This is a genomic window from Microbacterium sufflavum (genome assembly GCF_023101165.1).
Classification (GTDB): Bacteria; Actinomycetota; Actinomycetes; order Actinomycetales; family Microbacteriaceae; genus Microbacterium; species Microbacterium sufflavum.
This window is the reverse complement of the sequence record NZ_CP078076.1, coordinates 1,521,518-1,579,188: the sequence shown is the minus strand read 5'-3', so window position 1 is coordinate 1,579,188 and position 57,671 is coordinate 1,521,518. Positions and strand designations below refer to the sequence as shown.

Here is a 57,671-nt window from a genome sequence, read left to right as displayed (position 1 = left end):
CGACCGCGGGGTTGCGGCCGAACACCGTGCGCCGCGAGACCGGGACGCGGGTGCCGTCGTCCCACGTGAAGACCAGCCGGTGCCCGGGGATGCTGATGCGCGTCTCCTCCAGGTCGTCGGTCGCGGGCGCGACGACGGCGGGGGCAGGCGCGGAGGCGGCGGGCGCGGATGCGGCGGGTGCGGATGCGGGGGCGGCGGGCGCGGATGCGGGGGCGGGTGGGGTCGGGGTGCCGGTTGCCGGCGTGACCGGAGCGGGTGGGGCAGCCGGGGCGGGAGCCGCCGCGGGAGCCGGAGTCGCCGCCGCGGGCGCAGCCGAGTCCGCGGGAGCCGGAGGCGCCACCGGAGCCGCAGCCGCAGCCGCAGGAGCCGCCGGAGCCGGAGCCGCAGGTGCCGCAGGCCGCGCGGGGCGGGAGTCCTGCGTGATGCCGGGGACGTACGCGATCATCCCGGAGTCCTGCGCGGGAAGAGCGGGCGCGGGTGCCGCGGGCGTCACCGGTTCCACGGCCGAAACGGCCGACACCGCGGGCTCGGGCGCTGCGGGCGCACCGGCGGGCGCGAACCCGGGCATGGGTGCCGGGGGCAGCCGCTCGAACGACGGGGCGGGCAGCAGCGGCGGGGCCTCGACCACGGGCTCCGGCTCCGGCTCCGGCTCGGGTGCCGCGACCCGCGCGTCGAGCATCAGCGACCCGACGGCCTTGTCATGCCAGCCCTGGAAGCGTCCGGAGCCGTCGAACAGCGGGCTGAAGTAGCCCACCACGATCGCACCGGCCAGACCGAAGACGATGTTGCGCAGCAGGGCACGCCCGAAGCCCAGCGGGGCACCGTCCGCCGCGGTGGCCAGGCGCAGACCCTGCGCGCGCATGCCGATCGAGCCCTTTCCGGCCTGCATCACGGTGTAGACGACGAACCACGCCAGCAGCACGAGGCTCACGATCGGCCCGCCGATCAGCAGCGTCAGGAGCGAGGCCTCCAGGCCGCCCGACAGCGAGGTGGCCACCAGCAGACCGCCGCCGAGCAGGATGCCGAGGCCCGCCGCGATCGCGGCGTCGATGACGTAGGCGATCACCCGGCGGGAGATCGGCGCGATCTGCGTGAGCGCGGGCGGCGTCATGGGGTCTCACTCTCGGTCGACGGCGGGGGCGTCTCGTCGTTGCTCTTGATGGTGCCAGGTTCGCGGCGCACGCGCGCGGCCGCCGCCTCCTTCAGGCTCTGGAAGCCCTGCGACACCGCGGTGCCGCCGAGCAGCGAGCGCAGGCTCAGCCGTGCCTTGACGCGCTTCCAGAACCCGGCCTGCTCGCCGAGGCCGCCGACGATCTCGTCGACCTCGCTCCAGAAGGCGTCCACGTCCTGCGCCGTCGGCTCCGTCGGCCCGAACACCTCGGCGTCGGCGCGCTCGGCGAGGGTCGTGACCTGCGGCACCGTCAGCGTCGACGCGACCACGGCCGCCTCCTCGCCGCGGGTGCCGCCCGGGGCGAGCCGCGCGCCGTAGTCGACCGCGCGGTCGGTGAGCTCATCCCACCCGCCGCTGATGCGGTCGGCGGTGCGCGCGGCCGATCGCCGCGCCCGCCGCCTCGCGGCCTTCCACGCCCCGATCACGATGAATGGCGACATGAGCAGCGCGATCACGGCCAGCGAGATCCCGCCGATCAGCAGGATCGCGCCGATGATGCCCGCGAGGTTGAGGCTCTCGTCCTCCGACTCGCGGTCGTCCGGCAGGGTCGGCGGCAGGTCGACCGGCTCCTGCGGCGGAGGCGGCGGCTGCAGCACCTGCGGCTTCGGGTCGACGCGCGGCTTGGTGTTCTGGTCGTTCGGCACCTGGTCCTCGGGCGGCGTGGGGTTGAACGTCACCCACCCGATCCCGTCGAAGTTCACCTCGACCCAGGCGTGCACGGTGTCGCCCGTCGCCTCGAACACGGCCTCGCCCGCCTGCTCCTCGTCGGGGTAGTACCCCATCACGACGCGCGCCGGGATGTCGAGCTGTCCGGCCAGCAGCGCCATCGCCACCGCGTACTGCTCGTCGTCGCCGATCATCTGCTCGCCGCCGATGAGCGTCGAGATGCGCTCGGCCGTGTGACCAGCGCGCGACAGCACCTCGCCCTCCAGGCCGTGGCTGAAGAACCCGCCCTCGGAGAGGAAGTTCTCCAGCGCCCGCACCTGCTCGATCGGGCTCTCCGCCCCCGACACGGTCTCGGCCGCGAGCGCGGTGAGCTCCTCGGGCACGTTGCTGGGCTTCGGCATGGTCACGCGACCGAACGGCACCTCGGCGAGCTGCTCGTCGTCGGGCTGCGTCGGGATCACGGCGTCGACGGCGTACTCGTCGCCCTTCTCCAGCGTCGGGGTGGCGACCGCGGTCCCGGTCGAGGTGTTGACGTAGGTGCCGCGGCGCAGGTCCTCCGCGCGGTCGCCGTCGAACCGGATCTCGTCGAGCTGCCCGGCCGTGGGCATCCACACCCCGCGGTAGCCGTCGATCGCGATCTTGAGCGTCACCGGGACGCCCTCCGCCTCGGGCGCCATGGCCGAGCGCAGCGGGGCGAAGGCGCTCGACGACGTGGGCCCGCCGTCGGTGACGTTGTAGACCATGCCGTCGAACTGGTCCATCACGGCCGTGCGGATGCGGGCGCCCTTGGGCAGCCCCTGCACCGTGAACAGCGTCTCGTCGGCCTCGTCGCGCACGTTCTTGCGGAACGCCTGCAGCGGGCTGGGGTAGTCGCGGATGTCGAACGGCGGGATGATCACGTCGCGGAACACGTGCCGCGGCTGCGCGGGCGCGGCGAGGGCGCTCGTGGCCACGCCCGCCCCGCCGGCCACCGCGAGCACGGCGACACCGGCCAGCAGCCGCCGCATCCGCATGTGCGCGGCACGGGCGGGGTCGACCTCGCTCACCGACACGGCCATGTTCTGCGGCGCCCACAGCTGCCGCAGCGCCAGCCAGGCCATGCTGACCAGCGCGAACACCAGGCCCTGCACGAGCGGGAACGCCGGTTCGGGCGTGCCGAGCGCGATCACCAGCATCAGCAGCACGCCGGCCGGGATCAGCGCCCACGCGACCGACCGCAGCCGCAGCGCGAGCGAGGCCGTGAGGGTCGTGGTCACCAGCGCCAGCAGGAACGGTGCCACGAGGTGGCCGTCGGCGGCCGCGACCGGGGCGACCGTCGTGAGCAGCTGCTTCCACGATGTGACGGTGCCGAGCGCGAGCTTCTGCAGCGTCTCCAGCGACGGCACCACCCCGAGCAGTGCCGTGTGCGGAAGCGCGAGGGCCCCGCCGAACACGAAGTACGCCGCGACCGTGAGGCCCGCGACGATCAGGATGCCCCAGCGGCGCCACGCCGACACGGCCGCGATCGCGAGGCCCAGCACGACCCCGCCGACCACGGCGGGCAGGAACGAGGGCCCGGCGAACGTGGGCCAGAAGCCGACGAGCGCCGTGAGCACCAGCAGCGCGGTCGCCCCGAGGTCGAGGATCCAGCGGCGCAGCGGGAGCGCGACGGGGGCGGGGGCGGCGGTGGCGGGCGCGGTCATGCGAGCACCTTCTGCAGGGCGAGGGGGATCTGTGCCAGCGCGCCGACCGTCACCACGTCGGCGTCGCCGATGCGGCGCAGCGCCGGGGTGTCCACCGAGGTGTCGGCGACGACGGCGAGCACGCGGGCGCCGAACGGCAGGCGCGAGCAGGCGAGCCGCAGGTCGTCCGCGCGCACGCGCGACCCGCACACGAGCACCACCACGCTCGCGAGCGGCATGGTCGCGGCGACCACCCCCGCGAGCTCGGCGATGCCGCCCTCCTTGGGCTTGCTGCCCTCGACGGCCGAGAGCGAGTCGAGCAGCTGCTTGCCGGTGCCGGAGGGGAGCTCGCGCCCCTGCACGCGCATGTCGACGCGCTGCGAGTCGCGCAGCGCCCGCAGGCCGATCGATCCCGCCGCCGAGATCGCCAGCTCGAAGTCGTCGTCGGTCGCGTACTCCGCCGTCGAGCGCGACAGCCCGATCACGAAGTGCGAGCGGCGCGTCTCCTCGTACTGGCGCACCATCATGGTGCCGGTGCGGGCCGTGGAGCGCCAGTGCACGTGGCGCAGGTCGTCGCCCGGCTGATACTCCAGCAGCGCGTGGAACGACACGTCGTCGCGCGACAGGTCGGCGGCGGGCAGGCCCTCCAGGTCGCGCAGGTAGCCGAGCGACTGCCCGTCGAACAGCACCGTGCGGGGGTGCACGAACAGGTCGACCGGCTCGTCGCGGCGGTGCGCACGCTCGAACAGGCCGAGCGGGTCGCCGCGCACCACGCTCACCGGGCCGACCTTGACCACGCCGCGCTTGTGCGTGGGGATCGCGAACAGCTCCTCCGCCTCCTCGCCCGGTGCGAGGCGCTGGATGCCGAACTCGCCGCGGCCGGAGCCGACGGGCAGCACCACGCGCGACGGGAGGATGGCGCGCGAGCCCCGGTTCGCGAGCGTGAGGGCGCCCACGGCCCGCTCCCCCACCACGACGCGGGTGCGGGCGAGGTCGAGCGAGACGTCGTAGGCCGTGCGACCGATCAGGAACAGCGCGCACACGGCGACGGCCATCGCGATCACGATCGCGGCGATCGTGAACTCCGCCCACCCGGCGACCTGCCCGAGGATCCAGAACCCGACGGCGAGGCCCATCAGCACCCACGCCAGAGGGCGCACGGCCGCGGCCATGAGGCGGAGGCGCGACAGGGCGCGCGCGCCGAGGACCGCCGCGATGTCCCGCCAGCCGGCGTCGCGGTCGGTCGGCGCGGGCGGCGCCTGCAGAGCCTCCGCCGTCATCAGGCCGCCGCTCGGGCCTGGGGGGCTGCGACGCCGTCGAGCACGCGGGCGATCACGGTGTCGCTGCTGGTGCCGGCGAACTCGGCCTCGGCGTCGAGCAGCAGACGGTGCTGCCACACGGGGCGGGCGAGCGCCTTGATGTCGTCGGGCAGCACGTAGTGGCGGCCCTGCGCCGCCGCCCACACCTTGGCGATGCGGACCATCGCGATCGCGCCGCGCACCGAGACGCCGAGCCGGATCGCGCCGTCGGCACGGGTGGCCTCGGCGAGCTCGGCCACGTAGCGCAGCACCGCAGGCTCGACGTGCACGGTCGCGGCCAGGTCGGCCATGTCGGCCACGGCGCTCGTGGTGATGATGGCCGACAGCCCGGCCGACGGGTTGCGGTCCGACGCCCCGGCGAGGATGCTCTCGGTCACCGCGAGGTCGGGGTAGCCGATCGAGGTCTTGATCAGGAAGCGGTCGAGCTGCGCCTCCGGCAGCTTGTACGTTCCCGCCTGCTCGACCGGGTTCTGCGTGGCGATCACGAGGAACGGGCGGCCCGTCTCGTGGGTCACGCCGTCGACCGTGACCCGCGACTCCTCCATGACCTCCAGCAGCGCGGACTGCGTCTTCGGCGAGGCGCGGTTGATCTCGTCGGCGAGCACGATCGACGCGAAGATCGGGCCCTTGTGGAACTCGAAGCGGTGCGACTGCTGGTCGTAGATCGTCACACCGGTCACGTCGGAGGGCAGCAGGTCGGGCGTGAACTGGATGCGCGCACTGGTGCCCTGCACGGTCGCGGCGAGCGCCTTCGCGAGGCTCGTCTTGCCGGTGCCGGGGGCATCCTCCAGCAGCACGTGGCCCTCGGCCAGCATCGAGGCGAGCACGAGCCCGACGATCTCGCGCTTGCCCTGCACCGCCTTGTCGACGTTCTCCACCAGGCGCGTGAAGGTGCCGTGGAACCAGGCGGCCTGCTCGGGGGTCATTGTCATGGGTTGTCCTGTGCTCTCTCGGGGGAAGGGGTGCCCGCTACCAGGGGCGTCGTTCGTAGTCGGTGCCGCCGATGGTCACCCAGACCTCGTAGCCGCGGCCGCCCATGCCGTGGAAGCAGCCGAGCTCGACCGCGCCGTTGGCGGGGATGTACCAGCTGCTGCCGCCCGCGAACCGGGGTCCCGCGGTCGGCGCGGTGCTGTTGCACCACACCTGGTACGTGCCGGCGGGGAAGTTCTGGGTGTTGACGACGAACTTGGCGCAGGTGCCGTCGGTGCACTGCCCCGGCCAGTTGCCCGCGGTGCCTCGGCTGACCCAGGCGCGCGGCGCGGGCGGCGGGCCGGAGCTCGCCGATGCCGAGTTCTCGGGCGTCCACTGCCCCGCGGCGTCCTGCGCGCGCACGCGGATGCTGTGGCCCTGGTTGTAGCCGTTGCCGACCGTGCGCGAACCGGAGATGCCGACGTTCTCCCAGCCGCCGCCGTCGATGCTGATCTGCACGACCTTGATGTCGCGGCCGTTCGGGGAGCCGCTGGCGTTCCACCGCAGCTCCACCTGGGTCGCGCCACCGATGGCGTCCACGGCGGGTTGGCGCGGTGCACCGTACGGGTTCCCTGTCGCGGAGTTCGACACGGCCCCGGCGTACGTGACGCCGTCGACGGTCGCGACCGCCCGCACCTCGATGCGGTAGTTCTGGCCGTTCGTGAGACCGCCGATGCGGGTGCCGGAGAGGGTGTTCCAGTTGCCGCCGTTGAGCCGGTACTGGTACGTGACCTCGCTCTCCTTGGCGCCGTTGCGCGAGCCCTGGCGGTAGGAGATGTCGAGCGCCCTGTCGAGCTCGGCCGTGACCGTCAGGCTGGTCGGCGCTCCGGGCGCGATCACACCGCGGCGCGGGGCCGACGGCGCACTCCACTCGCCCCAGCCGGCCTTGTTGTAGGCGCGGATGCGGTACGTGTACGCGGACTCCGACGTCGGCACGGTCACGGCCTGGCTGTTCGCCTGCGCGCCCGGCGTGAGGGTGCGGACCGTCTGGCCTCCGGAGATCACCTGGAGCTCGTACCCGCGGATCGCGTCGCCGTTCTTGTCCGGCGGGTTCCAGCTCACGAGCATCTGCGCCTGGCCCGACACCGGCTCGAGCTCCTTCGTGGAGGGAGCGCCGGCCGCGAGCGGGGGTCCCGCGGGGATCTCGGAGGCCGACCAGCCGCTCCAGCTCGACGGGTCGGGGGCGCGGTTGTGCGCCTGCACGCGCACCTGGTAGTTCGAGCCGTTCTCCAGCCCCTCCCACGTGAGCGAGTTGCCCGTGGCCTCCTTCTGCGTGATGCCGGAGGGCGGCGCGGGGGAGATCTCGAGCGTGTACCGCTCGACGGGAGAGCCGGGGGTCGTCGGCGTCGTCCACGCGACCTTGAGCGACTTGTCGCCGAAGTCGAGGGTCGGCGGGTTCGGGGTGTCCGGCCGGGCGTCGGGACGCGCGACCTCGGAGACGCCCGACGGCTCGGACTCGCCGACGCGGTTCGTCGCGGTCACCTGGAACGTGTACTCGACGTTGTTGGTCAGGCCGTCCAGCGTGCAGGTGGTGGAGGCGCACTCCTTCGAGTACGCGCCGCCGCCGACCGACTTCACGGTGTACTTCGTGATCTCGGCGCCGTTGTTCGACGGGGCCGAGTACGACACCACCACGGTGCGGTCCTGCACGCTCGTCACGACCGGGGTGCCCGGGGCCGCCGGCACGTCCTGCACCGTGACCACGATCTGTCCGTTCACCTCGCGGTCCACGTCTTCCGTCGCGTCCTGCACGCGGTAGCGCACCACCAGCGTGCCGACGAAGCCCTCGGCCGGGGTCACGCGCACCTCGTCCTCGGTGAACGAGGCCTCGCCGCGACCGGACTCGGTCACCGCGCCGACGATCTTCAGCGGGGTCTCCGGGAACGGGTTGAAGTCGTTCGCGAGCGCCGGCACCGTGATGGTCTTCCCGGCGTCGGCCTCGGAGATCGTGTCGGTGTTGGCGGCGGGCATCGCCCGTGTGGAGGCCGTGACGGTCGCGGTCACGGTGCCTTCGATCGGCTCGGTCTCGCCGTCGGACACGCGGATCGTGAGCGAGGCGCTGGTGCCCTTCTTGGCGTTCGACGACGCCTCGACCAGCAGCCGGTCGCCGTCGATGCGCGCCGAGATGCCCTTGCCGTCTCCGCCGACGAGGGAGTACTCGTGCTTGCCCTCGTCCTCCGGGTCGGGGTCGTCGGTGAGGGCGGCGAGGTCGAGCGGGGTCGCATCCTCACCCGGGGCGACGTTGACCTGACCGCCGATGAACGTGGGCTGCTGGTTCTCCGGCGGCAGCACGTTGATCGGGATGCTCAGCGTGGCCTTGCGCCCTTCGGGGTCGTCCGGTCCGTCGCCGTCGGTCACCTCGAACGTGAGCGCGTCGGGGCCGAAGTAGCCGGGCGCCGAGGTGTAGACCAGGGTGCTCGCGTCCTTGAGCAGGTCCGAGCCGTCCGCGTTGTTGGCGCTGATCTTCGCCTTCTCGGTGATGCGCACGTCGCCGCCGCCCGCGACCGTGACGTACTCCGACAGGGGCAGGTCCTTGGTCTCGCCGCTGACGACCTCGACCGGCTTGGTGGAGGTGAGAGTCGGGCGCAGGCCGTCGCGCGACGGCACGAAGATGAACGCGGACGCCTGGAGGCCGTCCGGGTCGGTGAGGGTGTAGCGGATCAGCTGCAGCTCGTCGGTGACGGTGACGCGCACCTTGCCGTTCTCCAGCAGCGTGCCGCCCGCGCCCACCTCCACGTCGAGCCGGTCCTTGGTGCCGTCCGGGTCTTCGTCGTTCTTGAGGATCTCGAGGTCGGCCGAGAGCCCGCCGTCCTTCAGGTCGGACGGCTGGAGCCGGTCGTCGCGGGCGACGGGCGCCTGCAGCGGCACGTCCTCGTCGACCGTGATCTGCAGGGTCGCGGTGGCCGTGGCACCCCGGGCGTCGCTCACCGTGTACTGCAGCGACGTCTCCATCTCGCGGTCGGGCACCTTCACGATCACGCGGTCGCCCGAGACGCGGCCCTCCAGGCCCTCCGGCACCTCGAGCCCGTCCTTCACGAGCGAGACCTTGTCGCCCTCGGGGTCGGAGTCGTTGGCGAGCACCGGGACGGCGATCTCGCGGCCGGGCCGCACGACCACGGCGTCCTTCACGGCGTACGGGGGCTGGTTGATCTGCTCGGCCGGAGCGACGCCCACGCGGATCGTCGCGACGCCCTCCTTGCCCAGGCGGTCGCGCACCCGGTAGGTGAACGTGTCCACCCCCGACGACTCGGAGCCGGCCTCGTAGGTGAAGTAGTTGGGTCCGACGGTCGTGATGCGGCCCTTGCGCGGGCTCGAATCGATGCCCAGCAGCTCGACCGAGTCGCCGTCGGCGTCGATGCCGTCGAGCGGCACCGCGATGTTCACCTCGCTGCCGGCGAGCGCACGGGCCGTGAGGTCCTGCGGACGCGGGGCGGCGTTCTTCTCCACGTCCACCGGGAGGATCTGGATCGTGACGTAGCCGGCGGCCTTCTGCTGACGCGAGTCGGCCACCTCGTACGTGAGGTAGACGGTCTTCGGCTCGGTGCCCGCCTTGAAGCGCACCTCGTCCTGCGACACGAAGGCCTCGCCGTCCTCCGGGTCGACCGTCTCGACCAGCTCCGGCTCGACGTGCATCACGTCGTCGCTCGGGTGGGAGTCGTTGTCGAGCACGGGGATCGTCACGACGTCGCCCGCGCGCACGGTCGCCGTGTCGGGGTTGGCGATCGGGGGCAGGATCTCGTCGGGTGCGGGGATCGGGATGACCACGACCTCGCCGTCGGCCGACTTCGAGCCGTTCGAGATGCGGTAGCCGATGCGCACCGGCTCGTCGAGCGCGCCCTGGTCGGTGATGCGCAGGGTCTCGTGGTTCAGCACCGACACCGAGATGCCCGTGCTGGGGTCCATCGACACGGACTGCACCACGAGGATGCCGCCGGCGGGGTCGGTGTCGTTGTTGAGCACGCCCAGCAGCACGTCGCCGCCGGTGGGCAGCAGTGCCACGTCGCGCACGGCGACCGGCGGCAGGTCGGTCTCGGACTCGGGCATCACGTCGACGCGCACGAGCCCCTCGCCGTTCTTCGGCCCCGTCGTCACCTGGTACTGCACGTAGTAAACGCCCGGGTTCTGGGCCAGGAACGTGAAGGTCTTGTTGGGGAAGTCGGGCTGGATCGTGGCGCCCGCGGTGTCGAGCACGCGGCTCAGGCGCAGCTGCTCCCGGCTCGTGCTGGTGTCGTTCGTGAGCGGGGCGACCGTGATCTGCTCCCCCGCGCGGGTCACCACGTGGTCGGCGTTGGTCTTCGGGTTGGTCGAGCCCTGCGGGCGCACGTCGAGCGCGATCGTGGCGGACGTGGACTCGCCGGTCGCATCGGCGACCGTCACCATCACGTCCTTGCGGCCCTGCAGGCTCGCGGTCGCCTTGTACGTCATCTGCCCGTCGCGGCTGAAGTCGACCTCGTCGCCCGGCGCGGGGATGACCTCCTTGAGGTAGATGTCGTCGCCGTCGGGGTCGATCCAGTCGGGGAGGATGTTGTACGAGATCGTGCCGCCGGTCTCCACCGCCAGCGAGGTCTTCCGCTTGGGCTCCGGCGCGGCGTTCTCGCTCCAGTCGCGCACGGTCAGGGTGACGACCGCGGTGTCCTTGCCCTTGCGGCCGTCGTCGACCTCGTACGTGAAGCTGGCCGTGCCCGACGCCTTCTCGTCGACCGCGATCTGCAGCGCCCCGCCGTTGTTGATGGGCTGCACCGTGCCGATGCCCGGCTGCGCCTCGGCCAGCGCGGCGACCAGCACGTCGCCGTCGGGGTCGTTGTCGTTGTCGAGCACCGGCAGCAGCGTGGTCGCGCCCGGTCGCACGCCGTAGGAGTCGTCCTCCGCGATGGGCGGGGTGTTCTCCTCGCTGCGCTCGGGCAGCGTGGTCTCGACCGTCTCCTCCGTGGAGTCGTCCTGGTTCTCGGTCTCGCCCTCGGGCGGGGTCAGGTCGTTCCAGTTGTCGACGCGCTGCAGGCTCTCGTTCGCGAGCCAGGCGGCGCCGCCGACCGCGTCGTTGAGGATGATCACGTCGCGGTTGACGCGGAACGTGAGGCTCGACGAGTCCTCCGCGCCGTCGATGGGGGCGTTGACGTCGTTGCCATCGCCCGGGCACTCGCGGATGAACGTGGCCGAGCCCGCCCACGCGCCATACGTGCAGCCGCGGAGCCACACGGGCGCCGCGGCCGTGCCGTCGGCTCCCGCCGAGGTCTCCTCGGGCTCTCCGCCGTCGAACGGCACGCGCACCAGCGCGGAGGGCGTGGCGAGGGCGACCGCGTCGGTCTCGGCGGAGGCGTGCTGCAGCACGGCGTCGGCCGCGCCCGGCACCTCGGTGCGGAAGCCGCCCGGGCTCGTCACGACGCCGGCGGCTGCATCGAGCACGACCGGGGTGCGGCCGACCGCGGTGATCGACGGACGCTCGGACAGGTCGAGCTCGCCCACCGACGCGGCGGACGGGTCGAGCGGCGCGCCCTCGGGGTCGACCGGGACCGTGACGACCTCGCCGCGCTCGCCCGACAGCCCGAACACGGTGCCGTCCTGGGCGACCGTCACGTCGGAGTCGTCGCCGAGCTCGACCACGGGCTCCGCGGCCTCGATCTCGAACGCGTTGATGCCCCGGACCGGCACGACCCACAGGTCGCCCGAGTCCTGGTCGAGGATCGCCGCGGTGTTCGCGCCGAGCGCGACCTTCGCGGTGGAGGGGATGAGGGCGGAGTCGCCGAGCGAGACGCGCGCCGGGTCGACCGCGGTCACGGTGGACGCGCTCTCGTCGACGACCAGCACGTTCGCCGCGTCCTGCAGGATGTCGTAGTCCTCGCTGGTGGTGCGCAGCCCGCCGTCGAGGATCGTCGACTCGTGGTTGAAGTGCCCGACGAGCAGGCTCGAGGTCTTGGTGATCCAGACGCCGCCGTCGTTCAGGTCGACCTTGGTGGTGGGGAAGCCCTCATACGTGAAGGCCATCGTGGTGAGGGCGATCACACCCACCGTGACCCCGGCGGCGGACGCCAGCGTCTTGGGTCGCGCGCGCATCCACGACAACGCCTTCATACCCGGTTCCCCCCCAGGGTCGTCTCACACTGACTCCACCGCGGCACGACGGCCCACGGAACACTGCTACATCCTAACCACGTCGCAGAATATCGCTCGATGGGGAGATCTCCCCACTCGGCCGGAGCTACGCCCGCCAGCACCCCGCGATGTGGTCGTCGACCATCCCGGCGGACTGCATCAGGGCGTACATCGTGGTCGGTCCGACGAACCGGAAGCCCCGGCGCCGCAGCTCCTTGCTCAGCGCGGTCGACTCCGGCGTCACCGCCGGGACCTCGGCGAACGAGCTCGGCCGGGCGCCGGTCGCCGGCGGGGCGAACGACCACATGAGCGCATCGAGCTCCCCCTCCGCCATCGCACGGACGAGGCGCGCATTGCCGATCGTGGCCTCGATCTTGGCGCGGTTGCGGATGATGCCGGCGTCGCCCATCAGCCGCTCGACATCGGACTCGTCGAACGCGGCGACCGCCTCCGGCTCGAACCCCGCGAACACCTCGCGGAACCGCGGACGCTTGCGCAGGATCGTGATCCAGGAGAGCCCGGCCTGGAACCCCTCCAGCGCCATCTTCTCGAACAGCGCCCGGTCGCCGTGCAGTGCGGTGCCCCACTCCTCGTCGTGATAGCGGCGGTACTCGGGGTCGTCGCCCACCCACGCGCAGCGCGCGCGGAGGTCGGGGCCGATCAGGAGGGAGGTCATGACTCGACGCTACCGGCGACCGCCGACACGCACCCGCGCCGGATGCGGGATCGGAAGGCGGGCCTCCCCGACCGCTCCGCGGCGCGGTTCCGATCCCGCACGCAGCTGTCGCGCGGGATCGGGAGGCGGTCAGGCGGCGAAGGTGGCGGCGTCGATCACGAAGCGGTAGCGGACGTCGGAGGCGAGCACGCGCTCGTACGCCTCGTTGATCGCCGACGCGGGGATGACCTCGATCTGCGCGGTGATGCCGTGCTCGGTGCAGAAGTCGAGCATCTCCTGCGTCTCCCTGATGCCGCCGATGTTCGACCCGGCGATCGAGCGACGCCCCGCGATGAGCGAGCCCGCGTTCACCGACAGGGCCTCCGGCGGCGCGCCCACGCACACCAGCGTGCCGTCCACGTCGAGCAGCCCCAGGTAGGAGCGCAGGTCGATCGCGGCGCTCACGGTGTTGAGGATCACGTCGAACGACCCGCGCAGCTCGCGGAACGTCTCGCGGTCGCTCGTGGCGAAGTAGCGGTCGGCGCCGAGCCGCAAGCCGTCGTCCTGCTTCGACAGGGTCTGCGACAGCACGGTCACCTCGGCACCCAGCGCGTGCGCGATCTGCACTCCCATGTGCCCGAGTCCGCCCATGCCCACCACTGCCACGCGCGTGCCGGGGCCGACCTTCCAGCGCCGCAGCGGCGAATACGTGGTGATGCCCGCGCACAGCAGCGGGGCCGCGGCGTCGAGCGGCAGCGCGTCGGGGATGCGCAGCACGAATCCCTCGGTCACCACGACCTGCTGCGCGTAGCCGCCCTGGGTGATCGTGCCGTCGCGGTCCACCGCGCCGTAGGTGCCGATGGCGCCGTTCTCGCAGTACTGCTCCTCGCCGCGGCGGCACTGCCGGCACTCGCCGCAGGAGTTCACCAGGCACCCCACGCCCACGCGGTCGCCCACGGCGTGACGCGTGACCTCGGAGCCCACCGCCGCGACCGTGCCGGTGATCTCGTGACCCGGTGCCAGCGGGTACTGCTGCGGGCCCCAGTCGCCGCGCACGGTGTGGATGTCGGAGTGGCAGATGCCCGCGAACGCGATGTCGATGAGGATGTCGTGCGGCCCCAGCTCCCGCCGCTCGATCACGGTCTTCTCGAGCGGGGCGGCCTCGGCGGGGGCGGCGTAGGCGATGACGGACGACATGGTGCTCCTCTGGTCGGTACCTGCCGAGACTACGCCCGTTCCCACCTCCTCAGAACACGGCGCCGGACGCGACGATCCCGCCCGGATCGCGGCGGATCCGGGCGGGATCGAGGGGTGGTGAACGGCGAACCGCGTCAGCGCTTCTGCTTCTTCAGCACCTTCTCCTGGATCGGCGCCCGACCAGACGCCGCGAGATCGGCGTAGTAGGCGCGGGCCTCGTCCTGACGCTGCTTCTCGGCCCCGCTCGCGATCGGCGCGCGCACGTGCTCGGGCTCGTACCCGAACGCGTCGACGAGGTCGAGCGCGTGCGGACGCAGCCGGGCGCACAGCCGGTCGATGTAGCTGGACACGGCGGCGGCGCGCTGCGTCGACAGGCGTCCGTGGATCAGGTGCCACGCCAGGTGCTTCTCGATCAGCTGCAGACCGAAGAGGTCGCGCAGCCACGTGAGCACCTTCCGCGTCTCCGGGTCGTCGATCGCGTGGACAGCGTCGGTGAACGCCTCCCACTGCAGCAGCTCGCCGTGCGCCCTGGCGGCCTCGATCAGCTCGGTCTGGTTCTGGTTGAACAGCTCGGCGCCGAGCGTCTTGTCCTTCCCGGCGGCGCGCAGCCGCCCGGCGATGTCCGCGACCATCTGCTGTACGCGGCCGGCGAGCAGGTCGTGCTGCTGCTCCTCGCGCAGCCCGCGCTCCACCGAACGGGCGACCTGGCCGAAGTCGCTGACGGCCTGGCCGAGCTGGCGCAGGCCCGCACCGTGGAACACCTTCCCCGCGGTCATGCCCACGGCGTACCGGGCGAGGTACGCCGCGTCCTTGCCCTGGAACTGCTTGGCGTAGTCGGTCAGCAGCCGCTTGCCGACGAGCTGCAGGAGCACGTTGTTGTCACCCTCGAAGGTGACGTAGATGTCGAGGTCCTGCCGCAGGCCGACGAGCCGGTTCTCGAACATGAAGCCCGCCCCGCCGCACGCCTCGCGCGCCTCCTGGAGCGTGTCGAGCGCGTGCCAGGTCGACAGCGGCTTGAGGGCCGCGGCGAGCGTCTCCAGGTCTTCCCGGTCGCTCGGGGTGTCGGTGCGTCCGGAGAACACACCGTCGAACTTCTGGAGGAACTCGTCGTGCGCGAAGATCTGCGCATACGTGGTCGCGAGCCGCGGGAGCAGGCGGCGCTGGTGCTTGCCGTAGTCGAGCAGCACGACCTCCTGGCCGTCCGCCCCGTCGAACTGGCGGCGCTGGGTGGCGTAGGTGACCGCGATGTACAGGCCGAGCGCCGACGCCCAGGACGCGGCGCCGTCGAGCGAGACACGCCCCTGCACCAGGGTGCCGAGCATCGTGAAGAAGCGGCGGCCGGGGCTGTCGATGGCGCTGGTGTAGGTGCCGTCCGCGGCCACGTCGCCGTACCGGTTCAGCAGGTTCGTGCGCGGGATGCGCACCCGGTCGAACGAGAGCCGTCCGTTGTCGATGCCGTTCAGCCCGCCCTTGAGACCGTCGTCCTCGCGGCCGATGCCCGGCAGGTCGTTTCCGTCGTCCCCGCGCAGCGGCACGTAGAAGCAGTGCACGCCGTGGTTGACGCCGTTCGTGATGAGCTGCGCGAACACGGTCGCCGCGATGCCGTGCAGGGCCGCGTTGCCGAGGTACTCCTTGGTCGCGCCGCGGAACGGCGTGTGGATGACGAACTCCTCCGTCTCCGGGTCGTAGGTCGCGGTGGTGCCGACCGCCGCGACGTCGGAGCCGTGGCCGATCTCGGTCATCGCGAACGCGCCGGGGATCGACAGGTCCATCACGCCGGGCAGCCACTTCTCGTGGTGCTCCGCCGTACCGAGCTGCAGGATCGCCGAGCCGAACAGACCCCACTGCACGCCCGACTTGATCTGCAGGCTGGGGTCGGCGGCCACGAGCTCCTCGAACCCGGCGATGTTGCCGCCGTTGTTCTCTTCGCCGCCGAAGCGCTTCGGGAACGCGCGGTGCACGGCCTTGTTCTCCACCAGCAGGTGCAGCTGGCTGAGCACGCGCTCGCGGTGCTCGTCCTTGCCCAGCTCGTCCTGACGCCAGAACGCCGGATCCTTGATCATCTCGCGGGCCTCACGGCGCACGTCGGCCCAGGTGCCCATCAGGGCGTCGGTGACGGCGGCGACATCGATGCGCGGAGCTTCCGTCTCGCGACGGGGCTCGTCGGGGGTGGTGGAAGGACGGACGGCAGCGTCGACCATGGGGGTTCCTCCTCGGAGAAGTGACGGTGCCTCCATGGTAGGTGTGCCACAAACCGGGGAGAACTCCGCTGTCCCCTTCCTCCAAGAGCCTCGGGGGTCGCGCCCCGTCCGGCTTGTCGGCTCGCGACAGCCGGGCCTCAATTCGCGGCGATGACCGCGAGCACCCCGTCGCCGTAGGCCTCGCGCTTCTTCGCGCCGATGCCGGTGATGCCCTCCAGGTCAGCGGCGGACGCCGGGCGGTGCTCGGCCAGGGCGCGCAGCGTGGCGTCGCCGAACACGATGTACGCCGGCACCCCCTGCTCGCGTGCGGTCTCGGCCCGCCACGCCCGCAGCGCCTCGAACAGCTCCCGGTCGCCCGCATCGAGGGCGTCCGCGGCGCTGGCCTTGCGGGCACGCGGGGTCGAGGTCGCGCGGCCGATCGTGTCCTTGCGCAGCGGCACCGGGGTCTCGCCGCGCAGCACCCCGGCCGCGGCCTCTCCCGGCGCGAGCGTGCCGTAGTCGCCCTGCGCCACGAGGATGCCGCGGGCGAGCAGCTGCCGCACGACGCTGCGCCAGTCCTGGTCGGACAGATCGCCGCCGATGCCGTACGTGGCGAGGCGGTCGTGCCCCTGCTGGCGGATGCGCTCGGTCGAGGCGCCGCGCAGGATGTCGATCAGGTGCCCGGCGCCGAAGGCCTGATTGCGCTCGCGCTGGAGGCGCACGATCGTCGACAGCAGCTTCTGCGCGGGGATCAGCCCGTCGAACGTCTCGGTGTCGTCGAGGCACGTGTCGCAGTTGCCGCACGGCTGCGACTCCTGGCCGAAGTACCCGAGCAGGTTCTGCCGTCGGCACTCGACCGTCTCGCACAGCGCGAGCATCGCGTCGAGGTGCTGCCCCATGCGCATCTTGAACGTGCGGTCGCCGGGGCTCTGGTCGATCAGCCGGCGCTGCTGCACGACGTCGCCGAGGCCGTACGCCATCCACGCCACCGACGGCTCGCCGTCGCGACCCGCGCGACCCGTCTCCTGGTAGTAGCCCTCCACCGACTTGGGCAGGTCGATGTGCGCCACGAAGCGCACGTCGGGCTTGTCGATGCCCATGCCGAACGCGATGGTCGCCACCATCACCACGCCGTCCTCCCGCAGGAAGCGCGACTGGTTCGCGGCCCGCACCTCGGCCGGCAGCCCCGCGTGGTACGGCAGCGCGTCGATGCCCTTCGCCGCCAGCGCGGTCGCGGTCTGCTCGACCGACTTGCGGCTCAGCGCGTACACGATGCCCGCCGCGCCCTCGGGCTGCGAGCGGATGAACTGCACGAGCTGCGTGCGGGAGTCGACCTTCGGGACGATGCGGTACTGGATGTTCGGGCGGTCGAAGCTCGCGACGAAGTGCTGCGCGCGGTCGAGGTGCAGCCGCTCGGTCAGCTCCTTGTGCGTGGCGCGGGTCGCGGTGGCCGTGAGCGCCATGCGCGGCACGCCGGGGAATCGGTCGCCCAGGTCGCCCAGCGCGAGGTAGTCGGGGCGGAAGTCGTGGCCCCACTGCGACACGCAGTGCGCCTCGTCGATCGCGATCACGCTGAGGGTGCCGCGCTGCAGCAGGGCCGTGGTGTTCGCGTTCGACAGCCGCTCGGGGGCGACGTAGATCAGGTCGAGCTCGCCCGCGACGTAGGCCCGCTCGACCTCGCGGCGCTCGTCGATCGACTGCGTGGAGTTGAGGTACGCGGCCTTGACGCCGTTGGCGCGCAGCGCGTCGACCTGGTCGTGCATGAGGGCGATGAGCGGGCTGATCACGAGGCCCGTGCCCTCGCGCACGAGCGCGGGAACCTGGTAGGTGATGCTCTTGCCGCCACCGGTGGGCATGAGCACGACCGCGTCGCCGCCGCCGATGACCTGCTCGACGATCGCGGCCTGATCGCCGCGGAAGTCGTCGTAGCCGAACACCGTGTGCAGTGCCTCGCGGGCGGTCGGGAAGCGGCTCGGCGTCGCGCGGCGCACGGCCGGCGCGGCCGGCGCACGGGACGCGGTCACCGGCGTGGTGGGACCGGGACCCCAGTCGAGCGGCGGCTCGAACCCCGCGCCCTGCGGCTCCCAGTCCATCGGCTCCGGCGGCGCGGACGGCTCCCACCCGTCGCCCCAGGGCTCGTCGGCGTAGGGCAGATCCTCGTACGGGTCACGGGGAGTCTGCGGCATGCCTCCAGCGTAACGACCCCGGCCGACACGGGCAGCGGCCGTCCCCACCACCGCGACCGGGGTTAGGTTGGACCCAGACCCCGAAGGAGCACCCGATGACCGACATCTCCGTGACCCGCAACGACGAGGCCTCCCGCTACGAGATCCGCTCCGACGACGTGCTCGCCGGGTTCGCCGAGTTCCAGCTGAGGCCGGGCGCCATCCGCTTCATCCACACCGAGATCGACCCGGCGTTCCAGGGCCAGGGGCTCGCCGGGAAGCTCGCCGCCGAGGCCCTGGCCGACGCGGCGGGGCGCGGCGACGCGATCGTGCCGCTGTGCCCCTACATCGCGAAGTACCTGCAGACGCACGAGGTGCCCGGCGCCGAGATCCGCTGGCCCCAGCGTCCCGCCGAGGTCCAGGGCGCGGCGGCACCGGACGCCGCAGTGCAGGACAAGTCGGCGCAGGAGAAGTCGGCGCAGCACGAGTCGGCTCCGCGGGAGTCCGCCGGCGGCTCCGACGACGATCCCACCGGACGGGCGGAATGATCGGGCAGCGCCGCCTCGTCCTCGAGCCCCGCGACGTGCCGCTCGGGGGTGTGCGCGGCATGACGGTGCTGCGCGTGCTCCCGCACCGCAACCTGCCGACCATCGGCGCCTGGTGCTTCCTCGACCGCTTCGGACCAGCCGACACCCGCATGCGCGTCGAACCCCATCCGCACATCGGACTGCAGACGGTGACCTGGCCCCTCGTCGGCGAGATCCGTCACCGCGACTCGCTCGGCAGCGACGCCGACCTGCGCCGCGGGCAGCTGAACCTGATGACGGCCGGCAACGGCATCTCCCACTCCGAGTACTCCGTCGGCGACGACCCGATCCCGCTCGACGCGCTGCAGTTCTGGGTCGTGCTGCCCGAGTCGGCGCGGCACGGCGACGGCGGCTTCGAACGCCACACCGACCTGCCGACCGTCGAGCTGCCCGCGACCGAGGGGCCCGACGCCACGGCGACCGTCGTGCTCGGCGAGTTCGCCGCGACGCGCTCCCCCGCGACCGTGCACACCCCGATCGTGGGCGCCGAGGTCGTCCTGCCCGCCGGGTCGACCGTGCGCCTGCCGCTGCGGTCCGAGTGGGAGCACGCGCTGCTGCTGGTCGAGGGCGAGGCCGCGCTGTCCGAGCACGCCATGCAGCGCAACGCCCTGGTGTACCTCGGCGATTCGCGCACGGACGTCGAGGTCACCAGCACCGAGGGCGCCCTGCTGTTCCTGCTCGGCGGCGAGCCGTTCGAGTCGGACATCGTGATGTGGTGGAACTTCGCCGGCCGCACGCACGACGAGATCGCGGCCGCCCGCGAGGACTGGGAGGCCGCGGCCCCGCGGTTCGGGACGGTCGAGGGGCACGACGTGCGCATCCCCGCGCCGCCGCTCCCGCCCGTCCGGCTCCTGCCGCGCACCCGCACCGTCTGACCCGCACCCTCTGACCCGCACGGACTGACCCGCACGGGCACGCTCGGATTCAGGCGCTCGCGCGGACCCCCGGCCACCACGGCGTGATCCCGCGCGTTCGCCCGGCCCTCCGGTCAGCCGCGTTCGGGGGTGTGCACACGGGCGAGGAAGCAGTCCGTACGCGGCGACGGGCCGCGCGGATCGAGCAGCGACACCGCGACCGTCACGGCCGTGGCCAGCGGGATCGTCCACGCCGCGGGCTGGGCGAGGTACGGCGCCGCGACCCCGACCCCGTCGATCACGGCGTGCACGAGCAGCGCGAGCCCGGTCGCGACGCCGCCGCACACCATCCCCGCCACCGCCCCGCGGGCCGTGAGCCCGCGCCACCACACGCCCAGCAGCACCACGGGCGACAGCGTCGACGCGGCCACCACGAACACCACGCCCACGCTCGACACGAGCCCCGCGGGCGCCGTGAGCAGCGCGACCCCGAGCGGCACGAGCGCGCACAGCACCGCGGAGAGACGGAACGAGCGGACGGACCCGGAGAACACGTCCTGGCTGATCACCCCCGCGAGCGACACCACGAGCCCGGCCGAGGTCGCCAGGAACGCCGCGAACGCGCCCGACACGATGAGCGCCGTGAGCAGCTCTCCGCCCGGCCCGGGGAACACGCGCGAGGGCAGTTGCAGCACCACCGTGTCGGCCACCCCCGGCACCGCGAGGTCGGGAGCGGCGATGCGGGCGAGCAGCCCCATCGCGCTCGACACGGCGTAGAAGGCGCTGACCATCGCGATCACGATCACGGTCGTCCGCCGCGCCGACGCCCCGGTCGGGCTCGTGTAGAAGCGGACCAGCACGTGCGGCAGTCCCATCGTGCCCAGCAGCAGCGCGAGCAGCAGCGACGCGGTCTCGTACGCGTCGAAGCCGGACGGTCCCGCCTCGCTGGGGAACACGAGCGCCGGGTCGAACGCGTGCGGTCCGCCGCCGAGCGCGAAGGCGATGCACACCACCGGCACCAGCAGCGCCGTGAGCTTGAGCCAGTACTGGAACGCCTGCACGAACGTGATCGCGCGCATCCCGCCCGCCGCGACCGACGCCGCCACGAGCACCGCGACCGTCACGGCGCCCACCCACTCCGGCAACCCCGCGACCACGACCAGCGTGATGCCGGCGCCGTGCAGCTGCGGCACGATGTACAGCCACCCGATCACCAGCACCGCGAGGCTCGTGACGCGTCGCGCCGAGGCCGACCCGAGCCGCGCCTCCACGAAGTCCGGGATCGTGTAGGCCCCGCTGCGCCGGAGCGGGGCCGCGACGAACACCAGCACCAGCAGGTACCCGGCCGCGTACCCGATCGGGAACCAGAAGCCGCGCGCGCCGTCGAGCAGCACGAGTCCGGAGAGCCCGAGGAAGGTGCCGGCCGACAGGTACTCGCCGCTGATCGCCGAGGCGTTCCACACCGGCCGCACGGTGCGCGACGCCACGAAGAAGTCGCTCGTCGTGCGCGACACCCGCAGGCCGTACACGCCGATCAGCAGCGTGGCGATCACCACCAGCGCGACCCCGAGCAGGTCGAGCAGCGCGTTCATTCGCGGTCCCGGAGGGCGCGGTAGCGGCGCTCGTTGCGGACGGCCGTGCGCAGATACAGCAGCGCGAACACCACGATGACCGGGTAGAACGCGAACGCCTGCAGCAGCCACGACAGCGGCAGGCCCCCCAGCACGACCCGGTCGATCTCGGGCACGAGCGCGATCGCCAGGGTCATCGCGACCACGACCACCACGAACCCGGCGACCGTGCCGAGCGCGAGCCGCAGCTGACTGCGCTGGAGCGCCCTGGCGTACACCGCATCGGCCTCGTCGACCGGCGCCCCGGGCAGCGCGATGCCGCGCGTGAGAGCCGCAGGGCCGCGAGGCGGGAGGTCGGCCGTGACCCGCACGCGCTTCGCGGGCTCTCCCGCACCGCGCGCCGCGGGCTCCGGAGCCGCACGCTCGGGAGACCCGGTCATGCCGGCGCCTCACCGCGCACGAGCGCCTCCCGCACCGCGGGCACGAGCCGTCTGCTCACCGGGAGGGCCGTGCGGCCGACCACCAGCGTCGACTCTCCCCCGGACAGCCGCGCCTCGGTCACGGCGGCCGTGCGCACGAGCGTCGAGCGGTGGATGCGCAGGAACCCCGCGTCGGCCCACCGCGCCTCGAGCTCCGCCATGGGGATGCGCACGAGCTGGCCGGGGTCGTCGTCGTCGGTGTGCAGTCGCGCGTAGTCGCCCTGCGCCCGCACCCACCGCACCTCGCTGCGCCGCACGAACCGCACGGTCGACCCGACCGTGACCGACAGCACCTCGTCGTCGCCGCGGGTCGGATCGGCGGCCTGATCCACGCGGTCGATCGCGCCGCGCAGCCGCTCCCGCCGCACCGGCTTGAGGAGGTAGTCGACCGCGCGCAGTTCGAACGCCTCCACCGCGCGGGCCTCGTCGGCCGTGACGAACACCACCGCCGGCGGCTCCGCGAGGCCAAGGAGGGCGCGGGCCAGGTCGGTGCCGAGCAGGCCGGGCATGTGGATGTCGAGGAACGCGAGACGCACGGCGCGCTGCGACAGCTGCCGCAGGGCGTCGGCTCCGCTCGTCGCGGTGAGGATCTCGCCGATGCGCGGGTCGGAGCGCAGCAGGTGCACCAGCTCGTCGAGGGCGGGCTGCTCGTCGTCGGCGACGAGGACGTCGATCATCCGGGCTCCTCAGTCGTCGTCCGGGTCGTGCAGGGGCTGCGATTTCGGGACTCGCATGCGCACCAGGGTACCCGCGCCCGTGTTGGTCTCCACGACCAGTCCGCCGCTGCTGCCGTACAGCTGTCGCAGACGCGTGTCGACGTTGCGCAGTCCCACGTGGGAGCCGTCCTCGCGCGCCGTGAGCAGCGACCGCAGCCCGTCGGGGTCCATGCCGACGCCGTCGTCCTCCACGAGGATCTCGGTGTGGGTGCCGTCGTCGCGCGAGGTGAGGCGGATCTCGCCGCCGCCCTCCCCCGGCTCGAGCCCGTGCCGCACCGCGTTCTCCACGAGGGGCTGCACCGACAGGAACGGGATGACCGTGGCGAGGGTCTCCGGCGCGATCTGCAGCGTGACCTGCAGCCGGTCGCCGAAGCGGGCCCGCTCGAGCTCCAGGTACGAGTGGATGCTGCCGAGCTCCTCCGCGAGGGTCGTGAACTCCCCCTGGCGGCGGAAGGAGTAGCGCGTGAAGTCGGCGAACTCCAGCACGAGGTCGCGCGCGCGGTCGGGGTCGGTCGTGATGAACGAGGCGATCGCGGTGAGGGCGTTGTAGATGAAGTGCGGAGAGATCTGCGCCCGCAGCGACCGCAGCTCCGCCTCAGCCAGCTGCGCGCGGGAGGCGTCGAGCCCGCCGAGCTCGACCTGTGCGGCGCACCAGTCGGCGACCTCCTCGGCGGCGCGCACGAGCGCCGCGCGCACGGGCGACGCGAAGGCCACGATCACGCCGATCGTTCGCCCGTCCACGACGATCGGGGCGCCCACCGCCTCCAGGTCGTCGGTCTTCGCCGGGGCGGGGAACACCTGCCGCCGGCCGCTCGCCCGCACCCGCTCGGCGATGCGGCGCGCGGCCGACTCCAAGCCGTCCGAGGCGCCGTCGAAGGACACGACGCCGGACTCCTCGCCGCCGTCGGTGCCCACGATCGCGACCGCGGCGCTGCCCAGCAGCACCCGCAGGTGCCGCGCCGCCTTCACCGCATCGGGTCCGGCGAGCCCGCCGCGCAGGTGCGGGGCGGCGAGGCTCGCCTGGTGCAGCGCCCGCAGGGCCCCCTGCTCCGCGTCACTGCCGAGGTCGGTGGCACCCCGCGCGAACCGGCGGGCGAGCAGCAGCAGCACCGTGAGCGCGATGCCGCCGAGCACCCCCAGCACCGCGGCGAGGACGACGTCGTTCATTCGTTCAGCCTAGGGACGCGGGACGAAGGGCGTCAGCAGCAGCGGGCACCGGGGTTGCGGTCCTGGTCGTCCATGCGCTGGCGCCAGAACTGCCTCTCGGTCAACGGTTCCTCGTCGGGGTGGTAACGGCGGTGATGGGCGACGTAGGTCGCGTACGCGGTGTCGCCCATCAGCGTCGTCATGTACCAGCGGATGCCGCGCCCGGCCCGGCCGAGGGCGCTCCACAGCGCCCGCAGCGGGGTGGTCGCGGCATCCGTCCGATGCACGGTGTCGGTCATCTCAGTGCCGCGCGGCCGCGCGCTCCTCGGCGAGGATCGGCTCCCACTGCTTCTCCAGCTCGCGCTCCTCCGCGTCGGGGAGGAAGCCCGCGGGGGCGAAGCGCCGGGAGGCCACGGGGGCGTCCTCGGTGTTCTCTCCGCCGCCGTGGCGGATGGCCTTCACGGTCGCGATCACGGCCATGACGATCACGACGATCGCGAGCACCACGAAGATGATCGACAGCGTGCCCTGCACCGCGGTGTTGCGGATCACGGCCTCCAGCACCTGCGGCTCTCCGAGCGCGGTGTCTCCCGAGCTCAGCGCCTCCCGGTAGCGGAAGTGGTTCGCCCAGTATCCGATCGCCGGGACCGGCGAGAAGATCTTGTAGAGCGAGGCCGTGATGGTGACGACCGCGGTGAACGCGAGCGGCAGCGCGATGATCCACAGCCACCGGAAGTAGCTGCGGCCGCGCTTGGCGACGATCGCGAGCACCACGGCGAGCGCGATCGCGGCGAGCAGCTGGTTGGCGATGCCGAACAGCGGGAAGAACGTGTTGATGCCGCCGAGCGGGTCGGTCACGCCGAGGATGAGGATCGCTCCCCAGCCGGCGACCATGATCGCGGTGCAGATCCACACCCCGGGGCGCCACGACACGTCACGGAACTTCGGGAACCAGGCGCCGATCGAGTCCTGCAGCATGAACCGGGCCACGCGGGTGCCGGCGTCGACCGCGGTGAGGATGAACAGCGCCTCGAACATGATCGCGAAGTGATACCAGAACGCCATGAGCGCCTGACCGCCGAGGGCCTGCTGCATGATGTGCGCGAGGCCCAGCGCGAGCGTCGGGGCGCCACCGGTGCGGGACACGATCGACTCCTCGCCGACCGCGGCGGCCGTGCCGGTGAGCATGTCGGGGGTGAGGTTCACGCCCGTCAGCCCGAGCGAGTTCACGAACGCGACAGCGCCCTCGACCGTGCCGCCGGTCGCCGCGGATGGCGCGTTCATGGCGAAGTAGATGCCCTGGTCGATGGAGATCGCGGCGACGAGGGCCATGATCGCGACGAACGACTCCATGAGCATGCCGCCGTAGCCGATGAAGCGCGTCTGCCGCTCCTTCTCCACGAGCTTGGGCGTGGTGCCGGAGGCGATCAGCGCATGGAAGCCGGACAGGGCTCCGCACGCGATCGTCACGAACAGGAACGGGAAGAGCGGACCTGCGAACACCGGGCCCATGCCGTTCTCACCGAACACGCTGATCGCGGGGACCGAGATCTCGGGGCGCACCAGCACGATGGCGCCGGCGAGCATCACGATCACGCCGATCTTCATGAACGTGGAGAGGTAGTCGCGCGGCGCGAGCAGCAGCCACACCGGCAGCACCGCGGCGATGAAGCCGTAGACGATGATGCCCCACGCGATCGTGGTGCGGTCGAGGTGGAAGATCGCCTGCCCCCACTCGGTGCCGGCGACCCAGCCGCCGCCGATGATCGCGAACATGAGCAGCACGAAGCCGATGATCGACACCTCGGTCACCTTGCCGGGGCGCAGGTAGCGCAGGTACACGCCCATGAACAGGGCGATCGGGATGGTCATCGCGACGGAGAAGACGCCCCACGGGCTCTCCCCGAGGGCGTTGACGACGACGAGCGCGAGGATCGCGACGATGATCAGCATGATGAGCAGCGACGCGACGATCGCCGCGGTGCCGCCGATCTTGCCGAGCTCCTGCCGCGCCATCTGGCCGATCGTGCGACCGCCACGGCGCATGGAGAAGAAGAGCACCGTGTAGTCCTGCACGGCGCCCGCGAGCACGACGCCCACGATGATCCAGATCGTGCCGGGGAGGTAGCCCATCTGCGCCGCGAGCACGGGGCCCACGAGCGGACCGGCGCCGGCGATCGCGGCGAAGTGGTGCCCGTACAGCACGCGGCGGTCGGTGGGGACGTAGTCCTTGCCGTCCTGCTTGACCTCGGCCGGGGTCGCACGGCGGTCGTCGGGGCGGGTGATGTACCGCTCGATGACCTTGGAGTAGAAGCGGTAGCCGATCAGGTGGGTGCAGACGGCGGCGAACACGAACCAGATCGCGTTCACGGTCTCGCCGCGGACGATGGCGAGCATCACCCAGGCGACGCCGCCGAGCAGGGCGATCGCCGTCCAGAGCAGGATCTTCGGCAGGGTCCAGCGGCGGCTCTTCGCCTCGTGCTCGGCGGAGAGGGCGACGGGTGGGAGGGTCGGGTCGGTCTCGATGACGGGTTCGTCGTCGACGAGCCCGGCGCCGTCGCGGCGGCGCGACGAAGGTGCGGTCATGGGGTTCTCCTCGGTGGACGCATCATTGCGTCTTCCCACGCTAGGAAGCCCGCCCCGCGGTCGCGCGCCGATCGGCGGACGGTGCGACGAGCGGTGTCGATCACGCGATGAACGGACGCCCGCGCTACCCCGGCGGGCGATGGGCCGCAACGACGGCACGGCCGCACGACGGGTGTCCGTCGTGCGGCCGTGTGTCACGCGTCCGTGTCCGGCGCTCCCCCGCTCACCCGGGAGCGTCGGTCGCCGGGGGCGGGGTCGGCGTCGGCTCCGGGTCCGGCGTCGGGGTGGGGTCCGGCGTCGGAGTGGGGTCCGGGGTCGGCTCCGGGGTCGGCGTCGGCTCCGGGGTCGGAGCCGGTGCCGGGGCGACGTCGGCCGGGGTGGTGACGGTCACCACCGTGCGCACGTCGGAGTCGCCGTACTGGACGAGACCGAGGTAGCGGGTGCCGGCGGTCAGGCCGGTCCAGCTCAGCTCATAGCTCGTCTTCTCCCCGCGCACGGCGGCGATGGGGTTCGGCGTCGCCGTGAACGCGCCCTGGTCACCGGGGAGCACGGTGGCGTAGGTCATGTCCCACGTCATCGGTCCGGTCGTCGCATACACGTTCGCCACCACGAGGTAGGTGCCGGCGGTCGGCGTGGGCACCGTGACCTGCTCGTCGGCCGAGCCCGTCGCCGACTGCCAGCGCTCGTAGTAGCGCAGGTCGTCCGGCGCGACCACCCGGTAGACGGTGAGGTCGAGATCACTGCCCTCGTCGTCGGAGGAGTCGAGGTCGAACCGCGAGAGCGTGCCGCCCTCCGGCACGTCGACGATCCACGCCACGTCCTTGTTCGCGTCGCCCGAGTTCTCGTTCCCGGAGTGCCCCTCGACCGGGTTGTCCGGATCGGTGAGGAGCTGGAACGGGGTGAGGCCCGAGAGGTTCAGTGCCAGATCGCCGTCGAGGCCGGGGATGATGTCGACCGTCGTGCTCCCGTCGACGCCACTGCCGGTGACCTCTCCCGGAGCATCCGCCGTGACCGGATACACCGCGATCGGCGAGCGCACCGTGTTCTTCGCGCTCGTCCAGGTGAGCGAACCGGTGGCCCACTGCTCGACCGGGGCGCTGGTGCTGTCGAACGTGACCGTGAAGGTCTTCGACTGCCCCGGCTTGTCGAACGTGAGCTGAGACGGCGTGACGGTGACGTTCACTCCCGGCACGGAGGCCTTCGCGGTGAACACGCCCTTCTCCGTCGAGGTGACCGTGCGGGTGACGGTCTGCGCGCTGGCCAGCGACCCGATCGAGATCGACGCCTGGTTCAGGTCGCTGCCGTCGATGGGCTCGATGCCGGGGAAGTCCGACAGCCCCTTCCCGTCGAGGAAGGCCGCCCAGTCCCGGAACCCGTTGAGGTACAGCAGACCCGGGTTCAGGTATCGCCGCGCGTCGACCTGCCCCGCGCCCTGCTCGAACGGGTCGGTGTTCTTCGAGCCGTCGGGGAGCACGGTGTCGGAGGCGGTGGTCATCATCGCCGAACGGATCTCCGCCGGCGTCGCCCGCGGATGCTCGCCCAGGTACAGCGCACCGAGGCCCGCGATGTGCGGGGAGGCCATCGAGGTGCCGGAGAGGATGCCGAACGTCGGCTGCTCGCCCGGCGCGTTGTGCGTGGCGGCGAGGATCGCGACGCCGGGAGCGGCGACGTCGGGCTTGAGCACGTCGTTGCCGTCGGCCAGGACCGGCCCGCGGCTGGAGAAGCCCGCGATCTGCGGGGTCGGCGTGGTCACGCCGGTGGTGTTCTCGCCGACGAGGGTGATCGGACGGTCGACTCCGCCCCGCACATACGCGAGGACCGCGTCGCGGTGCACGGCGTTCAGGTGCACGGTCGGCACGGCGTGGAAGTCGTTGTCGAGCGAGTCGGCACCGCCGGGCACGTTCACCAGGACCATGCCGATGCCACCCGCGTCCTTCACCACCTGCGACTTCTCGGCGCGCGCGTTGCCGCCGCGGTCGCAGACCACGATGTGTCCGGCGGCCTTCGCCGGGTCGAGGGTGCCGGGCAGGCACAGCGTCGCGTCCACCGCTCCGGGCGCCGCGGCATCCTGTGCCGCGATCGAGGGCCCGGAGACGCTCTCACCGAACGGCACGCTCACCGAGGCGCCGGCCTGCGCGAAGCCGTCGAACTGCACGGTGCCCTCCCACGTGGGGATGGTGGAGGCCGCGACCGTGGTGTACCACGGCGACGCGTGGTCGGCCGTGACCGGGTCGGGACCGTCGTTGCCGGCGCTGGTCGCGACGAACACACCGGCGGCCGCCGCGTTGAGGAACGCCAGGTCCTCTGGTGCCATCACGGTGCTCGCCGCACCGCCGCCGATCGAGTAGTTGATCACGTCGACGCCGTCGGCGACGGCCTGGTCGATCGCGGCGACGAGGTCGCTCAGCGCGCAGATGTCGTCCGTGGTCACGGTCGTGTCGGGCCCGACGTAGCAGGCCTTGTATGCGGCGACCTTCGCGCCGGGCGCGACGCCGGAGATCGTCCCGAAGTCGACGCCCTCGATCGCAGCCTCCACCCCGAACTCACCCGCCGCCGTGCTCGCCGTGTGCGAGCCGTGGCCGTCGCCGTCCCGCGGCGAGAGGTAGTCGTACTGGAAGTCGAAGCCGGCGGCCTGGGCTCCCGCGAAGAAGTACTGCCCGCCGATGAGCTTGGTCGAGTAGTCGCTCGTGTCCCAGTCCTGGCCCTCGACCATCGCGCCGCGGAACTGCCCGCCGTCGGACTTGTCGAAGTACACGTAGGTGCCGTCGGTGTAGGGCTGCTGGCCCTTGTGCCGGGCGTTCTGCTTCTTCTGCTGCTTGAGCTTCTTGCCCTCGAACGACGGGTGCTCCGGGGCGATGCCGGTGTCGATCACACCCACGACGACGCCCTCTCCGGCCTTCTTCACGCCGCCGGTCTGCTGCCACACCCCGCCGCGGCCCTTGCGGTCGTCGCCGAGGCCGAGGTAGTCGGTGGAGGTCAGCGCGTCGGGGTGACGGATCTCGTCGGGGAACACCCCGAGAACGTCCTTCGAGGCGCGGAGCTGATCCACCTGCTCGCCCGTGAGGTCGGCGCTGAACCCGTTGAGCACGACCTGGTACGTCGTGTCCGGCGTCACGCCGACGTCGTTGATGAGGGTGGACTGCTCGGACTCGAGGTGCTTCACATAGCGCTGCGCGTCCTGCGACTGCGTCTCGAGCTGTTCGCCCTCGGCCGGCTTCGTCGCTTTCAGCCCCTTGACGTCGCCCTCGTAGCTGGCGAGGGGATCGGCCTTCATGACCACGATGTAGTGCCCGGGGGTTCCCGCGACCGGAACCGGGTGTGTCACCTCCCCGGTCGCTGCGTGGCCGGCGGTTGCCGTCGATGCGATGAACAGCGTGGCCAGGGTGGCGGCCGCTGCCATCCGGAGGGGTGTTCGACCCATATCTCGCTCCCGATGATCACGGTGCGGCGTCGTTGCCGCACCGCGGATCACGATAACCCCGCTCCTCGGCGCCGGATCGAGAACTGAACGATGGTCCTCCCCGGTCGTGCCGATCGGCCAGGGTGCGCGACGGCCGGGTCGGGCGAAGGTCGCCGGTAGGCTGGAGGGGTGGCCCGAACCCCCGTCCTCACGACCCGCGTGCTGCTCGTCTGCGCCGCGATCGGTGTCGCGACGGGCCTCCTCGGCGGGATCGCCGGGTGGGTCACGCCGGTGCTGCTGGCGAGCCCGCTGCTGTTCCTCTACGGGCTCGTGCTCGGGTCGCACGTGCTGCCGGGCATCATCGCGCAGGAGGTGCTGCGGCTGCCGCTCGTCGCGCTCATCACGCACGTGTTCGCGGCGCTCATCGCGAGCGCGTTCAATCCGGCGTGGGCGCTGCGTTTCATCGGCACCGCGCTGCTGTTCGGGCTCATCCAGGAGGGGGTCGCCGCGCTCACGCGGTACCGCTCCTGGGGCGCCTGGCGCTTCTTCGTCTCGGCCGCGATCATCGGCGTGATCGTCGCGGTCGTGGTGTTCTTCGCCGCCCACCTGTCGGTGATGCCGGTGTGGGCGCAGATCCTCTACCTCGCGATCTCGGTGCTCGGCCCGATCGCCTGGACCGCTATCGGCCTCGCGGTCGGCACGTCGCTGCGCCGGGCCGGGGTCGCCCGCCGCTAGCCCCGGAGCCTCGCTGGATAACACAGGTAAGGCTCAGCTAAGTTAGAGGCACACCCTCCGTCGAGCCCGGGACCTGCCGTGCGCCCATCCGCGCCCCTCCTCCGCGTGCGCGAGCTCTCGCTCACCCACGCCGGTGCCGCGCACCCCTCGCCGCGCGATGTGTCGTTCGACATCCGGCCCGGCGAGGTCGTGCTGCTGCTCGGTCCGTCCGGCTCCGGGAAGTCCACGCTCACCCTGGCGCTCAACGGCCTCATCCCGCACGCCCTCCCGGCGACCATGACCGGCACGGTCGAGGCGGGCGGGCTCGACACCGCGGACACCGCGACCGCGACGCTCAGCACGCACGTGGCCATGGTGTTCCAGGACCCGGACGCGCAGATCGTCACGGGCACCGTGTACGACGAGGTGGCGTTCGGGCCCGAGAACCTGCTGCTCCCCGTCGAGGTGGTGCGGGAGCGCGTCGCGGAGTCGCTGCGGTGCGTGGGCCTGTGGGACCGCCGCGACGACAACCCCGACCACCTGTCCGGCGGCGGGCGGCAGCGGCTCGCGATCGCCTGCGCCCTCGCGATGGGGTCGCCGCTGATCGTGCTGGACGAGCCCACCGCGAACCTCGATCCGCAGGGCATCGACGACGTGTACGCCGCGCTCGCGGAGGTGGTGGCCGCTGGGGATCGCGCGATCCTGCTCGTGGAGCACAACCTCGACGCCGCGATGGCCTTCGTGACCCGAACGATCGTGCTCGACCGGGAGGGGCGGGTCGCGTTCGACGGACCGGCCGCGGAGACGATCAGGGCGCACGCGGACGAGCTGCTCGCGATGGGCGTGTGGCTGCCGGGGGCCACCCTCGCGGCGCTGCGCCTGCGGGAGCGGGAGCACCGGTTCGATCCGCTGCCGCTGACCCCGGACGAGCTCGCGACGGCGCTCGCTGTGCGCGACGCCGTGCCCGACGTTCAGGGATATCCCGGTGGTCCCGACGGTCCCGGCGCCGCCGCGAACCGGCCCGGCGAGTCGATCATCCGCACGCGAGGGCTCACGGTGAAGCGACGGCGCACCGAGATCCTGCACGGGGTGGACCTCGATCTGCCCGCGGGCAGCCTCACCGCGATCGTCGGGGCGAACGGGGCGGGCAAGACCACGCTCCTCCAGGCGCTCGCCGGTGTGGTGCCGCCGCCGAAGGGGCAGGTGTCGGTCGACGGCATCGATCCGGGCACCGCCTCCCCGCGGGATCTCGCCGCCCGCATCGGCTTCGTGTTCCAGAACCCGGAGCACCAGTTCATCGCGGCGACCGTGTTCGACGAGCTCGCCCACGGCCTGCGGCTGCGGCACGTGACGGACGACGAGATCGCGGCGCGGGTCGCCGAGATGCTCGACCGATTCGGGCTGACGCACAAGGCCGACGTGCACCCGTTCCTGCTGTCGGGCGGCGAGAAGCGGCGGCTGTCGGTCGGCACCGCCCTGATCACACGACCCCGGGTGCTCGCCCTCGACGAGCCCACGTTCGGCCAGGATCGCGCGCGCGCCACCGAACTGCTCGCCCTGCTGCGGACCCTGCGCGCGGAGGGCACCACGATCGTGCTGGTCACGCACGACCTCTCGCTGGTCGCCGAGCACACCACGCACACGGTCGTGCTCGCGGACGGCCGGGTGCACGCCGCCGGGCCGACCGCGGAGCTGTTCGCCGACCCCGCGGTGTTCACCGACGCGGGCCTGCGCCTCCCCGACGTGCAGCGCGTGCTCGCCGCCGCGGGTCTCACCGCGGAGTCCCCCGCACGCACCGCCGCACCCGCACCGATCGCATCCGCATCCGCACCCGCCGCCGCACCCCCGGCATCCGGATCCCCCGCACCCGCGACCCCGGCATCCGCATCCCCGGCATCCGCACCCGGATCCCCCGCACCGGCGCCCCCTGCACCCGCATCCGAACCCGCATCCGCACCCGCATCCGCACCCGCATCCGCACCCGCATCAGCGCCCGCCCCTGCACCCGCATCCGAACCTGCACCCGCACCCCCCGCGCCCACCCCCGCACCCGCCCCCGCTCCGGACCCGGAGGCGTCGTCGTGAGCGGCAGCACCGGCACCGCGTTCGACCCGTACGCGCGTCTCACCGCGACGGCGCCGCACCAGTTCCTGTATGCGCTCAACCCGCTCGCGAAGGTCGCGGGGTTCGCGCCCGGGATGGTGCTGCTCGTGTTCGTGCGCGATCTCGCGACGCCCGCCGCGTTCCTCGCGCTCGCGTACGTGCTGATCCTGTCCGGAGCCAGGGTCACCGGGCGGCTGCTCGCGCTGCTGCTGCTCGGCCTGCCGTTGGGGATGCTCGCGGTCACCGTCGGGTTCTCGCTGTGGGTCGATGTCGCACGGGTCGACGGCACCCCGGCGCTGCTCTCGGTGGGCGACTGGAGGCTGTACAGCGGCGCGCTCACGATCGGTGCGGCCACCGCGCTGCGGTTGGGGGCGATCGTCGCGCTGGCGCTGGTGGCCGGCCTCACGACCAGCGGCTCCGACCTGGTGCGGGCGAGCGTGCAGCAGCTGCGGGTGCCGTACCGCATCGGGTACACGGCTCTGGCGGCGTTCCGCTTCGTGCCGCGGTTCGGGCACGAGCTGGCGGTGATCCGCGCGGCGCACCGGGTGCGCGGCTATCACGGCGGGCGCGGTCCTCTCTCCCGCATCGCCCGGGGCTGGGGGTACATCGTGCCGCTGCTCGCCGGGGCCATCCGGCATGCCGAGCGCGTGGCCCTGGCGATGGATTCCCGGGCGTTCGGCGCGCATCCGACGCGGACCGAGCGGCACCTGGTGCCGTTCCGCGTGCGCGACACCGTGTTCACCGTGGCGATGCTCCTCACCTCGGCGGCGATCTTCCTCGTCTTCTTCCCCTGGCAGCTCCCCCTCTCCTGAAAGGCACTCCATGGCATTCAGCAAGATGGTCAAGCCCGAGACGACCGAACTCCTGCACCTCACCGTGCTGCGCTCTGAACGGCTCTCGTCGCACTGGATCCGTGTGACGCTCGGCGCCGGTGAGATCGACCGGTTCCGCCCGATGGGGTACGACCAGTGGTTCCGGCTGTTCCTGCCCATCGGCGGCGAGGCCGGTCTCGACCGGGTGCCGGCGAAGGCGAACAAGATGTTCGGCTACCTCAAGTTCCTGCGCATCCCCGACGGCGAGCGGCCCGTGATGCGCAACTACACGGTGCGCGCCTTCCGGACGGCGACCTCCGAGGCGGGGGCGGAGATCGACGTGGACTTCGTGTTGCACGGTTCTGCGGCCGACGGCACGGCGGGCCCGGCGTCGCGGTGGGCGGAGACCTGCGAGCCCGGCGAGCACGTGCTCATCATCGACGAGGGCCTCACGTTCAACCCGCAGCGGGGGACTGATCGCGTGGTGCTCGTCGGCGATGAGACCGCGCTGCCCGCAATCGCCGGGATCGCCGCCTCGCTGCCGGCGCACGCCACCGGTACCGCGATCGTCGAGGTGCCGGCCGAGGACGACGCCCTGGACTTCCCGTGCCCTCCGGGGCTCGACGTGGTCTGGATCGTGCGCCCCCACGACGCGGCGCCCGGTGCTCTCGCCCTGGAGGCGCTGGGCCGGAGCGAGCTTCCGAGCGCGCCCTTCCACGCCTATGCGGCCGGGGAGCAGTCGCTGGCCACCGGTGCCCGCAGGCTCCTCGTCGGCGAGCGCGGCGTGGACAAGAACGCCGTGAGCTTCTGCGGGTATTGGAAGGTCGGCGCGGCGTCGCCCGCGTCGAAGGCCGCCCGCGAGGCCGCGTCGGAACCCCTCGCATGAGCGCTCAGGATACGGCCGACGGCGCACCCGATCACGCGAAAGCGCCGGAAACTACGGACGGCGCACCCGATCACACGAGCGCGCCGGAAGCTACGGATGGCGGACCCGATCACACGAACGCGCCGGAACCCGCGGACCTCGGTACCCCTCGCATGAGCGCGCCGCACGGCGGTGTCTCCGGCAGACGACGGCGCTTCCGGTTCCCGACGGCGCTGCTGCTGACGTGCGCCGCGCTGGGCGTGGCCGGCGGGCTGCTGCTCGCTCCCGCGAACTGGGTGTCGACGATCCTGTTCCCGGGGCTGCCGTTCGTGAGCGTCGCTCTCGCCGGCCTGTGGCTGCTGCCGTCGGTGATCGCCTTGCGCCTGCTGCGCGCGCCGCTCGTGGGTCTGCTGGTCGGGTTGCTGGCCGGGCTCGTGATCGTGCCGTTCTCCGGGTACGGCTTCGGCAGCGTGGCGACGAACCTGTGGTGGGCGGCCTTCACCGAGCTGCCGTTCCTGTTCGTGATGTGGCGCTACTGGGGCACGTGGCTGCACTACGTCGGCGCCGTGGTGGTGGGGGTCGTGTATCCCCTGCTCGCGTGGGCGTCGTTCGACCTGGGCGGTTTCACCCTTCCGGTGCAGCTGCTCTTCTTCGCGATCACACTCGCGAGCTGTGTCGCCGCCACCGCCCTCGGCATCCTGATCGCTGATCGCCTGCGCGCCGCCGGAGTCGGCCGCAGCCGCTGACCGGCTCGCGTCGCGCATCCCACGGCGTCGAAGCGTCGAAGCGTCGTGCCCACGGAGCCCACCCCACCACCCGAACACCCGTCAGGCGGCGATGTCGAAGCGGGCCCGCCCACCGAGCCGAGGCGTGCGTGCGGGGTCGATGTACCGCGGAGGCACGAACCACACCCTCGCCATCCCGCCGCCGCTACCACCGCCACCACTGCCGCGTTCTCCGCTGTCGATGTGGATGTCCCACCCGTTGTCGTGGATGCGATGGTGACACGTCTCGCACAGCAGCACCCCGTTGGACAGATCCGTCGGCCCGCGGTCGCGCGACCACCACCGGATGTGATGCGCCTTCGTCATCTCCGGCGGCAACCCGCACATCGCACACCCCCCGTCCCGCTCCACCAACGCCAGCCGCTGCGCCCGGGTGAACAACCGCTTCTCCCGCCCCCAGTCCAACACCTCACTGCCCCCGCCGAGCACACACGGGATCACCCCGCCGCCCGCCGCCATCCGCCGCACCGCCCCGACGCTCACCGGCTGATCGATCCCGTCCACCTGCGCCGACCCCGACCCGGCCTCCAGATCCCCCAGACCCACCCGCACCACCACCGTCGCCCCGGCCAGCGGCAACCGCGCCGCACACCCGAGCACGTGCCCCGCGAACGCCGCCAACGCATCCGCCTGGATCATCGGCACCGTACGACGGTCCGCATCCGGCGCCCCCGCATCCGGCGCCTCCTGACGCGCCGCGAACGCTGCCGACACGAACCCCCGGATCGCCGCCACCACCGGCGCCGCCGTCTCCGCATCCAGCACCGCGTTCAGATGAACCATCCCGTCACGCTCGAACAGCGTCAACGACCGACGCGAGCGCTGCTCCTCCGCCCGCGGCTCCACCCCATCCGGATCGACCCACGCCTCCGCCCGCACCACCAACCGCCGCACCTCATCCACCGACAACCCCGCCGCCTGCTCCACCAGCACCCGCTCGGCCTCCGCCACCCGAGCAGCACCCACGGCCACGCGGCACCGGTCGAGCATCGCGACGATCAGCGCGGCCGCCGGCGCACCGAGCGCACCCGCAGCCAACGCCTCCCGCACGGACGGGTACTTCGCCGGCAGTCGCTGCCCCAGGAGGTCGGCGCGCGGGGCCGTGGCCTCGCCCACCGCCACCAGTCGCGCCGCCTCTCCCGTCGAGACTCCGGTCGTCGCGGCGATCAGCCTCGCCGGGTTCCGATAGCCCTGATGCTTCGCCAGGCTGCCGGCACCGAGCTCAGGCCGCGACTCCCGCGCGATGCCCGCTCCCACCGACACGTGCACCGCGTCGAGGCGTCTCCGCAGCACGCCGATCGCGTCGTTCACCGCGATCAACTGCTCGCGGTTCAGGTCCATCGGATCGCCCGCGCCACCCCACGCGGCGTCGAGGCGGGACATCGCCTCGTGCAAACCGGAGAGTGTGGACATGCCCCGATTCTACCGTCGACGGCGGCGAGTTTCGTATCTTTGTTCGAATCGAGAACCGGGATTTCGGACTGGCGAGAAGGCCACCGACGCCCTCCACGAACCGCACGGTGGCGCCCGACGGAACGAGCTCGCAGACCACGCCCTCGCGACCCGATCGTCCCCGCCGGAGCACCCGTCGATAGCATCGGCGGCATGGACTGGCGTGACGACCGCATCCGCTCCGCCGCGCGGGGAGAGAACCCGACGCTGCTCGCCGAACTGCCCGGCGGCTACGCGGTGATCGGCGATGTGCAGTTCCTCCCCGGCTACTGCGTGCTGCTCGGCACGGATCCGGAGGCCACCGCGCTGGCGGACCTGCCGCGGGAGGAACGGGTACGGTTCCTCGCCGCCGTCGACCTCCTCGCCACGGCCGTGGAACACGCCTGCCGAGAGGTCGATCCGGCGTTCCGTCGCATCAACATCGACATCCTCGGCAACACCGACGCCTTCGTCCACGCCCACATCTGGCCCCGCTACGAGTGGGAAGCGCCCGACCTGAGGTCCTGGCCCGTCTGGCGCTACGACCCCTCGAACTGGCACGACGCCGCCACCCGCCTCGGACCGCAGCACGACGATCTCCGGGCCCGCATCACGGCCCACCTCCGACGCCTCGCCGCCGCCGACTCGATCTCGATCGCGCGCCGCCCCGCCCCCTGACGCGATCCATCCCCCGCTCCGCCCCTGTCGCGGCCTCACAGACGAACCCCGGACCACCCCGCCCGGCACGTCTCCGACCCCGCACTCGACCCCGCACACGGGCCGCACCGAACCACTCGGGCTACTTCACACTCCCCTGGGTGAGCCCGCCGACGAGCCACTTCTGCAGGAACAGCGCGAGCAGGTAGATCGGGATGAGGCCGGCGAGGCTGGCGGCGGCCATCTGCCCGAACATCACCTCGCGGCCGCCCTGCATGAGCGCGATGCCGACCGGGAGGGTCTGCGAGTCGATGCTCTGCGTGAGCAGCAGCGGGATGAGGAAGTCGTTGTACGCGAGGATGAACACGATGATCGACACGGCGACGATGCCGGGCGCGGTGAGCGGGAGGATGACCGCCCACAGGGTGCGCAGCGGTCCGCAGCCGTCGATCTGCGCGGCCTCGTCGACCTCGAACGGGATCGCGCGGAAGAACCCGTCGAGCAGCCACACGGCGACCGGGGTGAGCAGCAGGCCCTCCACGATGCCGAGCCCGATCACGGAGTCCATCAGCCCGGCGGTGCGCACCAGCACGAACAGCGGGATGATCGCGACGATCGGCGGGGCGACGTAGGCGGAGACGATCAGCCCGAGGGTCTGCTTCCCGCCCGCGCGCAGCCGCGCCATGGCGTAGTTGGCGGGGATCGAGACGACGAGCGACACCAGCACCGCCACGAGCGCGGCACCGAGGGAGTTGCGCAGGTAGGTGAGGATGGGCCAGTTCTCGAACGCGCCGACCCAGTTCTCGAACGCGAGACGCGAGGGCAGGATGCGGGTGGACAGGATGTCGTCCGGGCTCTTGAACGACATGCCCACCATGTACAGCACGGGCAGCAGGGCGAGCACGATCGCGACGAGGATCACGACCCACTTCACGACGGTGACGAGCACGGACGGGCGACCGGGGCGCGAGATGCTCGAGGTGCGGCTGCGGCGACGACGGCGGCGCGCGTCCGGCACGACCAGCGTGACGGTCGCGCTGTCGGAGGCGTGGTCGGAGGTGCGGAGTGTGAGCGACATGTCAGCTCTCCCTGTGCAGGCGCTGCCGGACGGCGTTGAGCGGCAGGATGACGATGGTGACCAGCACCAGGAACGCGATGGTCTGCGCGGCGGCAGCCCCCACGTCGAAGGTCTGCAAACCGGTGCGGTAGATCTCGAAGCTGCTGACGGTGGTGTCGAAGCCGGGTCCGCCGCCGGTCATGATGAACACCAGGTCGAACACCTTGAACGACACCACGAGCTTGAGCAGCAGCACGGTGACCAGGCTCGGCAGCACGAGCGGGAACGTGATACGCCAGAACGTCTGCCACACCCCGGCGCCGTCGACCTGCGAGGCCTCGTACACCTCGGTCGGCAGGGTCTGCAGCGCGGCGAACACGAGCAGCACGCAGAAGGGCGTCCACTGCCACGCGTCGACCACGATCAGCGAGACCATCGCCGCCGGGCTCGAGCCGAGGAACAGGAACGGCTCGGCGCCCGGGCTGAACGACTGACCGATGTTGTTGAGCAGCCCGCCGGTGGGGGCGAGCATGAGCTTCCAGATCACGCCCGCCATCACGGGCGGCGTCATCAGCGGCAGCAGGAGCAGCACCCGGATGATCCGTCCGCCCTTGACGGCCGCGTCGAGTGACAGGGCCACCACGAGACCGGCGACGAGGGCGATCAGGGCGGACGGGATCGCGAAGAGCAGCGACCTGCCGAGGGACGGGAGGGTGACCCCGTCCCCCAGCAGTGCCGCGAAGTTGTCGAACCCGACCCAGTCCGCGAACGGACGCCCCAGCGACGAGTCGGAGAACGACGCGGCGACGATGTAGGCGAGCGGGTAGATCGCGATGATCACGATCGCGAGGATGGCGGGCGCCAGCAGGGCGCGGCCCGTCCACGACGCGCGTCGGGCGCGGCGCCGGGAGGTGACGGGTTGCGACATGAGCTGTCCTTTCGGGTTCGACGAGGCGATCAGTCGGCCAGGGACTGCCAGGTGTCCCAGGTCTGCTGCATCGCCTCTTCCGCGGTCAGGCTGCCCTGCAGCATGAGCGCGAGGTTGTCGCTGAGCGACTGGATCATCTCGGGGGCCTGCGGCGAGGTCGGCCAAGACTGCGCGTTGGGCAGCACCTGGGCGGCGACGGCCGACACCTCCGGCGCGAACTCGATGTACTCCGGGCTCTCCAGGGTGGAGGTGCGCGTGGGGTCGACACCGGAACCGGTCGTGGTGATCAGCTTCTCGTTCGTCTCCTTCGACGAGGCGAACGCGACGAACTGCTTCGCGAGGTCCTCGTCGCTGGCGTTCGGGCTGATGCCCATCGCCCAGCCGGCGTTCAGCGCTCCGGAGACCTTGCCCTCGGGTCCGACCGGCAGCGGCGCGACGCCCCAGCCGTCGACGATCTTCGACTGCTCCGGGTCCTGCGCGAACACGCCCAGGTCGGTCCAGAACTCGATCATGCCGACGGAGCCGGAGAGGAACTGCGGCAGCGCCTGCTCGAACCCGATCTCCAGCGGGCTGGGCAGCGCCGAACCGGAGGCATCGAGCATCGACTGTGCCGCGGCCACCGCGTACTCGGTGTCGAGCTGCGGCATCTGCGGGTCGATCGGGTCGGGCGACATGGTGGCGAGGCGGTTGAAGAAGGTCGAGCCGATGTTGAACGCGCTCTTCGAGCCGAGCAGCGCGTTGCCGTACACGCCGTTCGCCTTCTCGGCGTCGGTGATCTTCTGCGACACCTCGACGTACTCGTCCCACGTGGTCGGGACCTCGACGCCGTTCCGTTCGAAGATCGCCTTGTTGTAGAAGAGCACGTGCGTGTCGCCGTCGATCGGTAGCCCGTAGGTCGCGTCCTCGTACTGCGAGTAGGGGCCGAAGATCGCCTCGATGAAGTCGCCCGAGTCGATGTCCTCGTCGGACTCCACCCAGTCGGTGATGTCGGCGAGCGCCCCGGCGTCGGCGAGCGCGCCGACCGACGTGTACCAGTACTGGATGACGTCGTAGTTGTTGGTGCCGGACTGCGCGTCGAGGATCGCCTTGGTCTGGATCTGGTCGTAGGGCACGACCTCGACCTCGACCTCGACGCCGGTGGAGGCCTCGAAGTCCTCCTCGAGGATCTTGCCCGCGCCCTCCTGCGGGGCGGCGATGAGGACCTTGAGGGTCTTGTCGCCGCCGTCGCCGCCGGAGCCCCCCGCGTCGCCGGAGCAGCCGGCGAGCACGAGGCCCGCGGCGGACGCCAGGGCGATGACGGGCAGGGCACGGCGCGTCAGCCGCGCGGGGGATGAGGAGCGTCGTTGCACACTCATGGTGCTGTCCTTTCGATGTTCTTTCTCGGGTGAGGGGTTCGTGCTCGGGTGAGGGTGGTGCGGGTTCAGGGCGCTCAGGCGTCGGGCGTCCAGGGGCGGTCGACCTTGTCGCCGTCGACCCAGGGGGTCTTCACGAACACGGCGCGGAAGGTCTCGTCGAACGGGTTCCGCACGAAGTGCTCCTCGTGCGGTGCGGCGCGCAGCACGTCGCCGGTCTCGACGACGCGACGGGTGTCGCGGTCGAGCCAGATCTCGGCGCGCCCCTCGATCACCACGAACGACTCGGTGTGGTGCTCGTGGAGGTGGTTGGCGAACTCGTCGCCGGGCCGCAGCACGACCACGCCGAACGCCGCGTCGTCGCCCTGCGCGAGGTAGCCGGGGCCCCAGTCGCCGAACCGGAGGGCGGCCTCGGCGCTGCGCAGCACGTCGGCGCTCATGCGAGCACCCGCGTCTCGGTGGCCTCGCGGAACAGCTCGTAGGCGTCGGCGGGGTCGGTGTCGTCGTGCACCACGGCCCGCACGGCCTGCATCATGGCCGCGGGGTGGGCGCTCTGGAAGATGTTGCGGCCCATGTCCACTCCGGCGGCCCCCGCGCGCACGGCGTTCGAGGCCATCGTGAGGGCGTCCAGCTCGGGCAGCTTCTTGCCTCCGGCCATGATGACGGGCACCGGGCACCCCGCGACCACGTCCTCGAAGCCCTCCTCGCAGTAGTACGTCTTCACGAGCTGGGCGCCGAGCTCCGCGATGATGCGGGTCGCGAGACCGAGGTAGCGGGCATCGCGCACGAGCTCCTTGCCGACCGCGGTCACGCCGAGCACCGGGATGCCCGCGTCGTAGCCCTGGTCGACGAGCGTGGTGAGGTTGCGGATGCTGCGGCTCTCGTGCTCGCCGCCGACGAACACCTGCACGGCCACGGCGTCGGCGTGGAGGCGCACCGCATCCTGCATCGCCATCGCGGTGTACTCGTCGGAGAGGTCCTTGAGGATCGACGGGCCGCCCGAGGCGCGCAGCACGAGTCCGGCCCTGGTCGCCGGCGGGATGGAGGTGCGCAGGGCTCCGCGGGTGCCCATGAGGGCGTCGGCGTGCGCGGCCAGCGGCGCGATGTTCAGGTCGATGCGCTCCAGCCCCGAGGTGGGTCCCTGGAAGTAGCCGTGGTCGAACGCGAGCATCACGGTGCGCCCGGTCTGCGGGTCGAGGATGCGGGACAGGCGGTTCTGCATGCCCCAGTCGAGGTTCGCCGCTCCCCGGATGTTCTGCGTGAAGCGGACGGCGGGCTGGTCGGCGTGGAACTGCTTCGCGGAGGCGTTGCCTTCGAGGTCTGCCATGGGGTGTCTCCTTCGGTGTCGGGTGGTCGTCGTGGTCGTCAGCCGGCGTGACCGGCGGTCGAGAGTCGGGCGGGGGGCGGGTCGAGGGGGCCGCGGGCGGCGCCGGGCGGGGTGAACAGCGGGGGCAGGTCGGCGCCCGAGATCGACATCACGTCCCGGTAGACGCGGTGCCAGCGGGCGGTCACGGCGCGGTACCGCTCGTGCTCGGCGGGGTCGACGCGCTCGATGCGGTCGGGCTCGCCCATCGGCGGGAGTTCTGCGCCGACACCTCGGGCGGCCAGCCGGGCGGCACCGTACGAGGTGGCCTCGGGTGCGGGCGTGACGCGGGTGTCGAGCCCGGTGACGCCCGCGATGACCCGCGGCCACAGGGCGCCCGCGCTGGATCCCCCGGTGAACGTGACGGCGCCCTCGGCGACCGCACGCCCGGCGGTGAGCGACGACAGGATCTCGAGGTGCGCGCTGGCGACGATCGCCGCGGACTCCTCGATCGCCCGGATGAACGCGCCGCGCGAGGAGCGGGCCGCGTCGTTGATGTCTAAGCCGACGAACGCGGGGGCAGCGTGGTGCCAGGCGTCGGCCTGCATCACGTTCGCCATGGTCGCGACGACGCCGTTCGCCCCCGCGGGGACCTCGGCCGCCCACTGCTCCATCACGGCGAATGCGGAGGTGCCGGACGCGCGACCGAGCTCGGCGGCGTCGGGGCACATCGCGTCGCGGAACCACCGCATCGCGAGGCCGGAGAGGAAGCCGATGCCCTCGACCATCCAGGTGCCCGGATCGACGTGGCACAGGGTGCGCAGGCGCCGCTCCGGGTCGATCAGCGGCTCCGTGGTCACGGCCGTGGTCTGCCAGAAGGTGCCGGCGACGATCGTCGGCAGCCCCTCGCGCGCCGCGATGCCGTGCAGCGCGAGCTGCGTGTCGGCGCCGCCCGCGACCACCGGCGTCCCCGCGGGCAGCCCGGTCGCGGCCGAGGCCTCCGCGGTCACAGCACCGACGACCTGCCCGCACTCGACCACGGGCGGCAGGATGCGACGGTCGATGCCGACGAGTCCGGCGAGCTCGTCCGACCAGTCGCGCGCCCGCAGATCGAACAGGGCCGAGCTGGAGCCGCTGGTGGGCTCGGTCACGAACGCCCCGGTGAGCCGCGTGGTGACCCAGTCGCTGAGCATCCCGAAGTGGCGGGCGGCGGCGAGCACGTCGGGCTGGTGGCGGGCGATCCACCGCAGCCGGGCGGGGGCCGTGATCGACACCCAGTCGCCCGCGGTGCGGTACACCTCGTCGGCCACGCCCTCGGCCACCAGCTCCTCGGCCTCGGCGCGCGCCCGGCCGTCGGTGTTGGGGCACGCCCACAGCTCGCGCCCCTCGGCGTCGGACAGCACGAAGCCCTCGCGCATGCTCGACGCGGCGACCGCGGCCACGCGTCGCTCGCCCAGCCGCGCGACCACCTCGGACACGGCGCCCGCGATGGCCGCCCAACCGCCGTCCGTGTCGAACACGGTGCCGCCGGGGTGACCGGGCACGGCGACGTGGGTCCACTCGCGGGCGGCCTGAGTGACCAGGCGACCCTCGATGTCGAAGGCGAGGGCACGCGCGGAACCGGTGCCCGCGTCGATCGCGAGGAAGACGTCGCTCAGCGCTCCCATCGCAGCTCACCTCCCGCGAGGAACCGCTCGATCTCGGCGGCGAGCATGTCGGCGCCGCGGGCGAGGGTCTGGTGGGTGGCGCCGGCGAGGTGCGGGGTGAGGATGAGGTTCGGCTGGGCGACCAGGTCGCGCCACGGACCGTCGGGCTCGTTCACGTCGAGCGCGACCCCGGCGAGGTGTCCGCTGCGCAGCCCGTCGAGCAGCGCCTGTTCGTCGACGAGCGACTCCCGGGCCGTGTTGATCAGGAACGACCCCTGCGGCATGCGGGCGATCTGCTCGGCGCCGATCAGGTGGCGGTTGTCGGCGGTCGCCCTGGCGTGCACGCTCACGACGTCGCTGCCGGCGAGCAGCGCGTCCAGGTCGGACACGATGGTCGCATCGGTCACCGTCGCCGGATCGACGTAGGGGTCGTACGCCGCGATGGTGGCGCCGAGCGCCCTGGCCCGCGCGGCGACGAGCCGGGCGACGTTGCCGTAGCCGATCAGCCCGAGGCGCAGGCCCTTCACCTCGCGCCCGAACCACCTCGCACCCTCGAACGTCGACTCCGCGAGCGGACGCCCCTCGGCCACGCGCTCGTCGACGTCGCGCAGCGATGCGGGCACGTTCCGCACGATCGAGATGAGGAACCCGATCGTGAGGTCGGCTACGGCGTCGGCGTTCTTGCCCGGCGTGGTGGTCACGCGCACGCCCCACTCGCGGGCCGCGGCGAGGTCGACGTTGACGGGTCCGCCGCGCGCGCAGCCCAGCAGCCGCAGCCCGGGGAGCGCGGCGAGCACGTCGGCTGTGAACGGTGCGGCGTGGAAGGCGACCACGTCGTATCCCTGCGCGAGCCGCGCGACCTCGGCCGGGTCGCCCTCGAACTCGTGGATCGTCGACGCGTCCCACGTCGGCTCCGCGATCGTCATGGTGGCCGTGTCCACGGGGATCTCCCGCTGCGCGAACGCGCGGGTGAACACCTCGGCGGTCATGTAGCTGTCGCCGATGACGAGGATGCGGTGGTCGGTCATGTGCGGGTCTCCCGGTGGGGTCGGTGGGGCGGGTGCGGGTCAGCGGAGGGCGGCGGGGTAGCGGCCGGACGCGGTCTCGTTCGAGATGCCGGCGGCGTCGAACCCGGTGTCGACGCTCACGCGCAGACGGTCGGTGCGCACGGATGCGCGGGAGAAGTCGATGGGCTGTCCGCCCTGGTCGTACGCGACGGCCTCGACCACGACGATCGGGTGTCCCGGCTCCACTTCGAGCAGCCCGGCCAGCATGCGGTCGGCGGACACGGCCTCGATCGTGCGGTGCATGCGCGCGATGCGCACCCCGGTGACCCGGGTGATGGCGGCGTACAGGCTCGCGCGCGGGTCCCGCAGGTCGGGCAGCACCCCGGCGAACCGCGTCGGGAGGTAGTTGATCACGTGCACGGCCGTGCGGGCGCCGACGGCACGCACGCGCTCCAGCACGAAGCCCATGCCGTCGGCGGAGTCGCGTCCGACGACCGCGGCCGCCCACGACGGCAGCGGCTCGATGCCCGCGCGGAGGATCTCCGAGCTCAGGGCGCTGCGGCCGTCTTCGCTGTATTCGCCCAGCAGGCTGGGGGCCGAGGGCAGCGTCCAGGCGGAGGGACCCTGCGCACGCTCGACGAAGGCGCCCTTGCCCTGCCGGCGCGAGATGATCCCGGCGGTCTCCAGCCGCGACAGCGCGTCGCGGACCGAGGTGCGGGAGGCGGCGAAGTGGGTGCGCAGCTCGTTCTCGCTGGGCAGGCGGTCGCCCGGACCCCAGGTGCCGTCGGCGATCTGCGCCTCGACGGCGCGCATGATCTGGAACCAGATGGGTGCCGTCGACGTGCGGTCGAGCGGCGGCAGGGTGAGCGGGGACATTCCGGCCTCTTCGGTGAGCGGGTGCGGAGACCTCGGCGTCTCCGAGCCGGACGACTCCTGTCCGGACATGTATCGATCATCGCGGAGCACATGTCTCCTCTGAAGAGACAAGTCAGAACTTCGCCGCCGCGATCCCCTCCCGGCTCCTTATATGGGCGCGATCAGGCTTTTCCTCGCGTCATCCGCCATCGACGACCGCGCTCGTCCCGCCCGGCCCCGCCCACTCGACCCTCCCCGTCGATACAAGTCCTCCCCCGTCCGCGTCTCGTCACCCCTCGGGGACCCCCGCCCCCTCCCGTGAGGCGGGATCGGGGTCAGAGCGCGAGGTGAAGTCGCAGCGCCTCGTCGAGCGCGCCCATCAGCTCCGCAGGCACCCAGCCGACGGGGCGCACGATGCGGGCCACGGCGATGGTGCGCACCTGCTCGGCCTGCGCCTTGCTGTCTCGGTCGAGGCCCGTCGCGGCAGCGGGCAGCAGGACCTGGAAGGGCCACACGCGCTCCGTCGCCGTGGTGAGCGGCACCACGGTGACCGTGGCGCCCGGGCGACGGATCGCCACCGCGTTGGCGGTGTTGTTGCTCACCACGACCGCCGGCCGCGTCTTGCGCGCCTCGGAACCGACGCCCGGGTCGAACGAGGCGAGGACGATCTGTCCGCGGCGGAGCAGCGCGACCGCGGTGTCACTCACGCCGACGCCAGGCCATCGTCGGCGGCGGAGTCCCACTCCTCGTCGTAGCCCTCGCCGTAGGCCTCGGCATAGGCGTCGGCGAGCCGGCTCTCGCGGAGGAGCCGCACCGCGTCCTGGATCGCCGCCGACCGGGACGGGTAGCGCCCTTCGAGCGTCTGCGCGTCGAGGAAGGCGAGGTCGCCGTCCGGCAGACTCAGGCTGATCTTCGCGGTGCTCACGCGGCCATCCTACCGCGGTAGCACCACGGGTACCACCGCCCCCATGCCCGGTGCGGGACGGAAAACGCACCCCCCGGCGCCTTCCGGGGCGCACTTTCGATCCCGGACGCGCACCCCCGGGCCCGCCGCCCGGATGCGGGATGGAAAACGCACCCCCGAATGGCTCCGGAGGTGCGTTTTCGATCCCGCGCGGGGGCGCAGGCGGGCTGGAGGTGGGGTCAGCGCTTGCCGGCGATCTGACGGCCGACGATCTCGCGCATGATCTCGTTCGTCCCGCCGTAGATGCGGTGCACGCGCGCGTCGAGGAACGCCCGCGCGATGGGGTACTCGGTGATGTAGCCGTAGCCGCCGTGCAGCTGCACCCCGGCGTCGAGCACCTCCCACTCGCGCTCGGTCGCCCAGAACTTGACCTTCGCGGCCTCCTCGGCCGACAGCTTGCCGTCCTTGTAGGCCAGCAGCGCGCGGTCGATGTAGGCCCACAGCGCGTCGACCGTGGTGGCCATGTCGGCGATCTGGAAGCGGCTGTTCTGGAAATCGATGATCCGCTCGCCGAACGCCTCGCGGTCGCGGGTGTACGCCACGGTCCAGTCGAGGGCGGCCTGCGCGGCGGCGGCACCGGCGACCCCGATCGACAGGCGCTCGAGCGGCAGGTTCATCATCAGTTGGATGAAACCCTTGCCCTCGACGCCGCCGATGAGGTTCTCCTCCGGCACGAACACGTCGCTGAACGACAGCTCGGCGGTGTCGTGCCCGTGGAAGCCCATCTTGCTGAGCTTCTTGCCGTGCTCGAAGCCCTCCATGCCGTCTTCGATCAGCACGAGGCTGAAGGCGTCGGGGCGGTTGCCCTCGCCGGTCTTGACGAACGTGACGACCAGGTCGGCCGTGGCGCCGGACGAGATGAACGTCTTCGCGCCGTTCACGAGGTACCCGCCGTCGACCTTCTTGGCGGTGGTCTTGATGCCGCGCAGGTCGGAGCCGGCGCCCGGCTCGGTCATGGCGAGCGCACCGACGACCTCGCCGGTGGCCATGCGCGGCAGCCACTTCTGCTTCTGCTCCTGCGTGCCCATGTGCACGAGGTAAGGCACGGCCAGGTCGTCCTGGATGCCGAAGGCTCCGGCGAGAGAGCCGGCGCCGGCGGCGATGACCTCTTCGTTCACGATCGCGCGGAAGCGGTAGTCCTGCAGCATGCCCGCGCCGCCGAACTCCTCGGGGACCGACAGGCCGATGATGCCCGCCTCACCCGCGGCGCGCATGGTGTCGCGGTCGACCTCTCCCGCGGCGTCCCACTTCTCGATCGCCTCGCCCGTCACGTGGCGCTTGACGAAATCCTTGACGAGGTCCCGGAAAGCCTCGTGGTCCTCTTCGTAGATGTCGCGTTCCATGCCGTCCTCCCGAACGTGTCGTGCCTCATTGCTCCGGCGATTCTACGGCCGACGGCGGGCCCGGCAGGGGACATTGTGAGAATGCATCCCACGGATCGTGACACTCGGTACCGGGGTTGTGGGAAGCCTCAATCGGCTCATCGACGGCGCGCCGGGACGCGGCGGGATCGCCGACCGGGAGACTCGGGGCATGCAGGAAGTCTGGCCGTACATCACCGCCCTGTGGTTCACCGTCGCGCTCCTCGCCGGAGGATTCGCCCGCACGCGGGGGCGCTCGGCGTGGGTGTGGTTCCTGCTGACGCTGTTCACCGGACCGATCGCGGCGTTCCTCCTCGTCGTCTGGCCATCCGTCGAGACGCGCAGCCCGCGCTGAGGGCAGCCGGGCGTCAGTGCGCGTAGTCGGGCGCCGCGGGCAGCCCGAAGAACTCCTCGAGCGTGTGATACCCGCCCTCGTGGTACGCCGCCGCGAGGTCGACGCCGACGTACCGCAGGTGCCACGGCTCGGGTGCGTAGCCGGTCACGGGCGTGCCGACGTCTTCGTAGCGCACGATGAAGCCGAACTCCCAGGCGTGCGCGGCGACCCAGTCGCTCTGGCCCGTGCCGCCGAACCCGTCGAGGCCGCCGCAGCCCGCATCGCACGCCACCACATCCAGCGCCAGGCCGGTCTGGTGCTCGCTGTGCCCGGGGCGCGCCGAGCCGGCGTCGGCCTCGGCCTGCCCCTGGGCACGGACGTGCGAGTCGTAGGTCGAGACCTGGAGCCCGTACGAGCGGTAGCCGTTGTTCGCGCCCAGCCGCCCGACGCCTGCCGCCTGAGCGGCATCGGCCATCGCGCCGACGGCGGCGGCCACGTCGGGGCGCACGAGGCCGGAGGGCGTGGTCATCTGCACGGGCACGGCGTCGAGGAGCGCCGGCTCGTAGTCGGCCGGGGTCAGCGGAAGACCCTTGTTCACGACGACCCAGACGCGGGCGGGGTCGGTCAGCGAGATGCACGGCGCGTTGCCGGCGACCACCGCCTCGCGGAACGCCGCACCGCCACCGAACCCGGCGATCGTCGCCGCGTCGTCACCGTTCGCGATGGCCTGCTGCACTCCGGGCTCGGCGCACGGGTCGGCCGCGGGGATCGCCGCCGTCCGCACCGCCGGCACCTGCGCGACCGCGACGGGCCGCGGCATCGCGTCGGCCGCCGACGAGGGGAGCACGGGCGTCGAGGCGATCGAGAACAGCACGCCGAGCGCGGCGACGGCCAGCCCCACGGGCAGCGCGGGACCGGAGATCGGGGAGCGCGGAGCCGCATGCTGGGCAAGCGGCGGAACGGTCATTGCCTCATTCTCTCATTCGAAGATCTCTGCGATGCCCGCTTGTGCTTTCTTCGTCTTTCTGTTCGAATGAGGGGATGCGGTGGCAGGGGCAGAAGCTGGGCGACGTCGACGAGGCGGCGCTGCCCGGGCTGGAGGAGCGCCGCGGCGTGCTGCGCACCGTGAAGACCCCGGCGTTCGAGGGCATGACCTTCCATGAGGTGCTGTCGAAGTCGGCTCTCAACCACGTGCCCGGCGCCTCGCGCATGCCGTTCGCCTGGACCATCAACCCCTACCGCGGCTGCTCTCATGCCTGCACGTACTGTTTCGCCCGCGGCACGCACGAGTACCTCGACCTCGACGGCGGCGCCGACTTCGACTCGCAGATCGTGGTCAAGGTCAACGTGGTCGAGGTGCTGGAGCGAGAGCTGCGGCGGGGCAGCTGGAACCACGAGACCGTGGCGCTCGGCACGAACACCGATCCGTACCAGCGCGCGGAGGGCCGCTACGCTCTCATGCCCGGCATCATCCAGGCGCTCGCGACCTCGGGCACGCCGATCTCGATCCTCACCAAGGGCACGCTGATCCGCCGCGACATCCCCCTGCTGGTGAAGGCGGCCGAGCGGGTGCCGGTCGACGTGCAGATGTCGATCGCGATGTACGACGACGCCCTGCAGAAGGCGATCGAGCCGGGAGCGCCCACCACCCAGGCGCGGCTCGACACGGTGCGCGCCCTGGCCGATGCCGGGTTCCCCGTGACCGTGTTCCTCATGCCGATCCTGCCGCACCTCACCGACTCGGTGGAGGCGATCGACACCGGCCTCCGCCGCATCAAGGAGTCGGGGGCACGCACCGTCATCTACGGGGCGCTGCATCTGCGGCCGGGGGTCAAGCCGTGGTTCTTCGAGTGGCTCGAGCGCACGCGCCCCGACCTCGTGTCGTCGTACCGCGGGCTGTACCCCGGCGCGTCGGTCGAAGCCCCCAAGCCCTACCGCCAGTGGCTGGCACGGCGGGTGCGACCGCTCATCCGCCTGCACGGCCTCGACGCCCGGCACGAAGACGACTACCCCCGCCGCGGGTTCCGGCCGGGGCAGGGGCACACCGCGTCGAGCACGCCGACCGCCGGCACGGTCGCCTTCCGACAGACCGGGCCCGCCGCGACACCCCCGCAGCCGATGCTGTTCTGAGCCGTCCGGTCGGGAGGGCCTCCGGGGCCGCGTAGGCTCGGGGATCATGGCGATCGGTTCCACCCTCCACACGTTCGACGTGCAGCTCGCCGACACCGATCGCGGGGTCTACGACGACTACTCGCTGCGGGTGGCGCGGCATCCCTCCGAGACCGACGCCTACATGCTCACGCGGGTGCTGGCGTACGGGCTCGAGTTCGGCGAGGGCATCGCGTTCGGCGGCAGCGTGTCCGACACCGAGGAGCCCGCGGTGCTCGTGCGCGACCTCACCGGGCGGATCGTCACCTGGATCGAGGTCGGCGCGCCCGACGCGGAGCGCCTGCACCACGCCAGCCGTCTCGCCGAGCGCACCGTGGTGTACACGCACCGCGACCCCGCGAAGGTGATGGCGCCGTGGGCGGACAAACGCATCCACCGCGCCGAGGACATCCGCGTCCACAGCTTCGACCCCGGGTTCATCGACACCGTGACGCCGCACCTGGAGCGCCGCAACACCCTGACCCTCACCGTGACGGAGCGCGTGCTCTACCTCGACCTCAACGGCACGAGCCTGGTGACCGCGCTGCACGAGCACGAGCTCGGCTGACACCCCGGGTGATGCCGGGGTGCGAAGCGCGGAAAGGCCCCGGAGACCGAGGTCTCCGGGGCCTTTCCGATCCGAAGGCGATCAGGCGGTGAGGTCGGCCGTCGACGGCTGACGCCCGGCTATCTCCTCGATCACGTCGTCGTCCAGGCGGGCGTTCTCGAACGGCGCCTCGATCTCCGCACGCTCCAGCAGCTCGTTCATGCGACGCTGGCGCTGACGCGTGATCAGCGTCACCACGCGACCCGAGCGACCGGCGCGGCCCGTGCGACCCGACCGGTGCAGGTAGGTCTTGTACTCGTCGGGGGCGTCGGCCTGCACGACCAGGTCGATGTCGTCGACGTGGATGCCGCGCGCCGCGACGTCGGTCGCCACGAGCACGTTCACGCGACCCGAGGTGAGCTTCTCGAGGTTGCGCGTGCGCTTGGCCTGGTTCAGGTCGCCGTGCAGCGACACCGCCGGGATGCCGGCGTCGTCGAACTGCTCCGCCAGCATCTCGGCGTAGGCGCGGGTGCGGGCGAACACGAGCGTCTTGCCCTCGCGGTCGACGAGCGACGTGAGGATGTCGGCCTTGTCGCGGTGCTCGATCACGAGCACCCGGTGCTCGATCGTGCTCGACTCCTGGTCCTCCCCGGCGACCTCGTACACGGCCGGGTCCACGAGGAACTCGTCGACGAGCGCGGCGACCTCGCGGTCGAGCGTCGCAGAGAACAGCAGCTTCTGGCTGCCCACGGCAGTGCGGCGGAGGATGCGCTGCACGGGCTCGACGAACCCGAGCTCGCACATGTGGTCGGCCTCGTCCAGCACCGCGATGCGGCAGTCGGACAGGTCGAGCTTGCCCTGGTTCATCAGGTCCTCGACGCGTCCGGGCGTGCCGATCACGATGTCGACGCCCTTCTTCAGCGCACCCACCTGGCGGCCCTGCGGCACACCGCCGTAGATCTGCGTGGTGAACAGTCCGACGCTGCGGGCGATCGGCTGGATCGTGCGGTCGATCTGCAGCGCGAGCTCGCGCGTCGGGGCGAGGATGATCGCGCGCGGGGCACGACCGAACTCGCGGCGCTTGCCCGCCTGCGACTGGAGCACGCGCTCCACGAGCGGCGCGCCGAACGCGATGGTCTTGCCGGAGCCGGTGCGACCGCGGGCGAGCACGTCGCGCCCCTCCAGCACGGCCGGGATGCTGGCCGCCTGGATCGGGAAGGGCGTCTCGGCGCCGAGGTTCTTCAGCGTCTCGGTGATGTTCGAGCCGAGCCCGAGGTCGGCGAAGGTCACGTTCTCGACCTCGACGGCCTGCACGGCCTGCGCTTCGAGGCGCTCGTGCACCACGTCGGCGCCCGGGGTGAAGACGTCCTTGGGCTTGGCGTTCCAGTCGCTGCGGCTGGGGCGCTCCTCCCGACGCGGACGCTCGGTGCGGTAGGCGCCACCGGTCGAGGCGCGGGGACGCTCCCGCTCCCCGTCGAACGCGCGCTGCGTGCGGTCGCGGTCGAAGGCCCGGCGGGCGCGGTCGGCGTCGTACGAGCGCTCGGGGCGCGAGGGACCGCGGTCGTTCGAGCGGCCCCGGTCGTCGCGGTCGTCGCGGCGCGGACGCTCGTCGCGGTCGAACCGCGGGCGGTCCGCACCCCGGTCGGCGTAGCGCGGACGGTCGCCGCGACGGTCGTCGAACCGCCCGGCGCCGCGGTCGTCACGGCGGTCGGTCGAGCGGGCCCGGTCGTCGCGGTCGTACCGGGGGCGGTCGCCGCGGTCGGTCGAGCGGGCCCGGTCGTCGCGGTCGTACCGGGGACGGTCGCCGCGGTCGTTCGAGCGGCCCCGGTCGTCGCGGTCGTACCGGGGACGGTCGCCGCGGCGGTCGTCGAACCGCGGGCGCCCGCCGTCACGGTGGTCGTTGTCGCGGAAGCCCTGACGCTGCTGGCCGCCGCGGTCGTCACGGCGGTCGTCGAAGCGGCCCGCACCGCGGTCGTCGCGGTAGGTGCCGGGACCGGTGGGGCGCTGGCCGCCGCGGTCGTCACGGCGATGCGGCGCCTCGCGGCGACCGGACTCGGCGCGGTTGCGGATGCCGCGGGCCTCGTCGCGGCCCGCGCGCTCCTGCGAGGTCCAGCGGCGCTTGGGCGCGCCCGACTCGGTCTCCTCCGGGCGGTACCCGCGGTGGTTGGGGCTGCGGCTGCCGGGGCGACGGTCGTAGCCGGCGGTCGAGCGGCGGTCGCCCGCGTCGGCCCTGGTACCGCGCTCGTCGCGCGCACCGTCACGCGCGGGCGCACCGCGGTGCCGCTCGTGGAAAGAGGTCTTCTTGGCGCCGTAGCGCGGCTCGAAGTTGGCGGCGGCGCGGCCGCCCTTGGGCTTCTTGTTCTTGGGCATGCGGGGGGGTGTCCTTCTGCGTTCTCGCACGAGAACAGCGCTGCGCACGCGCGCGAGCACTCCGACGGATGCGGAGTTCCGGACGATCTGCGGCCGGGGCCATTCCTGTGATGGTTGATTCACGTCGATCGACGTTCACCATCGGCCCCTGGACTCACACTTCACACACTGAAAAACGTCCGCGCCCTGCGCGGGTGTCCGAAGCCGACCATGCCAGTGTACCGGCCGACCCTGGGAGCGACCCGCGCCCCACTACGATGACGGGGTGACCCCCGTCTCCCCCACCGGCCTCCAGGTGCACCTCGGACTCGGCGAGGTGACAGCGCAGATCGCCCAGGTCGGCGCGTCGCTGCGCTCCCTCCGCATCGGCGAGGTCGACCTCGTGCCCCCGTATCCGCTCGACGCCCCCACCCCGTCGTGCTCCGGCGTCGTGCTCGTCCCCTGGCCCAACCGCATCCGCGACGGCCGCTGGGACGACGAGGGCACGGTCCGCCAGCTCACGGTCTCCGAGCCCAAGACGGCCAATGCCAGCCACGGCCTGCTCCGCTTCACGCCGTACGCGGTCGAGCAGACCGACGCCGCGGCGACCCTGCGCGCCACGGTGTATCCGCAGACGGGTTACCCGTATCTGCTCGAGACCTCGGTCGCCTACGTGCTCACCGCCGACGGCATCGAGGTCACGCACACCATCACGAACTGGTCGGAGTCCGCGGCGCCGGTCGCGCTCGGCACGCACCCGTTCGTCACGATCGGCGACGTCGACCCGCACGAGCTGGTGCTGCGGGTTCCCGCGCAGACCGCCTTCGAGACCGACGACCGCCTGCTGCCGGTCGGCACCCGGCCCGCCGATCCGGCGCTGCGCACGGGGCTGCGCCTGGGCGATGCGACGCTCGACACCGGGCTGACCGATCTCGACCGCGACGCCGACGGCCGCGTGCGCCACACCCTCACCGCGCCCGACGGCCGCACCGTCACACTGTGGCAGGGCGAGGGCTTCGACGTCGCCCAGGTGTACACGGCGCGGAACTACCCCGGCACGCCGCTCGCCGTCGCGATCGAACCGATGACGGCCCCCGCTGACGCGTTCAACAGCGGGATCGGGCTGCGCCGCCTGGCTCAGGGTGAGACCTGGACGCTGGAGTGGGGCATCACGTTCGGCTGAGGCCGACGCACCTCCTCCGATCCGCGCGCGAAGGGCCCCGATCCCCATCGTCTGATGTGCATCGGGGCCCCTTCCGCGGAGTCGTGGTGCGCTCTACTCGCCGTGGTGATCGCGCAGCTCGCGGCGACTGACCGGCGTGCCGTCCGCGTGGACCGTGGCTCCCGCGATGACGGGCTGCGCGGCCGCTCCGGTGGGCGCGTCGGGTGACGCCGGGGCGTCCGGGCCGGAACCGTCGTCGCCCGTGCCGCCGTCGCCCCGCCGTGCGCGGCGCCGCTCCTTCGCGCCCTCGACGAGGTTGTACAGCGTCGGCAGCACGATGAGCGTGAGCACGGTCGAGGAGATGAGTCCGCCGATCACGACGATCGCGAGCGGCTGCGAGATGAACCCGCCGTGACCCGTGATGCCGAGCGCCATCGGCGTCAGCGCGAGGATCGTGGCGAGCGCGGTCATCAGGATGGGGCGCAGACGCTTCTCGCCTCCCGCCATCACCGCGTCAGCGGTCGACAGCCCCTTCTCTCGGTACTGGTTGACGAGGTCGACCAGCACGATCGCGTTCGTGACCACGATGCCGATCAGCATCAGCACGCCGATCAGCGAGGCCACGCCCAGGGGCACGCCCGTCACGATCTGCAGCAGGATGGCGCCGGTCGCCGCGAACGGCACCGACACGAGCAACAGCAGCGGCTGGCGCAGCGACTTGAAGGTCGCGACCATCACCACGTACACGATCAGGATGGCCGCGAGCATCGCGAGACCCAGCTGCGAGAACGAGTCGGCCTGCTGCGAGGCGACACCGCCGACCTCGGCCGAAGCACCGTCGGGCAGGTCGACCGCGGCGATGGCGGCGCTCACCGACTGCGTGGCCACCGCGAGGTTGTCCGACGCGGGCGGGACCGTGACCGTCGCGGTCCGGCGGCCCTGCTCGGTCGTGATCGAGGTGGGGCCGTTGCGCTGCTCGACCGTCGCGATGTCCTGCAGGGGCACGATGCCCGCGGCGGTCGGGATGGCGAGCTGCTGCAGCGCCTCCACGGTCGTCGGCGGCGCGGGGTTCACGAGGTACACCGTGAGAGCGGTGTCGTCGATCTCGACCGACCCGATCTGCTGCGGGCGCATGGTGTTCGACACGATCGAGCCCACCGCGACCTCCGACAGCCCGACCTGGGCCGCGGCCTCCCGGTCGACCACGACCGCGATGTAGGGCAGCGCCTCGGCGAGGTTGTCGGTCACCTGGCCGATGCCGTCGCGCCCGTCGAGCTCCTCCACCAGCGCCGAGGTGGCGGTGGCGAGGTCGTCGCCGTTCGAGGCGGTGACGGTGATCTCGATGTCGCTGGAGCCGAAGCCGGCGGAGGAGGCCACGGTGACGTCTCCGACCTCGTCGCCGAGGCCGTCGATCGCGTCCTGCACCTCGGCGCGCAGCTTCTCCTGGTCGGCGTCGCCGTCGGTGAGCACCGAGTAGGTGATGCCGGCGCCGCCGGAGAAGGCGTCGCGCAGGGCGGAGCCGCTCGACCCGATCGAGGCCTGCACGTGCTCGATGCCGTCGATGTCGAGCAGCGCCTCCTCCACGGGCGCTGCCGCGTCGGACTTCGCCTCCAGGCTCGCGGTCGGCCCGAGATCCTGCGTCACCGTCATGGTGTTCTGCCCGGAGTCGCTGAGGAAGTTCACCTTCATGAGCGGGGCAGCGGCGAGCGTCGCGCCGAGCACGACCACCGCGAGGACCACCGTGAGTCCGGAGTGCTTCAGCGTCCAGCCGAGGATCGGCCGGTAGCCGCGCTGCAGCGCCGTCGGCGGGGCGTCGGGGTGCTCGGGGTCGATCGCGTTCCCGTGCTCGTCGAGCAGCGGCTTGCCGGGCTTGAGGAACCAGTACGCGAGCACCGGCACGATCGTGAGCGCCACCAGCAGCGACGCCACCATCGCGATGGTCACGGTCATCGCGAACGGCCGGAACAGCTCGCCGACCATGTCGCCGACGAACACGATCGGCAGGAACACCGCCACGGTCGTGATCGTCGACGCGGTGATCGCCGCGGCGACCTCCCGCACCGCGAGCCGGATCGCATCGCCCTTGTCGGCGTCGCCGACGTAGTGCCTCTTGATGTTCTCGATCACCACGATCGAGTCGTCGACCACACGGCCGATCGCGATCGTCAGCGCCCCGAGGGTCAGCACGTTGAGCGAGTAGCCGAACGCCTGCAGCCCGATGAACGTGATGAGCACGGAGGTCGGGATCGAGATCGCCGTGACCAGGGTCGAGCGCACCGAGAGCAGGAACACGAGGATCACGAGCACGGCCATCACGAGGCCGAGCAGGCCCTCGGTGGCGAGCGTGTCGATGGACTGCACGATGAACGGCGCCTGGTCGAACACGACCGTGAACTCCGCGTCGGGCAGTGCCTTGCCGATCTCGTCGAGCGCGGCGATCACGCCCTGCGACACCTCGACCGTGTTGGCGGCGGGCAGCTTGGTGATCGAGATCGACAGCGCATCCTTCCCGTCCACGCGGGAGATCGAGGTGACCGGGTCGGACGCCTGGGCGACGGTCGCGACGTCGCCGATCGTGAGGGAGGTGCCGACGAGGGGCAGCGCGGCGATCTCGTCGACCGAGGTGATCTTGGCCCCGGTCTGCACGGTCAGCGTCTCGCCGTTCTCGGTGATATCACCGCCGGGGAACAGCGTGCCGTTCTGCTGCAGGGCCGAGCTGATCGCCTGCGTGCTCTGCCCCTCCGCGGCCAGGCGGCCCACGTCGGGCGTGATGGTGATGCGCTGGCCGACCCCGCCGACGATCTCGGCCGCGTTGACGCCGTCCACGTCCTCCAGGTCGGGGATGGCGACGCTCTCGAGCTGGGCCTGCGCGTTGTCGGCGTCGTCGAAGCCGGTCACGGCCACCTGGATCACCGGGAAGTCGTCGATCGACACCGACAGCACCTGCGGCGTGACGTCCTCCGGCAGCTGCGAGGAGATGCGGTTGATCGCCTGCTGGATCTTCTGTTCGGCCGTGGCGAGGTTCGTCCCGTACGCGAACATCGCCTGCACGATCGACGCATTGGTCGTGCTGGTCGCGGTGGTCGACTCCAGGTCGGGCACGCCCTGGATCGCGGACTCGATCGGGGTGGAGACGTCGTTCTCGACCACCTCGGGCGAGGCGCCGGGGTACGTCGTCATGACCACGAGCGCGGGCAGCTCGAGCGAGGGGATCAGCTCCTGCTTGAGGTTGGTGAGCGCGAGCCCGCCGAACACGGCCGCGACGATCGTCACGAGCGCGATGAGGGCGCGGTTCTTCAGGCTGAGGATGGCGAGTTTCGACAAGGCGTGTTCCTCGGTGTCAGGGGGTGGCTGTCGCAGCGGAGGGGGTGGAGAGGGGATCTCCGAGGATCCGCGCCAGTGCGGTCTCGAGGAAGGACTGATCGAGGCGGTCGTCGCGGATGTGCGTGCTCCACATGACCCCGTCGATGAAGATCATCGCCGCTTTGGCGCGGTCGGCGCCATAGGTCGGCTCGAGCAGGTCGACCAGGCGGTCCGACAGGTGGCGGGCGAGTTCGCGCAGTCGCGGGTCGTGCACGGCCGCCGTGACCACGGCGCGGTCGGCCTGCACGGCGTGGCCGTCTTCGGCGCTCCGGCACACGAGGGCCGCGATCACCCCGGGCCCCGCTCCCTGCTCGGCGAGGGTCTGCCGCACGCCGTCGAGCCGGGACTCGATCTCGTCGGCGAGGGCGCGGAACGCGGCGCCGCGGAGGTCATCGAGCGTGGCGAAGTACTGCGTCGTGGCGCCGAGCGGCACACCCGCCCTGGCGGCGACCATGCGGTGCGTGATGGCCTCGGCGCCGACCTCGACGATCAGCTCGGCCGCGGCGGTCACGATCT

General features: G+C 72.1%; 44 protein-coding genes (2 of these 44 running past the window's edge). 12 read left to right on the top strand and 32 right to left on the bottom strand.

Annotated features, from left to right (window positions below; genetic code table 11):
- From KV394_RS17375 to recQ, 9 genes are all read right to left on the bottom strand, one after another.
- On the bottom strand, positions 1-1,111 hold the 5' portion of the coding sequence (locus tag KV394_RS17375; protein ID WP_282187151.1) for an RDD family protein. The gene continues 239 nt to the left of window position 1, outside the view; the window shows 1,111 of its 1,350 coding nt (coding positions 1-1,111); its start codon is at positions 1,109-1,111; its stop codon lies beyond the left edge, outside the window.
- The gene (locus KV394_RS07730; RefSeq protein WP_136030102.1) at positions 1,108-3,519 is read right to left on the bottom strand and encodes a transglutaminase family protein; all 2,412 of its coding nucleotides are present in this window, start codon (positions 3,517-3,519) and stop codon (positions 1,108-1,110) included. Before KV394_RS07730 ends, KV394_RS17375 begins: the two co-directional genes overlap by 4 nt.
- Positions 3,516-4,778 (bottom strand): DUF58 domain-containing protein, encoded by a 1,263-nt coding sequence (locus tag KV394_RS07725; RefSeq protein WP_247982729.1) that lies wholly within the window; start codon positions 4,776-4,778, stop codon positions 3,516-3,518. Before KV394_RS07725 ends, KV394_RS07730 begins: the two co-directional genes overlap by 4 nt.
- Complete coding sequence (locus KV394_RS07720; protein ID WP_136030098.1) at positions 4,778-5,749, bottom strand: AAA family ATPase; 972 nt, start codon at positions 5,747-5,749, stop codon at positions 4,778-4,780. The genes KV394_RS07725 and KV394_RS07720 overlap by 1 nt, the downstream gene beginning before the upstream one ends.
- A 37-nt stretch (positions 5,750-5,786) precedes the next feature.
- Complete coding sequence (locus KV394_RS07715) at positions 5,787-11,837, bottom strand: Ig-like domain-containing protein (protein ID WP_247982728.1); 6,051 nt, start codon at positions 11,835-11,837, stop codon at positions 5,787-5,789.
- Between the two features lie 145 nt (positions 11,838-11,982).
- The gene (locus tag KV394_RS07710; RefSeq protein ID WP_136030094.1) at positions 11,983-12,552 is read right to left on the bottom strand and encodes a DNA-3-methyladenine glycosylase I; all 570 of its coding nucleotides are present in this window, start codon (positions 12,550-12,552) and stop codon (positions 11,983-11,985) included.
- Positions 12,553-12,681: 129 nt separating this feature from the next.
- Positions 12,682-13,728, bottom strand: a complete 1,047-nt coding sequence (locus tag KV394_RS07705) for an NAD(P)-dependent alcohol dehydrogenase (protein ID WP_247982727.1) — start codon at positions 13,726-13,728, stop codon at positions 12,682-12,684.
- A gap of 134 nt (positions 13,729-13,862) precedes the next feature.
- Positions 13,863-15,929, bottom strand: coding sequence for an acyl-CoA dehydrogenase family protein (locus KV394_RS07700; RefSeq protein ID WP_247982726.1), 2,067 nt, complete (start codon positions 15,927-15,929; stop codon positions 13,863-13,865).
- 137 nt (positions 15,930-16,066) lie between these two features.
- Entirely contained in the window at positions 16,067-18,094 is a 2,028-nt protein-coding gene (recQ, locus tag KV394_RS07695; RefSeq protein WP_247982725.1) for a DNA helicase RecQ, read from the bottom strand.
- A gap of 95 nt (positions 18,095-18,189) precedes the next feature.
- Here recQ and KV394_RS07690 point away from each other — a divergent pair, with 95 nt between their 5' ends.
- Both KV394_RS07690 and KV394_RS07685 read left to right on the top strand, forming a co-directional pair.
- Positions 18,190-18,621 carry a GNAT family N-acetyltransferase gene (locus KV394_RS07690; protein WP_247982724.1) on the top strand — a complete coding sequence of 144 codons (432 nt, stop codon included), beginning with the start codon at positions 18,190-18,192 and terminating at the stop codon, positions 18,619-18,621.
- Positions 18,618-19,535, top strand: coding sequence for a pirin family protein (locus KV394_RS07685; RefSeq protein WP_247982723.1), 918 nt, complete (start codon positions 18,618-18,620; stop codon positions 19,533-19,535). Before KV394_RS07690 ends, KV394_RS07685 begins: the two co-directional genes overlap by 4 nt.
- A gap of 113 nt (positions 19,536-19,648) precedes the next feature.
- On the opposite strand, the gene KV394_RS07680 is transcribed toward KV394_RS07685, so the two are convergent.
- From KV394_RS07680 to KV394_RS07650, 7 genes are all read right to left on the bottom strand, one after another.
- A complete protein-coding gene (locus tag KV394_RS07680; RefSeq protein WP_247982722.1) occupies positions 19,649-21,106 on the bottom strand; it encodes a sodium/solute symporter in 1,458 nt (485 codons plus the stop codon).
- On the bottom strand, positions 21,103-21,525 hold the full coding sequence (locus tag KV394_RS07675) for a heavy metal transporter (RefSeq protein WP_247982721.1): 423 nt from the start codon (positions 21,523-21,525) through the stop codon (positions 21,103-21,105). The genes KV394_RS07680 and KV394_RS07675 overlap by 4 nt, the downstream gene beginning before the upstream one ends.
- Positions 21,522-22,241, bottom strand: a complete 720-nt coding sequence (locus tag KV394_RS07670) for a LytR/AlgR family response regulator transcription factor (RefSeq protein WP_247982720.1) — start codon at positions 22,239-22,241, stop codon at positions 21,522-21,524. Before KV394_RS07670 ends, KV394_RS07675 begins: the two co-directional genes overlap by 4 nt.
- 9 nt (positions 22,242-22,250) lie before the next feature.
- The gene (locus tag KV394_RS07665) at positions 22,251-23,447 is read right to left on the bottom strand and encodes a sensor histidine kinase (RefSeq protein WP_206251872.1); all 1,197 of its coding nucleotides are present in this window, start codon (positions 23,445-23,447) and stop codon (positions 22,251-22,253) included.
- Between the two features lie 32 nt (positions 23,448-23,479).
- Positions 23,480-23,725 (bottom strand): YbdD/YjiX family protein, encoded by a 246-nt coding sequence (locus tag KV394_RS07660; RefSeq protein ID WP_247982719.1) that lies wholly within the window; start codon positions 23,723-23,725, stop codon positions 23,480-23,482.
- A gap of 1 nt (position 23,726) precedes the next feature.
- Positions 23,727-26,012, bottom strand: coding sequence for a carbon starvation CstA family protein (locus tag KV394_RS07655; RefSeq protein WP_247982718.1), 2,286 nt, complete (start codon positions 26,010-26,012; stop codon positions 23,727-23,729).
- Between the two features lie 223 nt (positions 26,013-26,235).
- Entirely contained in the window at positions 26,236-29,412 is a 3,177-nt protein-coding gene (locus tag KV394_RS07650) for a S8 family peptidase (RefSeq protein WP_247982717.1), read from the bottom strand.
- Between the two features lie 189 nt (positions 29,413-29,601).
- Between KV394_RS07650 and KV394_RS07645 the strand changes: the two genes are divergently transcribed.
- From KV394_RS07645 to KV394_RS07625, 5 genes are all read left to right on the top strand, one after another.
- On the top strand, positions 29,602-30,147 hold the full coding sequence (locus KV394_RS07645; RefSeq protein ID WP_136033981.1) for an ECF transporter S component: 546 nt from the start codon (positions 29,602-29,604) through the stop codon (positions 30,145-30,147).
- 78 nt (positions 30,148-30,225) lie between these two features.
- The gene (locus tag KV394_RS07640; protein ID WP_323131764.1) at positions 30,226-32,211 is read left to right on the top strand and encodes an ABC transporter ATP-binding protein; all 1,986 of its coding nucleotides are present in this window, start codon (positions 30,226-30,228) and stop codon (positions 32,209-32,211) included.
- Positions 32,208-33,041 (top strand): energy-coupling factor transporter transmembrane component T, encoded by an 834-nt coding sequence (locus KV394_RS07635; protein ID WP_247982715.1) that lies wholly within the window; start codon positions 32,208-32,210, stop codon positions 33,039-33,041. The genes KV394_RS07640 and KV394_RS07635 overlap by 4 nt, the downstream gene beginning before the upstream one ends.
- 10 nt (positions 33,042-33,051) lie before the next feature.
- The gene (locus KV394_RS07630) at positions 33,052-33,927 is read left to right on the top strand and encodes a siderophore-interacting protein (RefSeq protein WP_247982714.1); all 876 of its coding nucleotides are present in this window, start codon (positions 33,052-33,054) and stop codon (positions 33,925-33,927) included.
- Between the two features lie 152 nt (positions 33,928-34,079).
- On the top strand, positions 34,080-34,652 hold the full coding sequence (locus tag KV394_RS07625; RefSeq protein WP_136033986.1) for an ECF transporter S component: 573 nt from the start codon (positions 34,080-34,082) through the stop codon (positions 34,650-34,652).
- Between the two features lie 81 nt (positions 34,653-34,733).
- Here the strand turns inward: KV394_RS07625 and KV394_RS07620 are convergent, their stop codons facing one another.
- Entirely contained in the window at positions 34,734-36,104 is a 1,371-nt protein-coding gene (locus tag KV394_RS07620; protein WP_247982713.1) for an HNH endonuclease signature motif containing protein, read from the bottom strand.
- Positions 36,105-36,296: 192 nt separating this feature from the next.
- Between KV394_RS07620 and KV394_RS07615 the strand changes: the two genes are divergently transcribed.
- Complete coding sequence (locus KV394_RS07615; RefSeq protein WP_247982712.1) at positions 36,297-36,800, top strand: HIT family protein; 504 nt, start codon at positions 36,297-36,299, stop codon at positions 36,798-36,800.
- A gap of 121 nt (positions 36,801-36,921) precedes the next feature.
- Here the strand turns inward: KV394_RS07615 and KV394_RS07610 are convergent, their stop codons facing one another.
- From KV394_RS07610 to KV394_RS07560, 11 genes are all read right to left on the bottom strand, one after another.
- Positions 36,922-37,857, bottom strand: a complete 936-nt coding sequence (locus KV394_RS07610; RefSeq protein ID WP_136036765.1) for a carbohydrate ABC transporter permease — start codon at positions 37,855-37,857, stop codon at positions 36,922-36,924.
- Position 37,858: 1 nt separating this feature from the next.
- Positions 37,859-38,764 carry a carbohydrate ABC transporter permease gene (locus KV394_RS07605; RefSeq protein ID WP_136033990.1) on the bottom strand — a complete coding sequence of 302 codons (906 nt, stop codon included), beginning with the start codon at positions 38,762-38,764 and terminating at the stop codon, positions 37,859-37,861.
- Positions 38,765-38,793: 29 nt separating this feature from the next.
- Complete coding sequence (locus KV394_RS07600; protein WP_136045607.1) at positions 38,794-40,119, bottom strand: ABC transporter substrate-binding protein; 1,326 nt, start codon at positions 40,117-40,119, stop codon at positions 38,794-38,796.
- A 74-nt stretch (positions 40,120-40,193) separates the two neighbouring features.
- The gene (locus tag KV394_RS07595) at positions 40,194-40,556 is read right to left on the bottom strand and encodes a cupin domain-containing protein (protein ID WP_136033995.1); all 363 of its coding nucleotides are present in this window, start codon (positions 40,554-40,556) and stop codon (positions 40,194-40,196) included.
- Positions 40,553-41,443 (bottom strand): 3-hydroxy-5-phosphonooxypentane-2,4-dione thiolase, encoded by an 891-nt coding sequence (gene lsrF / locus KV394_RS07590; protein WP_136033997.1) that lies wholly within the window; start codon positions 41,441-41,443, stop codon positions 40,553-40,555. Before lsrF ends, KV394_RS07595 begins: the two co-directional genes overlap by 4 nt.
- 38 nt (positions 41,444-41,481) lie before the next feature.
- Complete coding sequence (locus KV394_RS07585; RefSeq protein ID WP_247982711.1) at positions 41,482-43,086, bottom strand: FGGY family carbohydrate kinase; 1,605 nt, start codon at positions 43,084-43,086, stop codon at positions 41,482-41,484.
- On the bottom strand, positions 43,074-44,093 hold the full coding sequence (locus KV394_RS07580) for an NAD(P)-dependent oxidoreductase (protein ID WP_247982710.1): 1,020 nt from the start codon (positions 44,091-44,093) through the stop codon (positions 43,074-43,076). Before KV394_RS07580 ends, KV394_RS07585 begins: the two co-directional genes overlap by 13 nt.
- 39 nt (positions 44,094-44,132) lie before the next feature.
- Positions 44,133-44,948 carry a GntR family transcriptional regulator gene (locus KV394_RS07575; protein WP_247982709.1) on the bottom strand — a complete coding sequence of 272 codons (816 nt, stop codon included), beginning with the start codon at positions 44,946-44,948 and terminating at the stop codon, positions 44,133-44,135.
- Positions 44,949-45,262: 314 nt separating this feature from the next.
- A complete protein-coding gene (locus KV394_RS07570) occupies positions 45,263-45,634 on the bottom strand; it encodes a type II toxin-antitoxin system PemK/MazF family toxin (protein ID WP_282187150.1) in 372 nt (123 codons plus the stop codon).
- Positions 45,631-45,852 (bottom strand): ribbon-helix-helix domain-containing protein, encoded by a 222-nt coding sequence (locus KV394_RS07565; RefSeq protein ID WP_136034005.1) that lies wholly within the window; start codon positions 45,850-45,852, stop codon positions 45,631-45,633. Before KV394_RS07565 ends, KV394_RS07570 begins: the two co-directional genes overlap by 4 nt.
- 218 nt (positions 45,853-46,070) lie before the next feature.
- Positions 46,071-47,234, bottom strand: a complete 1,164-nt coding sequence (locus KV394_RS07560) for an acyl-CoA dehydrogenase family protein (protein ID WP_136036768.1) — start codon at positions 47,232-47,234, stop codon at positions 46,071-46,073.
- A gap of 190 nt (positions 47,235-47,424) precedes the next feature.
- On the opposite strand from KV394_RS07560, the gene KV394_RS07555 reads away from it, so the two are divergent.
- A complete protein-coding gene (locus KV394_RS07555) occupies positions 47,425-47,607 on the top strand; it encodes a hypothetical protein (RefSeq protein WP_136034009.1) in 183 nt (60 codons plus the stop codon).
- Positions 47,608-47,620: 13 nt separating this feature from the next.
- On the opposite strand, the gene KV394_RS07550 is transcribed toward KV394_RS07555, so the two are convergent.
- Positions 47,621-48,553 (bottom strand): M15 family metallopeptidase, encoded by a 933-nt coding sequence (locus KV394_RS07550; protein ID WP_247982708.1) that lies wholly within the window; start codon positions 48,551-48,553, stop codon positions 47,621-47,623.
- A gap of 74 nt (positions 48,554-48,627) precedes the next feature.
- Between KV394_RS07550 and KV394_RS07545 the strand changes: the two genes are divergently transcribed.
- Both KV394_RS07545 and KV394_RS07540 read left to right on the top strand, forming a co-directional pair.
- Positions 48,628-49,716, top strand: a complete 1,089-nt coding sequence (locus tag KV394_RS07545; RefSeq protein ID WP_136034013.1) for an Rv2578c family radical SAM protein — start codon at positions 48,628-48,630, stop codon at positions 49,714-49,716.
- A gap of 46 nt (positions 49,717-49,762) precedes the next feature.
- Entirely contained in the window at positions 49,763-50,302 is a 540-nt protein-coding gene (locus tag KV394_RS07540) for a YaeQ family protein (protein ID WP_136045168.1), read from the top strand.
- A gap of 81 nt (positions 50,303-50,383) precedes the next feature.
- On the opposite strand, the gene KV394_RS07535 is transcribed toward KV394_RS07540, so the two are convergent.
- Complete coding sequence (locus KV394_RS07535; protein WP_247982707.1) at positions 50,384-52,651, bottom strand: DEAD/DEAH box helicase; 2,268 nt, start codon at positions 52,649-52,651, stop codon at positions 50,384-50,386.
- A 265-nt stretch (positions 52,652-52,916) separates the two neighbouring features.
- Here KV394_RS07535 and KV394_RS07530 point away from each other — a divergent pair, with 265 nt between their 5' ends.
- Positions 52,917-53,813: an aldose 1-epimerase family protein gene (locus KV394_RS07530; RefSeq protein ID WP_247638272.1), complete on the top strand. Its 897-nt coding sequence runs from the start codon at positions 52,917-52,919 to the stop codon at positions 53,811-53,813.
- A gap of 93 nt (positions 53,814-53,906) precedes the next feature.
- Here the strand turns inward: KV394_RS07530 and KV394_RS07525 are convergent, their stop codons facing one another.
- Positions 53,907-57,116, bottom strand: a complete 3,210-nt coding sequence (locus tag KV394_RS07525; RefSeq protein ID WP_247982706.1) for an efflux RND transporter permease subunit — start codon at positions 57,114-57,116, stop codon at positions 53,907-53,909.
- 16 nt (positions 57,117-57,132) lie between these two features.
- Positions 57,133-57,671: the 3' portion of a TetR/AcrR family transcriptional regulator gene (locus KV394_RS07520; RefSeq protein ID WP_136031399.1), read on the bottom strand. It continues 49 nt past the right edge of the window; the window shows 539 of its 588 coding nt (coding positions 50-588); its start codon lies off the right edge, out of view; its stop codon occupies positions 57,133-57,135.

Excerpts from the sequence above, each read along its gene's own strand:
- KV394_RS07730 (WP_136030102.1), bottom strand. The coding sequence starts at position 3,519 with ATGACCGCGCCCGCCACCGCCGCCCCCGCCCCCGTCGCGCTCCCGCTG.
- KV394_RS07725 (WP_247982729.1), bottom strand. The coding sequence starts at position 4,778 with ATGACGGCGGAGGCTCTGCAGGCGCCGCCCGCGCCGACCGACCGCGAC.
- KV394_RS07720 (WP_136030098.1), bottom strand. The coding sequence starts at position 5,749 with ATGACAATGACCCCCGAGCAGGCCGCCTGGTTCCACGGCACCTTCACG.
- KV394_RS07715 (WP_247982728.1), bottom strand. The coding sequence starts at position 11,837 with ATGCGCGCGCGACCCAAGACGCTGGCGTCCGCCGCCGGGGTCACGGTG.
- KV394_RS07710 (WP_136030094.1), bottom strand. The coding sequence starts at position 12,552 with ATGACCTCCCTCCTGATCGGCCCCGACCTCCGCGCGCGCTGCGCGTGG.
- KV394_RS07705 (WP_247982727.1), bottom strand. The coding sequence starts at position 13,728 with ATGTCGTCCGTCATCGCCTACGCCGCCCCCGCCGAGGCCGCCCCGCTC.
- KV394_RS07700 (WP_247982726.1), bottom strand. The coding sequence starts at position 15,929 with ATGGTCGACGCTGCCGTCCGTCCTTCCACCACCCCCGACGAGCCCCGT.
- recQ (WP_247982725.1), bottom strand. The coding sequence starts at position 18,094 with ATGCCGCAGACTCCCCGTGACCCGTACGAGGATCTGCCCTACGCCGAC.
- KV394_RS07690 (WP_247982724.1), top strand. The coding sequence starts at position 18,190 with ATGACCGACATCTCCGTGACCCGCAACGACGAGGCCTCCCGCTACGAG.
- KV394_RS07685 (WP_247982723.1), top strand. The coding sequence starts at position 18,618 with ATGATCGGGCAGCGCCGCCTCGTCCTCGAGCCCCGCGACGTGCCGCTC.
- KV394_RS07680 (WP_247982722.1), bottom strand. The coding sequence starts at position 21,106 with ATGAACGCGCTGCTCGACCTGCTCGGGGTCGCGCTGGTGGTGATCGCC.
- KV394_RS07675 (WP_247982721.1), bottom strand. The coding sequence starts at position 21,525 with ATGACCGGGTCTCCCGAGCGTGCGGCTCCGGAGCCCGCGGCGCGCGGT.
- KV394_RS07670 (WP_247982720.1), bottom strand. The coding sequence starts at position 22,241 with ATGATCGACGTCCTCGTCGCCGACGACGAGCAGCCCGCCCTCGACGAG.
- KV394_RS07665 (WP_206251872.1), bottom strand. The coding sequence starts at position 23,447 with ATGAACGACGTCGTCCTCGCCGCGGTGCTGGGGGTGCTCGGCGGCATC.
- KV394_RS07660 (WP_247982719.1), bottom strand. The coding sequence starts at position 23,725 with ATGACCGACACCGTGCATCGGACGGATGCCGCGACCACCCCGCTGCGG.
- KV394_RS07655 (WP_247982718.1), bottom strand. The coding sequence starts at position 26,012 with ATGACCGCACCTTCGTCGCGCCGCCGCGACGGCGCCGGGCTCGTCGAC.
- KV394_RS07650 (WP_247982717.1), bottom strand. The coding sequence starts at position 29,412 with ATGGCAGCGGCCGCCACCCTGGCCACGCTGTTCATCGCATCGACGGCA.
- KV394_RS07630 (WP_247982714.1), top strand. The coding sequence starts at position 33,052 with ATGGCATTCAGCAAGATGGTCAAGCCCGAGACGACCGAACTCCTGCAC.
- KV394_RS07625 (WP_136033986.1), top strand. The coding sequence starts at position 34,080 with ATGAGCGCGCCGCACGGCGGTGTCTCCGGCAGACGACGGCGCTTCCGG.
- KV394_RS07620 (WP_247982713.1), bottom strand. The coding sequence starts at position 36,104 with ATGTCCACACTCTCCGGTTTGCACGAGGCGATGTCCCGCCTCGACGCC.
- KV394_RS07615 (WP_247982712.1), top strand. The coding sequence starts at position 36,297 with ATGGACTGGCGTGACGACCGCATCCGCTCCGCCGCGCGGGGAGAGAAC.
- KV394_RS07610 (WP_136036765.1), bottom strand. The coding sequence starts at position 37,857 with ATGTCGCTCACACTCCGCACCTCCGACCACGCCTCCGACAGCGCGACC.
- KV394_RS07605 (WP_136033990.1), bottom strand. The coding sequence starts at position 38,764 with ATGTCGCAACCCGTCACCTCCCGGCGCCGCGCCCGACGCGCGTCGTGG.
- KV394_RS07600 (WP_136045607.1), bottom strand. The coding sequence starts at position 40,119 with ATGAGTGTGCAACGACGCTCCTCATCCCCCGCGCGGCTGACGCGCCGT.
- KV394_RS07595 (WP_136033995.1), bottom strand. The coding sequence starts at position 40,556 with ATGAGCGCCGACGTGCTGCGCAGCGCCGAGGCCGCCCTCCGGTTCGGC.
- lsrF (WP_136033997.1), bottom strand. The coding sequence starts at position 41,443 with ATGGCAGACCTCGAAGGCAACGCCTCCGCGAAGCAGTTCCACGCCGAC.
- KV394_RS07585 (WP_247982711.1), bottom strand. The coding sequence starts at position 43,086 with ATGGGAGCGCTGAGCGACGTCTTCCTCGCGATCGACGCGGGCACCGGT.
- KV394_RS07580 (WP_247982710.1), bottom strand. The coding sequence starts at position 44,093 with ATGACCGACCACCGCATCCTCGTCATCGGCGACAGCTACATGACCGCC.
- KV394_RS07575 (WP_247982709.1), bottom strand. The coding sequence starts at position 44,948 with ATGTCCCCGCTCACCCTGCCGCCGCTCGACCGCACGTCGACGGCACCC.
- KV394_RS07560 (WP_136036768.1), bottom strand. The coding sequence starts at position 47,234 with ATGGAACGCGACATCTACGAAGAGGACCACGAGGCTTTCCGGGACCTC.
- KV394_RS07555 (WP_136034009.1), top strand. The coding sequence starts at position 47,425 with ATGCAGGAAGTCTGGCCGTACATCACCGCCCTGTGGTTCACCGTCGCG.
- KV394_RS07550 (WP_247982708.1), bottom strand. The coding sequence starts at position 48,553 with ATGACCGTTCCGCCGCTTGCCCAGCATGCGGCTCCGCGCTCCCCGATC.
- KV394_RS07545 (WP_136034013.1), top strand. The coding sequence starts at position 48,628 with ATGCGGTGGCAGGGGCAGAAGCTGGGCGACGTCGACGAGGCGGCGCTG.
- KV394_RS07540 (WP_136045168.1), top strand. The coding sequence starts at position 49,763 with ATGGCGATCGGTTCCACCCTCCACACGTTCGACGTGCAGCTCGCCGAC.
- KV394_RS07535 (WP_247982707.1), bottom strand. The coding sequence starts at position 52,651 with ATGCCCAAGAACAAGAAGCCCAAGGGCGGCCGCGCCGCCGCCAACTTC.